At 36.5% G+C, this 57671-nt stretch carries 47 protein-coding genes and 1 tRNA gene (2 of these 48 cut by a window edge); 38 read left to right on the top strand and 10 right to left on the bottom strand.

The annotated features are described in order from the left end of the window. A protein-coding gene (locus PEPE_RS09305) for an LPXTG cell wall anchor domain-containing protein (protein ID WP_011672801.1) crosses the window boundary here: on the top strand, window positions 1-4105 show its 3' portion. Its footprint begins 2900 nt before the window's first position; 4105 of the gene's 7005 nt are visible here — the last part of the coding sequence; the start codon falls outside the window, past its left edge; the stop codon is at window positions 4103-4105. An 89-nt stretch (window positions 4106-4194) separates the two neighbouring features. Here PEPE_RS09305 and PEPE_RS00300 read toward each other — a convergent pair whose 3' ends face one another. Continuing rightward, the gene (locus PEPE_RS00300; RefSeq protein ID WP_011672802.1) at window positions 4195-4560 is read right to left on the bottom strand and encodes a MerR family transcriptional regulator; all 366 of its coding nucleotides are present in this window, start codon (window positions 4558-4560) and stop codon (window positions 4195-4197) included. 161 nt (window positions 4561-4721) lie between these two features. Between PEPE_RS00300 and PEPE_RS00305 the strand changes: the two genes are divergently transcribed. The 13 genes from PEPE_RS00305 to PEPE_RS00365 all read left to right on the top strand — a co-directional run bounded on the left by PEPE_RS00305 (window position 4722) and on the right by PEPE_RS00365 (window position 24564). Next, a complete protein-coding gene (locus PEPE_RS00305) occupies window positions 4722-5729 on the top strand; it encodes an aldo/keto reductase (protein ID WP_041525474.1) in 1008 nt (335 codons plus the stop codon). 575 nt (window positions 5730-6304) lie between these two features. After that, on the top strand, window positions 6305-8674 hold the full coding sequence (gene secA2 / locus PEPE_RS00310; RefSeq protein WP_011672804.1) for an accessory Sec system translocase SecA2: 2370 nt from the start codon (window positions 6305-6307) through the stop codon (window positions 8672-8674). Beyond that, window positions 8671-9903: a preprotein translocase subunit SecY gene (locus PEPE_RS00315; RefSeq protein WP_011672805.1), complete on the top strand. Its 1233-nt coding sequence runs from the start codon at window positions 8671-8673 to the stop codon at window positions 9901-9903. Before secA2 ends, PEPE_RS00315 begins: the two co-directional genes overlap by 4 nt. A 22-nt stretch (window positions 9904-9925) precedes the next feature. Next, window positions 9926-11578 carry an accessory Sec system glycosyltransferase Asp1 gene (asp1, locus tag PEPE_RS00320; protein WP_011672806.1) on the top strand — a complete coding sequence of 551 codons (1653 nt, stop codon included), beginning with the start codon at window positions 9926-9928 and terminating at the stop codon, window positions 11576-11578. Beyond that, window positions 11568-13151, top strand: coding sequence for an accessory Sec system protein Asp2 (asp2, locus tag PEPE_RS00325; RefSeq protein WP_011672807.1), 1584 nt, complete (start codon window positions 11568-11570; stop codon window positions 13149-13151). Before asp1 ends, asp2 begins: the two co-directional genes overlap by 11 nt. Further along, a complete protein-coding gene (asp3, locus tag PEPE_RS00330; RefSeq protein ID WP_011672808.1) occupies window positions 13144-13962 on the top strand; it encodes an accessory Sec system protein Asp3 in 819 nt (272 codons plus the stop codon). Before asp2 ends, asp3 begins: the two co-directional genes overlap by 8 nt. Before the next feature lie 27 nt (window positions 13963-13989). After that, entirely contained in the window at window positions 13990-15438 is a 1449-nt protein-coding gene (locus PEPE_RS00335) for a glycosyltransferase (protein ID WP_011672809.1), read from the top strand. After that, on the top strand, window positions 15428-16276 hold the full coding sequence (locus PEPE_RS00340) for a hypothetical protein (RefSeq protein ID WP_011672810.1): 849 nt from the start codon (window positions 15428-15430) through the stop codon (window positions 16274-16276). The genes PEPE_RS00335 and PEPE_RS00340 overlap by 11 nt, the downstream gene beginning before the upstream one ends. A 65-nt stretch (window positions 16277-16341) precedes the next feature. Next, a complete protein-coding gene (locus tag PEPE_RS00345) occupies window positions 16342-17073 on the top strand; it encodes a hypothetical protein (protein WP_011672811.1) in 732 nt (243 codons plus the stop codon). 12 nt (window positions 17074-17085) lie between these two features. Beyond that, window positions 17086-17883 (top strand): hypothetical protein, encoded by a 798-nt coding sequence (locus PEPE_RS00350; RefSeq protein ID WP_011672812.1) that lies wholly within the window; start codon window positions 17086-17088, stop codon window positions 17881-17883. Window positions 17884-18263: 380 nt separating this feature from the next. Next, complete coding sequence (locus PEPE_RS09395; RefSeq protein WP_049752769.1) at window positions 18264-20924, top strand: SpaA isopeptide-forming pilin-related protein; 2661 nt, start codon at window positions 18264-18266, stop codon at window positions 20922-20924. A 95-nt stretch (window positions 20925-21019) separates the two neighbouring features. Continuing rightward, window positions 21020-23581: a YfhO family protein gene (locus PEPE_RS00360; RefSeq protein ID WP_011672814.1), complete on the top strand. Its 2562-nt coding sequence runs from the start codon at window positions 21020-21022 to the stop codon at window positions 23579-23581. 197 nt (window positions 23582-23778) lie between these two features. Next, the gene (locus tag PEPE_RS00365; protein WP_011672815.1) at window positions 23779-24564 is read left to right on the top strand and encodes an SDR family oxidoreductase; all 786 of its coding nucleotides are present in this window, start codon (window positions 23779-23781) and stop codon (window positions 24562-24564) included. A gap of 89 nt (window positions 24565-24653) precedes the next feature. Here the strand turns inward: PEPE_RS00365 and PEPE_RS00370 are convergent, their stop codons facing one another. Continuing rightward, window positions 24654-25529 (bottom strand): LysR family transcriptional regulator, encoded by an 876-nt coding sequence (locus PEPE_RS00370; RefSeq protein ID WP_041526981.1) that lies wholly within the window; start codon window positions 25527-25529, stop codon window positions 24654-24656. Window positions 25530-25681: 152 nt separating this feature from the next. On the opposite strand from PEPE_RS00370, the gene PEPE_RS00375 reads away from it, so the two are divergent. From PEPE_RS00375 to PEPE_RS00400, 6 genes are all read left to right on the top strand, one after another. Beyond that, window positions 25682-26542, top strand: coding sequence for an aldo/keto reductase (locus PEPE_RS00375; protein WP_011672817.1), 861 nt, complete (start codon window positions 25682-25684; stop codon window positions 26540-26542). A 20-nt stretch (window positions 26543-26562) separates the two neighbouring features. Further along, window positions 26563-27606: an alcohol dehydrogenase catalytic domain-containing protein gene (locus PEPE_RS00380; protein WP_011672818.1), complete on the top strand. Its 1044-nt coding sequence runs from the start codon at window positions 26563-26565 to the stop codon at window positions 27604-27606. A 469-nt stretch (window positions 27607-28075) separates the two neighbouring features. After that, window positions 28076-28567, top strand: coding sequence for a PTS sugar transporter subunit IIA (locus PEPE_RS00385; protein WP_011672819.1), 492 nt, complete (start codon window positions 28076-28078; stop codon window positions 28565-28567). Window positions 28568-28601: 34 nt separating this feature from the next. Continuing rightward, entirely contained in the window at window positions 28602-29432 is an 831-nt protein-coding gene (locus PEPE_RS00390) for a PRD domain-containing protein (RefSeq protein ID WP_011672820.1), read from the top strand. Window positions 29433-29458: 26 nt separating this feature from the next. Continuing rightward, window positions 29459-30910, top strand: coding sequence for a PTS transporter subunit EIIC (locus PEPE_RS00395; protein WP_011672821.1), 1452 nt, complete (start codon window positions 29459-29461; stop codon window positions 30908-30910). A gap of 2 nt (window positions 30911-30912) precedes the next feature. Next, window positions 30913-31671 (top strand): ChbG/HpnK family deacetylase, encoded by a 759-nt coding sequence (locus PEPE_RS00400; RefSeq protein WP_002834215.1) that lies wholly within the window; start codon window positions 30913-30915, stop codon window positions 31669-31671. A 379-nt stretch (window positions 31672-32050) separates the two neighbouring features. On the opposite strand, the gene PEPE_RS00405 is transcribed toward PEPE_RS00400, so the two are convergent. Both PEPE_RS00405 and PEPE_RS00410 read right to left on the bottom strand, forming a co-directional pair. After that, a complete protein-coding gene (locus tag PEPE_RS00405; protein WP_002834213.1) occupies window positions 32051-32329 on the bottom strand; it encodes a bacteriocin immunity protein in 279 nt (92 codons plus the stop codon). 14 nt (window positions 32330-32343) lie between these two features. Then, window positions 32344-32526, bottom strand: coding sequence for a class II bacteriocin (locus tag PEPE_RS00410; RefSeq protein ID WP_011672822.1), 183 nt, complete (start codon window positions 32524-32526; stop codon window positions 32344-32346). 437 nt (window positions 32527-32963) lie between these two features. Between PEPE_RS00410 and PEPE_RS00415 the strand changes: the two genes are divergently transcribed. The 3 genes from PEPE_RS00415 (at window position 32964) to PEPE_RS00425 (ending at window position 37435) form a co-directional block, all read left to right on the top strand. Then, entirely contained in the window at window positions 32964-34262 is a 1299-nt protein-coding gene (locus PEPE_RS00415) for a sensor histidine kinase (RefSeq protein ID WP_011672823.1), read from the top strand. 18 nt (window positions 34263-34280) lie between these two features. Beyond that, window positions 34281-35027 (top strand): LytR/AlgR family response regulator transcription factor, encoded by a 747-nt coding sequence (locus PEPE_RS00420; RefSeq protein ID WP_011672824.1) that lies wholly within the window; start codon window positions 34281-34283, stop codon window positions 35025-35027. A 233-nt stretch (window positions 35028-35260) separates the two neighbouring features. Next, window positions 35261-37435, top strand: coding sequence for a peptide cleavage/export ABC transporter (locus tag PEPE_RS00425; RefSeq protein WP_011672825.1), 2175 nt, complete (start codon window positions 35261-35263; stop codon window positions 37433-37435). Window positions 37436-37717: 282 nt separating this feature from the next. Here the strand turns inward: PEPE_RS00425 and PEPE_RS00430 are convergent, their stop codons facing one another. Continuing rightward, window positions 37718-38632, bottom strand: a complete 915-nt coding sequence (locus PEPE_RS00430) for a metal ABC transporter solute-binding protein (RefSeq protein WP_011672826.1) — start codon at window positions 38630-38632, stop codon at window positions 37718-37720. 70 nt (window positions 38633-38702) lie between these two features. Continuing rightward, on the bottom strand, window positions 38703-38822 hold the full coding sequence (locus PEPE_RS09225) for a putative metal homeostasis protein (protein WP_011672827.1): 120 nt from the start codon (window positions 38820-38822) through the stop codon (window positions 38703-38705). Window positions 38823-39409: 587 nt separating this feature from the next. On the opposite strand from PEPE_RS09225, the gene PEPE_RS00435 reads away from it, so the two are divergent. After that, a complete protein-coding gene (locus PEPE_RS00435) occupies window positions 39410-39802 on the top strand; it encodes a nuclear transport factor 2-like protein (RefSeq protein ID WP_011672828.1) in 393 nt (130 codons plus the stop codon). Between the two features lie 91 nt (window positions 39803-39893). Here PEPE_RS00435 and PEPE_RS00440 read toward each other — a convergent pair whose 3' ends face one another. Further along, window positions 39894-40412 carry a GNAT family N-acetyltransferase gene (locus PEPE_RS00440; protein ID WP_011672829.1) on the bottom strand — a complete coding sequence of 173 codons (519 nt, stop codon included), beginning with the start codon at window positions 40410-40412 and terminating at the stop codon, window positions 39894-39896. Window positions 40413-40641: 229 nt separating this feature from the next. On the opposite strand from PEPE_RS00440, the gene PEPE_RS00445 reads away from it, so the two are divergent. The 3 genes from PEPE_RS00445 to PEPE_RS00455 all read left to right on the top strand — a co-directional run bounded on the left by PEPE_RS00445 (window position 40642) and on the right by PEPE_RS00455 (window position 44853). Then, window positions 40642-42453 (top strand): heavy metal translocating P-type ATPase, encoded by a 1812-nt coding sequence (locus PEPE_RS00445; RefSeq protein ID WP_011672830.1) that lies wholly within the window; start codon window positions 40642-40644, stop codon window positions 42451-42453. A 257-nt stretch (window positions 42454-42710) separates the two neighbouring features. Beyond that, window positions 42711-44006, top strand: coding sequence for a PTS transporter subunit EIIC (locus PEPE_RS00450; RefSeq protein WP_011672831.1), 1296 nt, complete (start codon window positions 42711-42713; stop codon window positions 44004-44006). After that, entirely contained in the window at window positions 43990-44853 is an 864-nt protein-coding gene (locus PEPE_RS00455; protein ID WP_011672832.1) for an alpha/beta hydrolase, read from the top strand. The genes PEPE_RS00450 and PEPE_RS00455 overlap by 17 nt, the downstream gene beginning before the upstream one ends. Before the next feature lie 110 nt (window positions 44854-44963). Here the strand turns inward: PEPE_RS00455 and PEPE_RS00460 are convergent, their stop codons facing one another. Continuing rightward, window positions 44964-45614, bottom strand: coding sequence for a hypothetical protein (locus PEPE_RS00460; RefSeq protein WP_011672833.1), 651 nt, complete (start codon window positions 45612-45614; stop codon window positions 44964-44966). A 351-nt stretch (window positions 45615-45965) separates the two neighbouring features. Continuing rightward, window positions 45966-46853 (bottom strand): MurR/RpiR family transcriptional regulator, encoded by an 888-nt coding sequence (locus PEPE_RS00465; protein WP_011672834.1) that lies wholly within the window; start codon window positions 46851-46853, stop codon window positions 45966-45968. Between the two features lie 214 nt (window positions 46854-47067). On the opposite strand from PEPE_RS00465, the gene PEPE_RS00470 reads away from it, so the two are divergent. From PEPE_RS00470 to PEPE_RS00480, 3 genes are read left to right on the top strand one after another with little or no spacing between them, the layout of a single operon-like run. Beyond that, on the top strand, window positions 47068-48096 hold the full coding sequence (locus tag PEPE_RS00470; protein ID WP_011672835.1) for a Gfo/Idh/MocA family oxidoreductase: 1029 nt from the start codon (window positions 47068-47070) through the stop codon (window positions 48094-48096). 23 nt (window positions 48097-48119) lie between these two features. Continuing rightward, window positions 48120-49094 carry a Gfo/Idh/MocA family protein gene (locus PEPE_RS00475; protein WP_011672836.1) on the top strand — a complete coding sequence of 325 codons (975 nt, stop codon included), beginning with the start codon at window positions 48120-48122 and terminating at the stop codon, window positions 49092-49094. Between the two features lie 15 nt (window positions 49095-49109). Then, window positions 49110-49676, top strand: a complete 567-nt coding sequence (locus PEPE_RS00480; RefSeq protein ID WP_011672837.1) for a sugar O-acetyltransferase — start codon at window positions 49110-49112, stop codon at window positions 49674-49676. A gap of 199 nt (window positions 49677-49875) precedes the next feature. Here the strand turns inward: PEPE_RS00480 and PEPE_RS00485 are convergent. Further along, a tRNA-Ala gene (locus tag PEPE_RS00485) sits at window positions 49876-49948 on the bottom strand. Between the two features lie 115 nt (window positions 49949-50063). On the opposite strand from PEPE_RS00485, the gene PEPE_RS00490 reads away from it, so the two are divergent. The 8 genes from PEPE_RS00490 to PEPE_RS00525 form a co-directional block, all read left to right on the top strand. After that, the gene (locus tag PEPE_RS00490; RefSeq protein WP_011672838.1) at window positions 50064-51014 is read left to right on the top strand and encodes an alpha/beta hydrolase; all 951 of its coding nucleotides are present in this window, start codon (window positions 50064-50066) and stop codon (window positions 51012-51014) included. Between the two features lies 1 nt (window position 51015). Next, window positions 51016-51978: a diacylglycerol/lipid kinase family protein gene (locus tag PEPE_RS00495; RefSeq protein ID WP_011672839.1), complete on the top strand. Its 963-nt coding sequence runs from the start codon at window positions 51016-51018 to the stop codon at window positions 51976-51978. An 83-nt stretch (window positions 51979-52061) separates the two neighbouring features. Beyond that, on the top strand, window positions 52062-52889 hold the full coding sequence (locus PEPE_RS00500) for an alpha/beta hydrolase (RefSeq protein WP_011672840.1): 828 nt from the start codon (window positions 52062-52064) through the stop codon (window positions 52887-52889). 95 nt (window positions 52890-52984) lie between these two features. Beyond that, entirely contained in the window at window positions 52985-53305 is a 321-nt protein-coding gene (locus tag PEPE_RS00505; RefSeq protein WP_002834396.1) for a thioredoxin family protein, read from the top strand. A gap of 334 nt (window positions 53306-53639) precedes the next feature. Next, window positions 53640-54446, top strand: a complete 807-nt coding sequence (locus PEPE_RS00510; RefSeq protein WP_011672841.1) for an EAL domain-containing protein — start codon at window positions 53640-53642, stop codon at window positions 54444-54446. Between the two features lies 1 nt (window position 54447). Then, the gene (locus PEPE_RS00515; protein ID WP_011672842.1) at window positions 54448-54951 is read left to right on the top strand and encodes a hypothetical protein; all 504 of its coding nucleotides are present in this window, start codon (window positions 54448-54450) and stop codon (window positions 54949-54951) included. Window positions 54952-54960: 9 nt separating this feature from the next. Continuing rightward, complete coding sequence (locus PEPE_RS00520) at window positions 54961-56286, top strand: glycosyltransferase (protein WP_011672843.1); 1326 nt, start codon at window positions 54961-54963, stop codon at window positions 56284-56286. A gap of 135 nt (window positions 56287-56421) precedes the next feature. Continuing rightward, on the top strand, window positions 56422-57671 hold the 5' portion of the coding sequence (locus tag PEPE_RS00525) for a 6-phospho-beta-glucosidase (protein WP_011672844.1). The gene runs 187 nt beyond the window's last position; only the first 1250 of its 1437 coding nucleotides appear in the window; it begins with the start codon at window positions 56422-56424; the stop codon falls past the right edge of the window.

The following is a 57671-nucleotide window of genomic DNA, read 5'->3' on the forward strand; positions in this document are numbered from 1 at the left end:
GACTTCGACATCCATTTCTGACTCGAAATCAGATAGTGCATCAAAATCAGACAGTGTTTCGAAGAGCGATTCCATAACAAGTAATTCGATTAGTGAATCAATCTCGACGTCAAAATCAGATTCAAGTTCAAAGAGTATGTCAGACAGTCGTTCGGCATCGACGTCCGTATCGGATTCAACTTCAGATAGTGCGTCAACGAGTCACTCAAAATCTGATTCAGTATCAACATCGAACTCAGATTCAAGTTCAAAGAGTGACTCAGTAAGTACGTCGGACAGTCGCTCAACCTCGACTTCTGTATCTGATTCAATTTCGAAGAGTATGTCAGATAGTCGTTCAACTTCGACATCAGTTTCTGATTCGAAATCGGATAGCGAATCAAAATCAGATAGTATTTCGAAGAGCGATTCCATAACAAGTAACTCAATTAGCGAATCAATCTCAACGTCAAATTCTGATTCGATTTCAGACAGTAACTCGAAGAGTACATCAGATAGTCGTTCAACTTCGACATCTATATCTGATTCAAAATCAGATAGTGCATCAAAATCGGACAGTGTTTCAAAGAGTGATTCTATAACGAGTGATTCGATTAGTGAATCAATCTCAACGTCAAATTCTGATTCGATTTCAGATAGTAACTCGAAGAGTACATCGGACAGTCGCTCAACTTCGACGTCTGTATCTGATTCGAAATCAGATAGTGCATCAACAAGTCATTCAACATCTGATTCAGTATCAACGTCAAATTCGGATTCAAGTTCAAAGAGTGATTCAGTAAGTACATCGGATAGTCGCTCAACTTCGACCTCCATATCTGATTCAACTTCAGATAGTGCGTCAACGAGTCATTCGACATCGGATTCAGTATCGACATCAAACTCAGATTCAGATTCGAAGAGTACATCAGACAGCCGCTCAGCTTCGACTTCAGTTTCTGATTCGAAATCGGATAGTGCATCAAAATCGGACAGTACTTCAAAGAGTGATTCTATAACAAGTAACTCGATTAGTGAGTCGATCTCAACGTCAAACTCGGATTCAAGTTCGAAGAGTGATTCCAAGAGCACATCAGACAGTCGTTCAACTTCGACCTCTGTCTCCAATTCGATTTCAGATAGTAACTCGAAGAGTACATCGGACAGTCGTTCGACTTCAACATCTGTATCTGATTCAACTTCAGATAGTGTGTCAACAAGTCATTCAACATCTGATTCAGTATCAACATCGAATTCAGATTCAGATTCGAAGAGTGCGTCAGACAGCCGCTCAACTTCGACCTCTGTCTCCAATTCGATTTCAGATAGTAACTCGAAGAGTACATCGGACAGTCGTTCGACTTCAACATCTGTATCTGATTCAACTTCAGATAGTGTGTCAACAAGTCATTCAACATCTGATTCAGTATCAACATCGAATTCAGATTCAGATTCGAAGAGTGCGTCAGACAGCCGCTCAACTTCGACCTCTGTCTCCAATTCGATTTCAGATAGTAACTCGAAGAGTACATCGGACAGTCGCTCAACTTCGACTTCTGTCTCAGATTCAACTTCAGATAGTGCATCGACGAGTCATTCGACATCGGATTCAGTATCGACATCAAACTCAGATTCAGATTCGAAGAGTACATCAGACAGCCGCTCAGCTTCGACTTCAGTTTCTGATTCGAAATCGGATAGCGAATCAAAATCAGATAGTACTTCGAAGAGCGATTCCATAACAAGTAATTCGATTAGTGAGTCAATTTCAACATCAAATTCGGATTCAAGTTCGAAGAGTGATTCCAAGAGCATATCAGATAGTCGCTCGACCTCGACTTCTGTCTCAGATTCAACTTCAGATAGTGCGTCAACGAGTCACTCGACATCTGATTCAGTATCAACATCGAATTCAGATTCAGATTCGAAGAGTATGTCAGAAAGTCGTTCAACCTCGACTTCTGTCTCAGATTCAACTTCAGATAGTGCATCAACAAGTCACTCGACATCTGATTCAGTATCGACATCAAAATCAGATAGTAGCTCAAAGAGTACATCAGATAGTCGCTCAACTTCGACATCCATTTCTGATTCGAAATCGGATAGTGCATCAAAATCAGATAGTATTTCGAAGAGTGATTCTATAACAAGTAATTCAATTAGTGAGTCAATCTCGACGTCAAAATCAGATTCAAGTTCAAAGAGTGATTCAAAGAGTACGTCAGAAAGTCGTTCGGCCTCGACTTCTGTCTCAGATTCAACTTCGGATAGTATATCGACGAGTCACTCAACATCTGATTCAGTATCAACTTCAAATTCAGATTCAAGTTCGAAGAGTGATTCAAAGAGTACGTCAGAAAGTCGTTCGGCCTCGACGTCCGTATCGGATTCAACTTCAGATAGTACGTCAACGAGTCACTCGACATCTGATTCGGTATCAACATCGAACTCAGATTCAAGTTCGAAGAGTGCGTCAGACAGCCGCTCAACTTCGACCTCTGTCTCAGATTCGATTTCAGATAGTAACTCGAAGAGTACATCGGACAGTCGATCAGCCTCGACTTCTGTCTCAGATTCAACTTCAGATAGTACATCAACGAGTCATTCAACATCTGATTCAGTATCAACATCGAACTCAGACTCAGATTCGAAGAGTATGTCGGATAGCCGTTCAACTTCGACATCTATATCTGATTCAACTTCGGATAGTACATCGACAAGTCATTCAACATCTGATTCAGTATCAACATCGAATTCAGATTCAAGTTCAAAGAGTGATTCAGTAAGTACATCGGATAGCCGTTCAGCTTCGACTTCTGTCTCAGATTCAACTTCGGATAGTACATCGACGAGTCATTCAACATCTGATTCAGTATCAACATCGAACTCAGATTCAAGTTCGAAGAGTGATTCAAAGAGTGCGTCAGACAGCCGTTCAACTTCGACATCAGTATCTGATTCGACTTCAAATAGTACATCGGCAAGTCACTCAACATCTGATTCAGTATCGACATCGAACTCAGACTCAGATTCGAAGAGTATGTCGGATAGCCGTTCAACTTCGACATCTATATCTGATTCAACTTCGGATAGTACATCGACAAGTCATTCAACATCTGATTCAGTATCAACATCGAATTCAGATTCAAGTTCAAAGAGTGATTCAGTAAGTACATCGGATAGCCGTTCAGCTTCGACTTCAGTATCTGATTCAACTTCAGATAGTGCGTCAACGAGTCACTCAACATCTGATTCAGTATCAACATCGAACTCAGATTCAAGTTCGAAGAGTGATTCAAAGAGTGCGTCAGACAGCCGTTCAACTTCGACATCAGTATCTGATTCGACTTCAAATAGTACATCGGCAAGTCACTCAACATCTGATTCAGTATCGACATCGAACTCAGATTCAAGTTCGAAGAGTGATTCGATAAGTACATCAGAAAGTCGTTCGGCATCGACCTCTGTCTCCGATTCAACTTCAGTAAGTACATCGGACAGTCGCTCAACCTCGACTTCTATATCTGATTCGACTTCAAATTCAATTAGTGATGGTAATGGATCAACTTCTCACGATAACCACCATGGTAGTGGATCGGAAAGCAATAGTGAGTCAGGTAGTCAAAGCACATCGGATTCACAGAGTATTTCAACTAGCATTTCCGATAGTACTAGTGATAGCAAAAATAGTGGATCGGCTAGTCAAAGCATTTCTACATCACAAAGTAAATCCACGAGTGCTTCAATAAGTACTTCTCAGAGCGCTTCAACTAGTGTAAGTTCATCGCACAATGGAGCATCTTCACAGAATGATGACAACGGAAAGGGTACAACTAATGGTAATAGTGAGGTAGATCAACAAGGAAATGGGCAAGGAAACGGAGGTACTGGTAGCTACAATCAAGAACAAAACTTTGAAGCTACGGATACTGAAGTTGTAAGAACAACTGCTCAAGTTAAACATCAATCTACGGTTGATTTGAACGATGCTAGTCAAAACAGTCGTCAACAATCTCGTCTCCCTCAAACTGGCGAGACTGATAACAGCGGATGGACCTGGTTAGGTACAACATTGCTAGCGTTAGTAGGTTTGGGCAAGAAACGAAAAAAAGATAACGAAGATTAAATAACATTTAATCTAAAATAAAACACTCAACATTAGTTAAAAACTGATGTTGAGTGTTTTTGTGTTAAGCGGCTAATGAATTTAAGAATCTATTTTCCAGAATGGGTAGTCGCTAATTGATGAAGATCATCTATTTTATCTTTCAAATGATCCATAGATTGGGTTAGTTCGATCAAGGTGGTTTGAGTTTTAGCCAGCTGTTCTTGGAGAATAGCTAATCGCTCAGGTATGGTTTCATCGCCTTGTTCGTAAATATTAATGAAATGCTGTATTTGTTTTAAAGACATTCCACATTTTTTTGTGCATAGAATAAAATCTAGACGCTCAAGGTCACGATCGGAATAGTCACGGATGCCGTGGACACGTTTAACAGGACCTAATAATCCTTCGTGTTCATAGTAACGGAGGGTGGGACTTGAGATAGAAAATTGTGTGGCAACTTCTTCGATTTTCATTGTAAAATCCTCGCTTGACTTAAAGCTTACTTTAAGGAGTAAACTATGGTTATAAAAGTGATATTAATAGCTATCAGTCTACACTAAACGTGTGATTGATGAAAATGGTGGTTGTAAAATATTCTAGATTGGAGTGGGTGGATTTTATGACAAACGAATCAATGCAATATGCTAAATTAGGAAAAACTGATATCGAAGTTTCAAAAATTTGTATTGGGGCAATGAGTTTTGGACAACCAGGGACGATGCATGATTGGACACTAGATTACCCGGAAAGTGAAAAGGTGATTCGACATGCTTTAAATCTTGGAATTAACTTCTTTGATACGGCCAATGTTTATTCCAAAGGAACCAGTGAAGAATTTTTAGGGCGCGCATTAAAAGAAAATAATATTGCACGTGACCAAGTTGTGATTGCTTCGAAGGTTTATTTCAATGAAGGACGGCTTTCAAAAGATGCAATTAACCGTGAAATTGATGGCACGCTCCGTCGTTTAGGTACAGATTACCTTGATTTATATATTATTCATCGCTTTGATTACCAAACGCCGATTGAAGAAACTATGTCAGCCTTAAATGATTTAGTAGTGGCTGGTAAAGTTCGTGCAATTGGGGCTTCAGCAATGTATGGATATCAATTCTACAACATGCAACAAGTGGCTAAGGATCATGGTTGGGCTCAGTTCCAAACTATGGAAAATCACTATAATTTACTATATCGTGAAGATGAACGCGAATTAATTCCTATTTGTCAGCAAATGGATGTTTCTCTAATGCCTTACAGTCCACTAGCGGCTGGGCATTTGAGTCGTCGAACCTGGCAAACGGATACTTTGCGCAGCAAGACTGATCGGGTGGCCATGGGAAAATATGATCGAACAGAGGCTGAGGATATCAAGATTGTTAAACGAGTTGGTGAATTAGCCGATCGCTATGACGTTACCATGTCGCAAATTGCGTTAGCTTGGCAATGGGCCAAAGGGGTAACAGCTCCTATTATTGGTTCAACGAAGGCCAAACATTTAGATGATGCAGTAGCTGCTTTATCGGTTAAATTAACAAATGATGATGTTAAATACTTAGAAGAAATGTATATTCCCCATCCAATTGTAGGTGCGGTTGCGGAAAATCCAGCAGCAGGAACTGTATTAGTAGATGAGAAGAAATAAGTTAATTTGAATTAATCAAAAATAAAAACGGCTGTCAGAAGTAATTTCTGAGGGTCGTTTTTTCAGATTTAAACAGTTTTAATTTAAAATATATTTAATTCACAAAAATATTTTATGATTAATAAGTAATTAATAACCCGTCAAATATGTGTAATAAGCTAATTTTTACGATGAAAAAATGTAAAATTAATAGTACAATATACTTGAAGCGCATTAAATCTTAACACCCAATAATTTAACGGCTAATAAATGTAACAGCTGCATATATTAGATTGCTTAAAATAATTATAAACATGATACTAGCAGCAATCTTTTCTGTTGTAGCACGTTTTGTTTTTTTAGTAGTTGGTGGTTGTTGCAAACTTTTTTCATAGTTAAGCTTTTTTTTAACATCTTGATTAAGTAGACTATCTTTTTTAGGAAAATTATTTTTATCGATAATGTTATCTCCTTCCTTGTTTGAAGACTACACCTAGATTAAATCAATTTTTTTATAAAAAGTAAACAGAATATTGTAAAACAGTAAAATGAAAAACAATATAATATACAGAAACGATAAAAACAGGGGTAGGAAAATGGAATTTAATTTGGATAACTTTCGCTTAAGAAAGTATTCGAAAATCACAAAAAAAATTTTAGCACTAGGTAAAAAATACCAGACTTTAACGGATGATCAGTTACGTATAAAAACGGAAACGCTGAGAAATAAGCTGGTAAAAGGTGCTAGTTTAGATTCTATACTAATTGAAGCCTACGCCACCATCCGTGAAGCAGATTTTCGAGTTTTAGGGTTGAAGCCCTTTGAAAACCAGGTTTTGGGAGCCGTGGTGCTCCATTATGGGAATGTGGCACAAATGAATACGGGAGAAGGTAAGACTTTGACCGCTACCATGCCCTTATATTTAAACGGTTTAACTGGCCCAGGAAATTTTTTAGTTACGGTTAATAGTTATCTAGCTAACCGAGACGCAGAAGAGATTGGTAAAGTTTATAAATGGATGGGATTAACCTGTGCCTCAGGGGTGAGTTTAGACGATGAAGAATTGGATAAAAAGGCTATTTATCAAAATGATATCGTTTATACCACTAATAGTGAACTGGGATTTGATTATTTAACCGATAATTTAGTCGATAATATTAATAAAAAGAAATTAAATGATTTGAATTTCGCTTTAGTCGACGAAGTAGATTCCGTTTTACTGGATTTAGCGCAAACCCCGTTGGTCATTTCAGGAGCCCCTCGGGTCCAATCCAATCTGTTCGTATCAACGGATCGGATTGTTAAAAGTTTAAAACCAAATGTAGATTTTGAATTTAGTGAAGACTTGAAGGATGTCTGGTTTACCCAAACCGGTATCGAACAGTTGGAAGAGTATCTAGGAATCCAAGGTTTAATTTCGGATAAGTGGTCGGACTTTTACCGCCATTTAGTTCTAGCACTAAAAGCTAACTACGTTATGAAACGAAATCAAGACTATATCGTAACTAATAGGGAAGTCCTGTTGCTAGATAGCGAAAATGGGAGAGCCTTAACGGGGATGAAGTTAGAAGCCGGAATTCATCAGGCTATTGAAGCAAAAGAGGAAGTTGAACTTAGTGACCAAACGCGATCTATGGCTTCGATTACGTTACAAAATTTTTTCAAGATGTTTCGGAAGTTATCGGGCATGACTGGTACGGCTAAGTCTTCTGCTCGTGAATTTTTAGAGGTTTACAATTTGCCAGTTTTAAAAATTCCAACTCATAAACCTAACATTAGGATTGATCATGCAGATGTTGTCTTTGCGACCATGGATGAAAAAATTGAAGCAACCGTTCGGATGGTTAAGGCAGCGTATCAGATCAAGAGACCGGTCTTGTTAAAGACGGGTTCGCTGTCTTTATCCAGACTCTATTCGCGAGTACTACTGGAACATGGCATTGTACACAATGTATTAAATGCTCAAAGTGAATCTAAAGAGGCGATGATAGTGGCTAGCGCTGGTAAATCGGGCGCGATTACGGTTGCTACATCAATGGCTGGGCGCGGAACCGATATTAAATTGGGTAAAGGCGTCAAAGAAAAGGGCGGTTTACTGGTAATTGGTACGGAACGCATGGATAGTCGGCGAGTTGATGATCAACTACGGGGACGCGCCGGCCGGCAAGGTGATCCTGGGGAAAGTATTTTTCTAGTTTCATTGGACGATAAGGTTGTTATTGAAAACGCACCAGATTGGGTAGAAAAATATCGTTTAAAGCTTGAACAAGCCGTGGAGCAAGGTAAACGCAAATATGGCGCTCCACTAAAGGGACGCCGCGCTAGAAAAATTGTCGAAAAGGCTCAACAAGCGGCTGATTCAGCAGCTGAAGAAAGTCGAAAAAATGCGGTAAAGATGGATGATATTTTACGAATTCAAAGAGAATTAATTTATGATTTTCGCGATTATATTATGAAATCAACCGATTTGACCACAATGGTTCAACAAATTAAAAATGATTATTTTAACGCGATTGCTAGAGAGAATAAAAAAGATGCTGGAAAATTATTAGATTTTATTATCAATAATGTTGATTACAACTACATGGATAACGATTTCAATCCTGAGATTTTAGAAAGTACCGCTGATATAAAACAATATCTTGAAGAGATAGCACGTAATCGATGGAGCCAGCAACAAATGATTGTTAATAACAAATTTAAACAAAACTATTTAGAACGATTGGCCGTTCTAAAAGCCTTGGATGTAGCCTGGATTGAGCAAGTAGATAACTTACAACAACTAAAAACGGTTGTAACGAGCCGCTCGTCTGGTCAACATAATCCGGTTTTTGAATATGAAAAAGAGGCCATGCATTCATTTGAACAAATGAAGAAGTTATTCTGGAAAAATACAGTTAAATATATGCTGTTGTCAGAATTAATACCTGGTAAAAATGGATCAGTTAGGGTGGAATTTCCATGAAGAATAAATTTATCCATAGTGAATTGTTTTCGAAGGTTTTATTTACTTTGATGATGGTAGTTTTAATGGAATTAGGTCGTCAAATTGTAATTCCATCTTTAGATTCATCCATGAGTCGTCAAGTACTAGAGGCTTCACCACTTTTAAGGAATTTATCAGCCTTAACTGGGGGGCAGGCGAATTACCCTTCCTTATTTTCAGTTGGATTAGGCCCATACATGACAGGGATGATATTATTCCAAGCTATTCAGCTCTTAGATATTGATGAGCTAAATAAGATTAACGATTATAAACGAGGAATGATTCAACGTTGGATTTCATTTGTCATTGCCCTGCTCCAAACTCTGCAGTTTATCTATACGATTCGTGAACATATTAATTTTTCAGGAATTAAAGTGTGGGGAATTGATTACAACTTAATTGTGGCATTTTTTGTTTTAGTTGCAGGAGCAATGATTGTAGCTTGGATGTCAGATATGATCACTAAATATGGAATCGGTGGATCAGGAGTTTTAATTTTGCCAGGAATGATTGATAGTATTCCGCGAGTGCTACTTTATGGACAAGGTTTAGGCTCAGGAGCAGTATTTTTCACACCTAAATTATGGCTGGTCCTAATAATTTCAGTAGCAGTAGTAGTAATTTTTACGATATTTATCAATAAAGCTGAATTACGAATTCCGCTTCAGCGACCTTTTGTTCAAAATGATTTTTCTGAATCGTATTTACCAATTCGAGTACTAGCGGCAGGTAGCATGCCCTTCATGTTTACTACCACGGTATTTATGATTCCAAGCTATATTGGTTCTTTTGTTCCAGAAGGCGAATTTAATCGATTTGTTCAAAATTATGTGGCATTTGATAATCCCGTTGGAATCTTGATTTACTGTAGCATTATTGTCTTTTTAGGCTACGTGTTTAGTTTTATGAACTTTCAAACAGAAAGATTAACTAAGAATTTAAAGAAATCTGGTGACTACATATTTAATGTCGTTCCGGGAACTGCAACCAGACATTATCTAAACCAAAGATTGTTTCATTTGAGTACGGTTGCTAACATCTTCTTTTTAATTATCGTCGGAACACCACTAATAGTAGGGCTTTACCTACCAGAAATTACTAACTTTGCTTTCGTCTTTGCTAACATCCTCATTTTAATTACCATCATTGATACAACGATGGATCAATTTAAGACGATGTATCTAAGGATGCACTATGATCTTTTATAGAAAGCCACGGGGGAACTAACTAATGTTTTATATTATGCCGGCCTGGGAGAATGAAGTCAGCGAATTAAATCGGGATTTACTAAAAAATCTGACTAATGTATTCGTTGGTGGTAAAAAAAGCGTGAAGCTCGCGGTGTTAAATTTTTTACCCAACCTAAGATATCTTTTACATGTCAATGGATTAACTAATTATGAATACTGGAACATTTGGGATGCGATTTTGGGGATAGAAAGAGTTGATGGAATGCCACTAGGACCAGAAGCTTTAGACTTACCTCAAGGGGTTCGTTTAATCAATGCTATGACTTCAATGGATGCCTATGAGGGATCTAAATTATATGCCCGAATTATTAGAAGTTCTGAAGGATATCTTAGTGAGGTTCAGTTTATGAATCCTCAAAATCGCCATACCGATGTTTATGACGATCGTGGATTCAAAGTATGCACTAATTATTATGAAAATGAAGAAGTAGTCCGACAAGAATGGTTCAATGAGTGCAATCAACTAATTGTTCGTTATGAACCTAAGGCCAAGGTGGCTGTTCAAATTCTAGGTAATTATTCTAATTTCGAGAAAAGGCAGTATAAAACTTTAAACGAACTATTAATGGAATTTGTAAATTCATTTTTTGAAGAGCACTTTGATCCCACTCAGGACCGGTTAATTGCTAGTACTAACTTAAAGATTAGGCCGCTGATGGTCGAGATTCAAAACCGGTTACCAGTAACTTATTTATTGGACCATCTGGGCCCTATGGATACTACCACCGTGGAAACATTGCAACCTCAAATTCAGGGAGCTTTTAAATTTGTGGTTCCTAACTATGTGATATTCCAACAAATTAAATCTAGCGTAGCTGAGCCGGCTCAAAAGGTTTTAAAACTAGGTTATCCGTACGGAACTGAGAATCGACTTGGAAACAGTAATGAAGAAAGTAAAATGTTTATTTACTGGCATATAGATGAATCAACTAATGATACGACGTGCTCGCAGTTTGCGGAAAAGCTTATTGATTATTCCTTAGAACACGAAAATGTTGGTTTACAAGTAGCAGCGCTTAATGATCGTCAAGCTAATCTCGTTTTTAATTATCTGTGCCAAGCTCTTAAAAATAAATATACCTTTTTAGATCTGGAGCAAGACCAAGACTTAATTTGGAAGATTGTGTTTGGTAGAGAGGACACAGATGCAATTGGAAAGCTATTAATGCAGTTAAAATTTCGTTTAGGCATGAATTTGAAGCATGACCCGGAGACCAATCCGCAAAAATTAGCGGATTCCGCTCGATTTAAAAAGATTAACTGGAAAAAGGTAATGGAAGACATTACTGAAACGATCATCCGCGTTAATTCACGAGACAATGAAATTTATCGCAATTTAGCTCGATCACGGGTGTTGGTCGATGTCGGTAGTCCATATAATACTAGAATGCAATTTAATGCGATTAGCGCCGGTATTCCACAGATTGTTAACGTTGATAGTCCGTTCATTATTAATAGAAAGAATGGATGGATTATCAATGAAAAACAGAGTCTCAGCCAAGGGTTAGATTTTTATCTACAAGAGCTGGGTAATTGGAATAAATCCTTAGTTGCGACAACTAAGTATATGGAACAACTAACACTTAAGCGCCAAGCCGACTGGTGGGAAAGAAGAACTAAGTATGAAAAATAAACTCATTCATTTAGGTTTGCCAATACCAGGGTTGTCTGAGCAACTGAAGGAGAATTTTGACTATATTGATATCCCATTTGAAAAACTTTGGGAACCCAACGCAAAAAAAGGACTTCTTTTTATAAAAGGAAAATTAAATCCCTTATATTTGAATGCTTTATTTTTAATCACCCAGGATGCTTATTTAAAGGAAACCGAGTTATTAAAAAAGTTGCCTGGAAATAAAACATTAATTGATAACACATTAACACTTCCCTTAGCCAGTCAAAATATATTGGAATTAAAAAATGCACAATTTATTGAAGTTGGTGATATAAAAGCCCTGGTTAAGGACCTTAACCAAACTTTCTATAGTGGTCAGTGGGGATTCAAGTTTACATTCGATAACATTCAATTTGAGCCTTATTTTAAGGGTAGAATTGAACAGCTTGGTCATAATTATATTAGATTTATCGATCAAAATATCCAAGCATATCAAAAAGTTGCTAATTGGGGTGGACCGTTGGGAGTGGCGGGAAACACGCTTTGGGAAATTCGAATAGAATTTAAACGCCAAAACCCAACTACTGATGTGCGCCTAGATGTGTCGATGATTAACCCTTATACCAATGAAATATATTATTCACAAAGTTTTGAAAATGACCAGCTAAATGAAGTGTTGCCACTTAAGGTTAGCGAACAAGGGGCATATATTTTAGTGGAACTATTTATTAAAGGTAACAAGGTTGAATTAGATGTCGGACAGATTTCATTAAGAAAAGCCCGTGATGGACGGGGAACACTATTAGTCGGCGAAAAAGAAATGGTCGATGACCAAGCAATGAATGAGCAATTATATTATTACTTTGATCCAGGAGATTTTAAGCCTCCCTTGGTTGTTTATTTCAGTGGATTTCGTTTAGCTCTAGGAGTAGAGGGAGCTAACATGATGAGAGCGCTTGAAGCACCAGCATTGATCTTTGGGGAGCAACGGATCTTAGGGGGATCTTTTTACGTTGGCAGTAAAAAGTTTGAACAGGAAATTGTACGGATTATTCAAACCACTTTAAAAAAGCTCGGGTTCACTGCTAATCAATTAGTTTTATCCGGATTATCAATGGGAACGTACGCTAGTTTATATTATTCGTCGTACCTTAATCCGGAGTGGGTAGTCGTGGGTAAACCGTTGACTAAGTTAGGCGATATAGCAGCAAATGAACGAATTAATCGTCCCGATGCTTTTCCAACGTCTTTAGATGTTTTATTGAAACTTACCGGGGGGATTAGTAATGAAAATATTGAACAAGCCAATAATATTTTCTGGGATTCATTTAGAAGCCATGACCACTCCAAAACTAACTTTGTAATCACGTATATGAAAGAAGACGATTACGATAGAAATGCGTTCGATGATCTATACCGATACCTGCACCAAAATTCACCTAAGTCGCGGATAATTCATAAGGGATTAACTGGACGACATAATGATGATACTAACGGGATTGTTGAGTGGTTCTTAATGCAGATTCGAAATATTTTAACATCCAAGTATGGACGGAATTTTAAACTAGGAGAGACTACGGACGATGAATAGTTCTTATGTTGTAATGTGGCCCATGGCGACCAATGGAACCTACAATTACGGTTCTACAATTAGTTATGAAAAAGGTTTAGTTAATTTTAGTAATAGTCAAATGAGCCCAGGTGAAGCAATTTCAAGTTGGAAATCAAAGCAAGACTTCGATTCCAATAATGCTCAATTTAACCAATTACCTTTGCTAAAGGAAGGTGAACAATATCATATTGTGGTTAATGCAGAAGTAATTCCTAGTAACTCAGTCCAGGTTCAAATCAATTTTTTGGACACGTTGGGGGAAACTATTGATGGTATCACCACCCTAAGTTTGGATGATTATTTTGAAGTCCCCTTGGGAACCCAAGCTTATGATTTAAACTTAATTAACTTAAATAATCAAGGCCTAACGTTTAAAAATATCGTCATTACTCCACGAGATACCAAATTTGAAATTGAAACTTTTAGTAGTGGTACTTTTCGAATGGTTAGTATCTGGGATAAGGAAGAAGATTTCTTCGAGGAAGTGCCGGTTTACATTCGAAATCGAACTCTGAATATGGGATCGTACATTGGTCAAAATCAAGCGTTAAGACTGTACATCGAATTTGATAGTAGGAGTCTTTTAACGGAAACAGAGCTTCAAAGTGAACTCCAGCTAGCCATTCATGATTTAAAAGATATGGTTGAGGGACGTAATTTAGCTTTCGATGCTTTTGCTCCTGACCCAGTAAGTCTGGCAAAAAATGATGAAAAAGTAATGTTAGTGGAGAAAACTGCAAGTATCGAGTTAGCAAAAATCTTGCATTATTATCGAGGGCAATCTTTCTAATAATCTAGGTAACATTCGGAGGAAAATATGAATTTTTTTGTTAATGAAGCAATGGGAATTGGAAATTCTGGAGTAGAACATGCGCAATTTTATCGAGCTAAGCGTTTCGATCAGGCTGGATTAGATTATCGTTTTATATTTATGGAATTAGTGGATAATCTACACGAAGCCATGGATAAATGGAATTTAAGTGATAATCAGGTCATAAACATTTGGGAGTATTTTGTGTATGGGGATGAATACGCTCTAAATGGTTTAGAAAAAAGAAGTGCAACAGAACACCAGTCGGTCATTGATAGTACGCAAACGATTCGTTCAGATAATAAGATTACTTCGTCAGGGATGCGAGTTGTACGCCATTACGTTAAATATACAAATCCGAAAAAGAACCCTCCATTACTGGTGAGTGTCGATCGGGTGGAAATATATAACAATGCTACTAATGAACGAAAAATTATGTTTGAACAATTAACGGATCCACATAACGAGGGTGAGGTTGAGATCAAAAATATTCATTTATATAATCAACCGGAACAGTTATTTTTCCCTAATTTAATTCAATTCCGAAGATATTTTTTCCATCGATTAGAAAAGCTTTTTCCTGAGAAAAATGTATTTATATTAGATCGTGGCGAAGCTAATGAAGTGGCCTTGATGGATGATGATGTTAGAGATCAAAACAGACGTAAATTAATTTCGATTGTCCATGCGGACCACTTAGGAGATCGCAATGATCCGGCTAACCCATTGTGGAATAACTATTATGAATACGTTCTAACTCACCTTGATCAATTAGAAGGATTAGTTGTGGCAACCGAATTACAACGGCAAGATTTGTTAGTCGATTTCCCAAATTTGGCTAAAAAAATCGTTACAATTCCGGTGGGGGGAGTCCAAGATGTTCGCCAAAAATTAGTACCTAAAGCACACGCAGATTTTAAATTAGTTACAATTTCCCGTTTGGCTGAAGAAAAGCATATCGATTTGATTATTAAAGCAGTCATTAATCTTCATCAAGCCGGTAAAAAAGTTAGCTTGGATATTTATGGTGCTGGTGGAGAAGAGAAAAAACTTAAAAAGATTATTGATGAAAGTAAGGCTGGATCATACATTGAACTAAAGGGACTTACGCATCATGCCGATCAAGTTTATCCAAAATATGATGCATTTGTATCCGCCTCATTTTCCGAAGGCTTTGGCCTAACCTACATTGAAGCTTTGAATGCTGGATTACCAGTTGTGACCTTTAAGGCACGCTTTGGCGCAATGGAAATGATTGAAGATGGTGTGAATGGTTTCTTAATGGACTTCAAGCGTGAAGATACTGACTATAATGTCAGTCAATTAGAAGTAGGAATTGAAAAACTAATGAATACCGATATCGCCACGATGGAAGACGCTATTCTTCAATCCGTAGACAAGTTTCGGGATAGCGTAATTGCCGATAAATGGAGGAAATTGATTGATGAACTATGAGTTGGTGAGTGTTTTAAGAGTTGAGACAGATAATTGGAAGCAGCAAAAGCAGCGGGCAATCAATAATAATAGTAAAGTAATCACGCTTCTTCCCGATCCTTTCTTTACACGTTATAAAAAGGAAGAATATGAAAACATGATGAATATTGTCGATTACGTGACTAAGCGAACATACGATGAAAAAAATTCCTTATTTTTCGACAAAGTACCGATGATAGATGGCGCAGAAATTTTCATGAATGCGGATGGAATCATTTCAATCATCAAAAATGGAGTTAGGATTGGGGAGATGCGAACATTTCCGCAAAGTCGACGTTTGGTTCAAGATGTGACGTACTTTAACGATGATGGAACCAAAGACATGGTTGAAGAATATACGTTTGACGGCTCGATTTTTAGTAATATCTACTATTATGAAGATCGCGTTCAAGAAATTGATTTCACTAATAATGATGGCCAAGTTTGTTTGCGGTTCTACTTCTACGAAGGAGAAATGAATTTAATTACGGTGGTTGACCCAACAACCAATGCGGTCTTGGAATCTTACGATAACATGATTCAATTTCAAAAAGCACAACTCCAAAAAATTGTGGGCCCTGAAGATCAAATTAATATTTCATATTTAGGGATGGAATTAGATGTCTTAGAAAAGACTAAATCTAAGAACACTCTATATTTAGAAGAATCAGCTTTTGATGGTAGCACGGTTAAAGGAAACCTGAAATTAATCATGGATGACCAGATCCAATATGTTCAACAAGCTGTAGTTAAACATGAAGATTACGATCAGATGGTAGATCAAGGGTTGAATGTTTCAAAAGTACGATATGTAGATTGAGATAAATTGAAGGCCAAATCATCATGATTTGGCTTTTTTACTAGAATATTGGGGAGGAACGATTATTGCAGGTTGAAAAGAACGTCGTTATCAGTGAATTTATCGTAAATATGGAAGATGTGTTATACCATCGAGATAATACCGATGTAAATATTGCCGAAAAGGTAGCAGAACAAACCGCCTCTTTAGCTCATTATGGAGTTGCGCACTATGTCCTGACCAACGCCACTAATCAGCAAGACAGTGATAATTTACATATCGTACAGACTGATTTGTTCGAACATTATCCTAAATTAACTTTGTATTTTTATCGAATTTTGATGGCTTTTGATTTTTTGCAGGCTCATCCAGAAATTGAGAAAGCTGCTTTGACGGATGCTGGAGACGTAAAGATGTTGAACTATCCGTTTGATGCGGTAGAAGATGGCATCTTGTACATGGGAGACGAAACGATTTTTATTTACGATACCAGTATTTTGATTGGCTATGACGGTCCCCAATTTATCAAAGATTTTATTTGGGAAAATGGTCATTTACCAATTTTGAACCTAGGTATAATGGTAGGAACGCGGGAGACACTAATCGAGTATCTAGGAATTATGGTCAAACTCATTACGGAAGCAGAATTAAGTTTAGCCCAAGGAAATGACGAAGCCTTTTTAGGAACGTATAAAATGGCTATTTCAAATTACGTAGCTTATTACTATTTTAAAGACCGGTTAGTGCATGGAAATCAAGTATCTACCATTTTTCATGGAGAACAAATGGTCAGCGGAGCCTGGTTTAAACATAAATAGGAGATATTAAAGTTGGATAAAACAAAATTAAAAGCACTAATTTGTAATAAAATCTGGATTTATCAATTTTTGTCAGACCAGAATAATACCGTCCTCTTATACTTAGGAACTGAAAAAAATTCGGGTTTTCTAACCCTTGAATTTCTTAAAAATGGAGAAATTGAAATTCCAACCAAAGTGGGCTTTCGACCTGCAGAATATCGTTTGTGGGATTTTGATGAAGCACGACAAGAAATCATCTTTATGAACCAAGCAGGGCAAGAGCAAAAGCGCGCGCAGTTACCAATAGGCGCCATTAATGGAATGCAAATTATTAATTTTCACGGTGATAAAAAAGAAATGTTGGTTGACGTACCCCATAATAATCAAGCGAAGGTGGAATCTCGAATTCTGGGTGGTCGACAGATGTTCATTTTACCCCGAGAATTTTTTCAGCAAAGTGCTTTCCGCAACCTAAGTCATGCAGGCTTTAACGTAAAGTTACTAGATACTAGTGAGCGTATGGATTTTTTCAATAAGGTTTATGAGTATGTGATTCAACATCCTCAATTAGAACAGTTAGTAGTGTCAAGAACGGGCGATACCACAATTAACAGTTCGAGAAATGATTTTTTATTATTTAAATCCGCAGCTGGGATGCTTGCTTTTGATTGGTTTTCGGGGAAAAGAGCCTTACTAATCGAATTTTTAATCGTAGTTTTAACGGAAAATAATCAACGGCAGCTTAATCCAAATGACCATCGTAGTGAAGATGAAATGTTAAAGCAGGTTTTGGTGGAGAGGTTTGCTGGGCGATATGAAGTGGAATAAGCTTGTGCTAAGCAAGGAAGTTTATAGCAATTTTTTATCTAAAATGAGTGAAATGAATTTTTAGGGTACACCCTAAAAAACAAGCTAAACCATCTGTTTCTCTAGCTTCGGTCACGAAATGGTTTATATGCTTGATTAATTATAACTCAAAATCACTAGTAAAAAAACATTTTCCAAATCAATAAATTTCTCTAATAAAAGCCTGATATTATCAGGCTTTTATTTAGTTTATAAAGTTAGTATTAGCCACTGATTAAAAAACAACAAACCCAAACAGCTATGATTTATAAAAAATATTCTTGAATTTTTAAACATTTAGTTCTTAGTTTTTAGGGTGTACCCTAAAAACTTTATATATAAAAATGAAAAGGAGTGGGTAGATGATGGGCAAAGCATTTCGATGGCTGTATCTGTTAAGTACCTTTTTGTTGATGATTGGACAGGCAATTTCACCTTCTATGGTTTCTGCTAAGTCTTTAAAAGATAGCGGGATTGAAGTTGGAATTAGTATGACAGATCCAATTAGTTCTCAACAAAAAGTGACTACAGTGATTTCCATTCAAGGTTCTGAAGATGAAATGAGTATTGGCAGTAAGGTAATCGTTAATATTCCAGGAAGTACTGTACAAAGTGGTGTTGAGGGCATTAATTTAGTGGGAGCTGGATTACAAGGTTTTGATGGTCCGACAATCACCAAAGTTGGGGATAATTATCAATTAGTATATGTTAAAAATAGTGAATCGGTTGCTGGTGGTGAACAAGCGACTATTTCTTGGACTTCACCCGGATGGTATCCAGGAGATGAACCAGGAGAAGTAGAATCCACTATTAAATATGAAGATGCTCAAGATACTAGTAAAAACGCCTCAGATAGCACTCAGTCAAATACTAAGGGGACACTTAGTCCGGCTAAGCCAGATTTTGGTAAATGGACAATGATGGCTAAGACTGATGATATTCCAAATTACAAAGGTGTAGCATTAATGAATCCTAGTAATTCGGCGGTAAATGTTTATGACCTACCTGTAAATTACGGTAACAAGAAAATGAGTAATGCAACAGTTAAAGACGTTTTGCCAGCAGATACTCATTTTGTATATCCAGGTATATCAGTGCAAACAGATCTTAAAACTACCAATAATATTCGAATCTTAAAACTGAATGGCAGTGGTTTTACTAACGTCACAGATCAATTTGCTGGTGGGATTAAAGTAAATGGAAGAACCTTATCAGTAGATTTTGGAAATGCCATGAATGATGGTTCTGCATACGTCGTGGAATATGCGGTTGCACCGGATGATGGTCAGACACCAACAACCTATGGGGTGAAAGCAAATTCTGCAGAATTGAATTATATGGATTCAGAAGGTGATTCTAAACAAGCCACCGCTTCGCTGAATCAAGCAATTGATGATAATAGCAATGGGTCCTTCAAGTTTACAAAAGAAGTAAAACAAACTGAATATTTGATGGGATCAAAATATTTAGATTACACAATCAAATTAACAAATAATCATAACTTTTTAATTCCTAGTGGGTCAATAATTGAAGATGTTTTACCAATGGGATTGGATTATGTTTCAACTGATAATAGTTCTACAGCAGTTGATGTAAAACCCAGTGTCGCAGGGCAAAATGTGCAATGGACTTTAAATCAAGACTTAGATACGGGAGAGAGTGCAGTCGTTCATTTTCGTGTAAAAGTGGATGAATCACAATTCCAACCAGGAGAGAAGATTAATAATAAAGCCGTGTTACATCGGGTCGGGAGTAAGGACATTAATAGTAATACTACAACTATTTTAGTGTTTAATGGAAAAATTAAGATCAGCAAGACAGATGCCGAAACTGAAACGGCATTAGCGGGGGCTGAATTTGATATCCTAGATCAAGATGGAAAAGTAGTTGACCATGTAAAAACTAGTTCTGATGGGGCCATTATTAGTAAAACATTACCCACAGGGGATTACTCTGTTAAAGAAACTAAAGCTCCAGAAGGATACGAATTATCAGAGAAAGACTATACAGTACATCTAGATTATCAACATGCTAAAAATGGGATAGTTGAAGTCAATGTTGAAGATATTCCAGATACCATAAGTACAACGGATACGAGTGATACGACAGATACCACAAGTACAACGGATACAAGTGATACGACAGATACCACAAGTACAACGGATACAAGTGATACGACAGATACCACAAGTACAACGGATACAAGTGATACGACAGATACCACAAGTACAACGGATACAAGTGATACGACAGATACCACAAGTACAACGGATACGAGTGATACGACAGATACCACAAGTACGACGGATACAAGTGATACGACAGATACCACAAGTACAACAGATACAAGTGATACGACAGATACCACAAGTACGACGGATACAAGTGATACGACAGATACCACAAGTACAACAGATACAAGTGATACGACAGATACCACAAGTACAACAGATACGAGTGATATGACAGATACCACAAGTACAACAAATACAAGTGATACGACAGATACCACAAGTACGACGGATACAAGTGATACGACAGATACCACAAGTACAACAGATACAAGTGATACGACAGATACCACAAGTACAACAGATACGAGTGATACGACAGATACCACAAGTACAACAAATACAAGTGATACGGCAGATACCACAAGTACAACGGATACAAGTGATACGACAGATACCACAAGTATAACGGATACAAGTGATACGACAGATAGCGCAAGTACAACGGATACAAGTAATACGACAGGTACCACAAGTACAACGGATACCACAAGTACGTCTAATAGTACAAAGAATTCTGTTCCTAAGTTGCCAGGAAAAATAACTTCTGGTTCTTCGGGAACAAGTACGTCGAAAAAAGGTAATTCTACAAGTAAAAAATCTAGTGGATTAAAATCACCTTTAGCTAGCCTGCTACCACAAACGGGCGAAAAGGGTGGATGGATTTTAACGTTTGTAGGTGTTGTTATATTAGGAGTAGTTGGCTGGTTTGTATTTAAGAAAAAACGGTAAGTTTTAGGTACTAAATTAATTGAAATGACACTAAGTTTAAAACCGAGCAGATAGCTCGGTTTTTTAGTAATAAAAGAGGAAAAGGATTATAAAATATGGTAAAAAAGTTGAAAAATGGTAGTTGGTACTTAATGAGCTTTATTTTACCTATAACTATTGTCATCATAGCTTATGCTTCAAACGGAATATATTGGGGTAGCGCACATAGTATTCTGGCAAGCGATGCTTTTACACAAGGCGCTAATTTTTTAGCCAGTTTTCGAGAGGTTTTACATGGAAAAAATAGCTTGTGGTTTAATTGGCAAGCCGGTTTTGGATTGAATTATTTAGCATTATATAGTTACTATCTAGGAGGGATAGTAACGCCTTTAGTAGGACTATTTAGCAAAAATCAGATTCCAAATGCTTTTTATGCAATCACAATATTTAAAATAGGATTAGCTGGTCTAAGCAGTTTTTCTTATCTAAAACATCAATTTAAAATCAAACGATATCAACAATTATTACTCGCAATTAGTTACGCTACCATGTCTTTTGGATTAGTAAATGCAGAACAAATAATGTGGCTTGATGTTCTCTATATACTACCACTAATAGTATGGGGAGTTGATCAATGGATAGAACAGCAAAGGTGGGGATTATTGTTCATTAGTTGGTTCTTAATGTTAGTTACTAATTTTTATATTGCCTTTATGGTGGGATTATTTATCGGAATATATTATTTAATGAAGTTAATAACATTAAAAGTACAACAATGGTGGATTAATATCGGACAGTTTATTGGAATTATGCTCTGGTCGACAATTAGCAGTGGAGTAATAATTTTACCTGTAATCTTAACTTTGAGCCGCAATAAAATGCCATTATCATCAATGAATGGTGTCTTCACAGATCGCTCCGGATTATGGGATTTGCCAGTTAAATCTATGATAGGGGCTTATGATGGTACTAAATTTGGGACTACCCCTTATATTTATGTGGGTCTAATAGTCTTAATTTACGCAGTATCTTACTTTTTTAATCGGCAGATTGCACGACGTGTTAGGGTTGGATACGCAGTACTATTACTAAGTTTGGTTAGTGGATTCTATCTACAATTTTTCAATCTTACTTGGCAGGGATGGCATTTTCCAGCGATGTTTCTATACCGTTATAGTTTTTTATGGTCATTTGTAATGATGCAATTAGCAGCGTATGAATTGGAAGTTATGGTATCTCGCCTTGAAGCGAAAATTGGTATTATTTTAGGCAGTGTGATGCTGGTGGCGACTGTGGGGAGTTTTAATCATTATCACTTTATTAGCATTTGGAATTTAGTAGCTACCTTATTATTTTTAATAGTAGAAGTACTACTAATCTTTAGCGGATTAAATAAAAAAGTAGCCATAGGAAGTTTAGTTTTAGTTAGCATTTTAGAGCTAACGATCAATGCGGGTTTAATGTTTAAAGGGGTAGCTACAGAATGGCATTATCCAAGTGCTTCACTATTTAATGAGCCAGCAAAAGCAATCAAAGAAGGGCTTCCAAAAATAAGGAATGATAGACTGCGCCGAGTAGAAAACCTAGATTCTATCTCACGTGACGACGGTTTGAGGTTTAATTATGGGTCGGCTAATTTCTTTTCCTCTGTAACTAATCGACCATTTGAGCAAAGCTTAAATCAATTAGGTTTTCGTTCAACTGGAAGTAACCTAAACATGACATATGGAAATAATACTTTGGTAATGGACAGTATTCTAGGTATTCAGACGAACTTAGCGTTGCAACCTGTTGATAAATATGGTTTTCAGATGGCAACTCGTTCAGGAAAATTTTATGTAAGTAACAATCAAAATGCTTTAAAAAATGGAATTGTAGTAGAGCAAAAGCTTGCGGAAAATAAAAAATTGAGTAAAACAGATAATTTAGGTAATCAAAACCAATTATTGTCCTTAGTAGCTCATACATCCGTTACAAAGCGGTTATTCAAGAGCTTTCCGGTTCAATTGACCGGTTCTACAGGACAAACTGCTGAAGCTGGACTTGAATTTAAAAATTTAGAAAATGGTAATCAATCTCTTAAATTATCAGTGACTGTCCCAAAAAATCAACAAGCCTATTTGAGTTTATTTAAAATGCAAGGAAGTATAAGTCAAATATCAGTTTACAAGGGAAAACAATTAATTGAGAACTATAATCCAAATTTAGTTGGGCAGTATATTAATCTAGGATCTTTCAAACAAAGAACGAATCTCAATATTAGTGTTCGGCTAAGCGGAACAGGGACAGCTCAATTTGCACGCCCAACTTTGATTACATTAAATGAAAAAATTTTCCAACGGCAAATAGAACTAGCTCGGAAATATCAAGCCACAAATTTAAAATATGGGAAACGGACAATCAAAGGGAATATCACTACAAATAACGATAAACAAGCTTTATTATTAACGATTCCAGCAGATCCTGGTTGGAAAGCAAAAATTAATGGCAAGCAAGTAGCAGTTAAAACAGTAGATAATTTATTTACACTAGTTCCCTTAAATTCAGGAAAAAATCAGTTAACTATGAAATATGTACCGACTGGTTTAGTGATTGGAGCATGGTTAACAATACTTGGTCTATCAAGTTTTATTTTTGTACAGATCTGGAGACGATACGATAATGAAGATTTAGGTTAAGTATTGGTATTTTTATAGTAAGCTATTTAAAATAGTGAAAGTAAATTAAAAAAGTGACTTATTTTAGATTTATCTGAATAGGTCGCTTTTTTAGTTGGATAAGGCGTATCAAGTGCTTTTTTGGGTAAAAAATGTTTTAGTCTTAGTTATAAGGAAAAGAGACTATTTCCAAAATAGTACTTAAGGAGAGATTTGTTATGTATAAAGACTTACAAGAAAAAGTAGCCGTAATTACGGGTGGTTCCAAAGGTATTGGCTCAGCCATCGCCAAACGTTTTGGTCAAGAAAAAATGAAAGTGGTCATTAACTACAATAGTGATCCAGACGGAGCTCAAAAGGCCGCTGATGAAGTAATTAATGCTGGTGGCGAGGCAGTGACGGTTCAAGCTAATATCGCTACAGAAGCCGGAGTTAATCAATTACTTGAAACGGCGCTTGAAAAATTTGGTGACCTAGATGTCTGGGTTAATAATGCTGGGATGGAAATTAAATCACCAACTCATGAAGTACCGTTAGAAGATTGGAATAAAGTAACGGCAATTGACCAAACCGGTGTATTTTTAGGTTCACGTACTGCTTTAGCTTACTTTAAGAAGAACCATAAAAAGGGAAACATTATTAATATGTCTTCCGTGCATGAACAAATTCCTTGGCCTACCTTTGCTAGCTATGCAGCAGCTAAGGGAAGCGTAAAATTGTTCACTCAAACGATTGCGATGGAATACGCCAAGGATAATATCCGCGTAAATGCCATTGGACCCGGAGCGATTAATACTCCCATCAATGCCGAAAAATTTGCTGATAAGGAACAATATGATCAAACAGTCAGCATGGTACCCATGGACCGGATTGGTAAACCTGAAGAAGTAGCTGCGGGTGCAGCATGGTTAGCATCTGACGAATCCAGTTATGTAACTGGTATTACACTATTTATCGATGGTGGAATGACGCTTTATCCAGCTTTCAAGGATGGACAAGGTTAAGAATCACATTGGGGTAAATAAAAAAGACCGCGAACGGTCCTAAAAATAATGAATATTGATGTTTAATCATCGCGAAAATTTGGCCGCCATTAATTTTGCGGCCAAATTTTATTAATCTCTTTTAAAAGTGGTTGGACGAGTTTACGGTTACTTTTTAAATATGAACCGTAGAATTCAAGACGATTACGAGGATCGTCGATGGGGACGGCTACGCGTCCACCATCGTCAGAGCGCTCAATGGTGGCCGAACTAACTAGTGATAAGTTGGAGAAAAAATAGGGGAATTTAGAATTCCGACTAATTTCACTCATGGCATCGAGATCAGCTTGGTATAAGAAAGCAGCATCAGGGATATTATTTTCTACGATTGCTTGCCAAGGGCCAGTATCTTGGACCACGAGGAAACTCATTCCGGCTAAATCGTCGAAGTTTACGGATGTTTTTTTAGATAGTGGATTAGATTTACCAATTTCTACTCCAAGGTATTCCACACCCAAATAAACTGATTCGATTTCATCGGTCATAATTTCTTGGTTGGTAAAAATTAGCTTCTCTTTAAGATTTTTAAGATTATCAGCAACTTTTTCAGGAAAAACATTTTGAAAATTAATTTTAACTTTAGCAGGGGATGAAATTTCGGAGTTTTCTAGTAGGATAACTGGACCAGGAGCAACTGAACCAATTACAATTTCATGATTTAAGTGATGGTAGTTTAATACTCGTTCAGTAAAATCCCGCTCTGCTTTCAATAATTTGGCTGCTTCTGTAGCCGCGTAAACACCAGTTTCATTTAATTTGATGTGGTTACTAACTCGGCGATCAAAAAGTGATACACCTAATTCATCTTCTAATCTGCGCATTCCCCGAGTAACGGTGGGTTGAGTAATCATTAAATGCTCAGCAGTCGAGCTTAGTGTACCGTATCTTTGAAATGCTACTAGCTCTTTTAGTAAATCAAGGTTCATTGCCAATTCGATTACTTCCTTTCACTATTCCATAAATGCATAGTAACATACTTGATTGGTAATTTTTATATGGTAATTAACCCCCTATACTAGAAAGTACTTAAAGATAGTGTAAATAAATAGGATATATAAATTTAAAGGGGTACAAAGTTATGGAATATGTAAAGTTAAATGATGGCAACCAAATGCCTCAACTTGGATTTGGTGTTTTCCAAGTTTCCGATTTGAGCCAAGCCGAACAAGCCGTGAGTGATGCACTTGATACAGGTTATCGTCTAATTGATACGGCTGCTGCTTATGACAACGAAGAGGCGGTGGGTGCCGCGATCAAGAAGAGCGGTATTAATCGCAGTGAGATTTTTGTGACTTCTAAGCTTTGGGTGGATCACTTCACCTATGAAAAAGCGCAACAAGGAATTGAAGATTCACTAAATAAATTAGGATTGGACTATATTGATTTATACTTGCTTCACCAACCTTATGGTGACACAGCAGGTGCATGGCGAGCTTTGATTGAAGCTCAAAAGGCGGGTAAAATTAAGTCAATCGGTGTATCTAATTTTGCTCCAGATCAATTGATGAATCTGGAATTAATGTCAGATGTTAAGCCAGCACTTAATCAAATCGAAGTTTCACCTTGGTACCAAGAAGGCGAAGCGGTTGGTTTTGCTCAAAGTCAAGATGTTCAAGTTGAAGCATGGGCTCCCTTTGCGGAAGGTAAGCATAATATTTTCTCAAATGAGACGATTGCTGAAATTGGTCAGAAATATGGAAAAGCGAACGGACAAGTTATCCTACGTTGGCTCCTCCAACGCGGAATTGTGGTAATCCCCAAGTCAGTTCATAAGACGCGCATGGCTGAAAACTTAGATGTTTTTGATTTTGAATTGAGTGATGATGATATGCAAAAGATGAGTAGTTTAGATAAAAACGAAAGTCAGTTCTTTGATCACCGTGATCCAGAAGCCATTGTAAGTATTTTTGGTGAAAGCTTAAAAGCATTACGTAAATAATTTTAGGAGGAATTTAACAGATGAAAGCAGCAGTATTTATTGAACCAGGTAAAGTTGAAGTTAAAGAAGTACCTAAACCCCAAATTGATGGTGATAACCAGGCAATCATCCGGATTGTACGGGCTAGTGTTTGTGGTTCAGATTTATGGTGGTATCGTGGAATTTCTGAACGTCAGACAGATACTTTTATCGGACATGAAGCCATTGGAGTTGTGGAAGAAACTAGTGCAGACGTTGATAACATTCAAGTTGGCGACTTCGTGGTCGTGCCGTTTACGCATGGATGTGGTCATTGTGTAGCTTGTTTGAATGGTTTTGAAGGAGATTGTTTGAATCGTAAATCCGGCGATAACGGTGGCTACCAGGCTGAATACATGAAGTATGAACCAGCTAATTCAGGATTGGTTAAAATTCCGGGTAAACCAGAAGATTATACCGATGCCCAATTAGCTTCATTCCAAACTCTTTCTGATGTTATGGCAACTGGCTATCATGCTGCCCAAAATGCCGAAGTTAAGCCGGGTTCAACAGTTGCTGTCATCGGAGATGGAGCCGTTGGGTTATGTGGGGTGATCGGGGCTAAGTTGCTTGGAGCAAGCAAGATTATCCTTTTAAGTCACCATGAAGACCGTGCTGAATTAGGTAAGGCCTTTGGTGCCACTGATATCGTAGATACACGCGGCGATGAAGCTATCCAAGATGTTTTGAAGTTAACGAAGGAAAATGCCGGAGCTGACGCAATTTTAGAATGTGTGGGTGCTACTAGTGCAATCGAACAAGCAGGTCAAATTGCTCGGCCAGGCGCCGTAATTGGAAGAGTAGGGGTTCCTCAATCAGAACCTAAATCTAACCAATTATTCTGGAAAAATGTGGGTCTTCGTGGCGGGATTGCTTCAGTTACAAAACCTGATAAAGAAGTTCTTTTGCAAGCTGTTTTAGATGGTGAAATCAACCCTGGTCAAGTCTTTACAAAGAGTTTTGATCTAGATCATATAGAAGATGCATACGAGGCAATGAGTAATCGTCAAGCTATCAAAGCATTGCTGGTAATTTCAGATAAATAAAAGCATTTCTATAGCTTGCTTAACATTGTTAGCTCAAAAGGTGATTATACGAAGTTCAATAGAACGGTGGAAAGAGCTTCTAGTTGGTAGCTCTCGTTTCTGAAATAACGCCCACAATTAACTACATTATCCAAGTGGAAATGATATTTGGTTTCGTTAATATCTCTAGTCAATTTTAAGTTAAGGATTTTCAATTCCGGTAATAGATTTAACGATTCCTTCAGTGGATAACTATTCGTCTTTTCAGGGGTGATTCTTAACAACTGCTCCTCTGTGCTGGAGGCCAATCATTTGAAATAGTTTGCAAAAAATAGAATAAGTGTTAATATAGTCCCGAAAACGTTTTCTTTTTAAAATTGAAACTAAGGATTGTAACTCATACTCTTTGAGGCATTACCTTTTGCTTGTTGAAATATACGGGTGGAATGGGTGTCGCAAGGAGTTTTTTTGTATTAAGGAAGTGGTAAGAATGTTCGGCATTACAAAAAAGAAAAGTAATATTTTTGTTGTAGCTACCCCTATCGAAGGTGTTTGCATACCAATTACAGCTGTTTCAGATGAAGTATTTGCACAAAAAATGATGGGTGATGGATTTGCTATCAAACCAACCAATAATGCGAATAAGGTTGTTGCGCCTATTAGCGGGAAAGTTGTTTCATTACCTGAAAGTAAACATGCTATTGGAATTACGGATGAGGTACGAGGAATATCTGTATTGGTCCATGTTGGTATAGATACAGTTCGTTTAAAGGGAAAAGGATTTAAAACATTCGTTGAAGTGGGGCAAGAGGTTAAAGTGGGAACCCAAATAGCAACAATTAACAGAGCAACGTTAGATGCAGAAGATTTTGATTTGACGACGATGGTTGTCTTTACGGAAGGCTATACAGGTGAAATACCGCTTGGCAGCAAACTTAATCAACAACTTGCTTTGGGTACATTGGTTCTCAAACAAGCGTAAGTAATATTTAAGCAGGTAAGGAGGTGTAAATGAGATGCTGGTGGTGAAAAAAATAAATAATAATGTGGTGGTCTGTTTGGATCGGAATGGAGCACAGCTAGTTGCTTTTGGAAAAGGGCTGGGTTTTCCAAAAGTACCATATGAGCTGACTGATATGAACAAAGTGAGTATGACATTTTATAAATTAAATTATCAGTATTATCAATTACTAAAAGAAATTCCGACCGAAATTTTTGATGTAAGTGCCGCAATTACCGATAAGGCTCAAAAACTTATTTTGAGAAATCTTAATCCAAACATGATTTTTAGTTTAGCAGATCATATTAATTTTGCTATTACGAGATTAACTAAGTACCAAGGAATGGCACTCCCTTTTTCATATGATGTAGAGCAATTGTATCCTCAAGAAACAGCTGTGGGTTACTATGCTGTGAAGCTAATTAACTCGCGTTTAGATGTTGAATTACCAATCTCGGAGGTCACAGCAATAGCCATGCATTTCGTAAATTCTGAAACAACGGAATTAGTAACTAACCCAAAGGTAACAGCAGATGATGAAATTATAAAGATAGCTACAAAAATTATCGAACGAGAATTTGAAATAACTATTAGCAAAAATGAATTTAGTTACAACAGATTTATTATGCATTTACGATACTACATTAAACGCTTGAATGAACACCAACAAATTTCTAAGAATGATAATTTGAAATTGTTTAATGTGATGAAGCTAGATGAACCAAGAATTTATCTGGCAGCTAAGCAAATTGCAAACTACATTGATGATCAACTTGGAACTGTCAGTAATGATGATGAATTATATTATTTGATGATTTATGTTAAACGCATTGTTAATAAAGGTTAATTATCATTCAGTGGAGGCACTAGGATATGAAAAATAAAAATCAATATTATGAACAAGTAGCAAAAGATTTGTTATCAGCAGTCGGGGGGAGTGCTAATATTTCGTCAGTTACCCATTGTATGACACGTTTACGGTTTAATTTAAAAGATGAAAGTATTCCCAATGATAATGATATTCAAAGTATTCCAGGGGTAGTCGGTGTTAATCGAACCGGGGGACAATACCAGATTATCATCGGACAAACTGTTAATAAAGTGTATGATTTTTTACTAAAAACGGGTGATTTAACTCAATCGTCTTCGAGTGAAGATGGTTTAGCTGAAAACTTGAAAGAGAAATTAACTTTCAAATCGATTGCAAACAACATTTTGAATAAATTAGCGGGATGTTTGACGCCATTAATACCGATGATGGTGGCTGCATCGGTATTTAAAATGTTAGGCGCTATTTTGGGCCCTAACATGCTCAACCTTATCGGAACTAAAACGACGTTGTATCAGCTTTTTACTTTTGTTGGTGACGCTGGTTTTTATTTTTTACCAATCGTCATAGGTTATACGGCGTCTAAGCAATTCAATACTTCTCGAATTATTGCGATGTTTTTAGGGGCAATCGTAATTGATCCGAACCTAATCCAAATTGTAAAAGCTGGTAAGCCTTTTGATATTTTTGGTGTTACTATGCCGTTAATTAATTATTCTAGTACAGTAATTCCCATTATTTTAGCTGTTTGGGTAATGTCTTATATCGAACAATTTTTTAAGCAGCATACTGCTGAATCAATTAGTACGATTATGGTTCCCACCTTAACGATCGCTGTTATGTTACCAATTATGCTCTGTATTTTAGGGCCAGCGGGAAATGTTGTTGGCAATTACATTTGTGCTGGAATCTTGGCATTCGGGAAATTAGGAGGTTTGCCGACGATTATTGCTGTTGGTGTAATTGGTGCCTTTTGGGAAATTTTAGTTATGACGGGAATGCATTTGCTGATGCTTACAACCATGATGATGATTTTTGCTCAATCGGGACACGAGAACTTTGTAACCCTTGGTGCAGTTGCTGCCAGCATGTCGGTTGCTGGAATGTGTCTAGGCACGGCTTTACGAATTAAAGATAAAGATCAAAAAGCACTTGCTTGGAGTTATTTAATTGCTAGCTTTGTAGGGGGCGTAACTGAACCTGGATTATACGGTTTAGCAATACGTTATAAACGTCCCTTTATAGGAATGATGGTTGGCGGCTTTTGTGGTGGATTATATGCTGGTATGACTGCGATTACAGCTCATGTTATGGTTCCTGTTGCAAATTTTTTGTCTCTAACAACATATGTTGGAGGGCAAACCAATAACTTGGTAAATGGAGTAATTAGTGGAACAATTGCGTTTGTAGTAGCTGCAATTGCAACATACAGTATTGGTATCGAATCTAAAACTAATAAACAATCAAATGAACAAATTAAATTAGTGGAGGCATAATGGTGGAAACAAAACTAATTATTCGTGCAGACGATTTAGGCTATTCAGACGCAGTTAATATAGGTATTGAACGATCTGTTCATAAAGGGATAATTAATAATGTAGGCGTGATGGTTAACATGCCTACAACCTTGGACGGATTGTCTATGATCAGAGATACAAAAGTTTGTCTAGGGCTACATGTAGTTATAAGTTCAGGACGACCTCTACTAAATCCTAAATTTATTCCGAGTATTGTTGATGATGATGGTGCTTTTCTTAGCTCTGCAGATTATCGAAAAGCTCCCAATGATTTTGTTAATTTAGATGAGGTTATTTTAGAAATTGAAGCACAATATCAAAAATTTATAGAATTGGTTGGTCGAAAACCTGATTATTTTGAAGGACATGCAGTGGTTAGTGATAATTTCTTTAAAGGACTTTTAGTTGTTGCGAAATGCCATCAATTAAATTTATTGCAAGTTACTTTAAATTCAGGTAGACCGAGTTTATTATTCAAGGGACACAGTTTACATGTTTTTATGGAAAGCATGAATAAGGATTATAATCCTTATCAAACGTTGAAACGAGCTGTATTATCTAGTTGTGATGAAGAATATCCAATGATGATATGTCACCCAGGATATTTAGATGATTACTTATTAAAACACTCAAGTTTAACCACACCTCGTACTAAAGAAGTAGAAATGCTGACTGATCCACAAGTCCGTGCTTGGTTATACCAACACCAGGTTAGGTTAATTAAATATAATGAAATTTAACTATTTATGAGATCTATAAATGTTGTATGGATGCACATAACTAACTTAACCATAATTTTCTAGGCCAGCTAAAGCAACTTAAAAAGTGAGCCCTCAAGGTGAATTTATTGATCATCTTGAAGACTCACTTTTAGATGTTTTGACATAAAATAGAATATTTAAATTAAGATAACTTCAAGAAAATTCCAACTGTATTTATCAGTAAAATGAAGTCGGATAAATTTTCTTCATAATTCTAAACTCTTCAAAACTTAAAAAATAATTGGACAATTGTTGGTTACAGAACTTGACTAATCAGTTTAATTTTTTCACACATTGATTGGTAATCGATAAGTAAAAAAGACACTGAAATTTCTGCCAACGTGATATTCTAAATTGTTTATAACCAAATATTTGTCGACATTATTCCTCGATATTTCTCAGCATTTTTCGCCGCTATCGCATACAAATCACTCAATGCTTTTGGAATAATAAAATCATTTTTTAGGGAATAGTCCGTAATTGCATTACTTAATTTTACCGATATAAGACCCACATCCCGTCCTTCGCTCAATTGTTGTGCAAATTTTAACAAAAATTCTCTTATATCGGGATTTTTTTTAACTTCTTCATCTTTATAGGTTTCATCAATTGCATTAATTAAGTCTGCTTTCTTCATAATAACGTCTCCCGTTATCTATGTGCCCAAGGCCCGTGTTGTGTCCATCCGTTCACTATAATTTTTCCAATGCTAGCTGTAGCTTGTCCCCAGTCCACATAGCAAGTCTTTTTACCACAATGCACTCCGTTACCGTAATACTTTCCTCCTACGACATTTTTTAGTTCCTTATCGTTTAGTACTTTAATTTCAGTCATCTCAGAATCCTCCTTAAAAATTTAGCTTATTTATTTTAAACAACCTGTATTTTATACGAAGATGTTAGATAAAAGTTCAATCACTCCTAAAGTAGTGTTTTTACTTCTTAAAAGAAAAATAACTTTTGTTTCTGTAAAAAGTTATAAAATTAGGTTCAAAGTGATATGTCTTAAAAATTATTTTTAACAAAACGTTACTTTAGGACATAAAAACGACTATTCAAGAAGAAATCATGATTTACACTAAAAACCAAAATATAATGACCTTAATTTTAAGGAGGCATAAAAAAGAAATTAAAGTTAGAAGCGACCAAAAAGTTATTAGTGGGAATTTTTAAATGGCTTTCACAGTAGAAAAGCTGGGAAATATTACTACTTGTATTTTTAGTTTGTTTAGACATTGTGGTTAATTTTCTACTTCAAAGGGGAGTTTGGATTTGATTTCAGTAGATACTAAGGTTTACGTTTTCGAAGGGGTTATTGATTTTTTTAGTTTTTATATCATTTTTTTATTTCTACAAAATTATGCACATCATTTATCTACTTTCACCCCAAAAATTATAGTGGGACTAAGTTCAATTCCTCTTTTTTTTGTACTATATGCATTCTTACCGTTCAATGTTATATATGTTTTTATCCCGATTTATTATGCAGTTTTTAAAATAGCACACTATGATTGGCTTACATTAAATAACTTGCTGCTATCTTATCTAGTAGTTAATATTTCTGGGCTAGTAGCGTCCAGTATTTCAAATACACTTTTCCATACTAAACTTTATGACTGGAAAATCATGATTGTAACAAGTGTTTTTGAAATTCTTATGTTATCCACACTTGGTATATATATAAAAAAAATCGACAATTCTAAATTGTGGGATCGTAGTACCCAATTTTTTTTGGTAGTTGTACAAATTATATTTCAAACGATCCTTTACTTTTTTACCGTTCTTGCGCACCACTATGGAATGTTTGATACGTTTATTAACGGAGTTTTAATTTTTGTTATCATCGAATTTTTAATAATGTTGGGCCTTTTTATTTATTTAAATCTTCGAAGTCGTCAGAGATATGAATCCAAACTAGAAAAACAGCAGCTTGATAATTTACAAACCTATACTAAGCAACTTGAACAAAATCAATTAAAACTTAGAAAATTCAAACATGATTATAAAAATATATTGTTAAGTATCACCGAACTCGCTAAAGAAGGGGACAATAAAGGTTTGATTTTATATTTATCAAAATTGAAACTTTATTCCGATTCTGAACTCCAACAACATACAGATGATTATCAAGATATTCAAAATATTAAGGATACTCATGTAAAAAGCCTTTTACTTAATAAATTTTTTACGATGGAACAGTCCCAAATTCACTATCATTTCGAATGTAAAACTCCAATTAACCAAATTAATTTAAATATTATTGATATCGTTCGGCTACTAAGTATTTTATTAGACAATGCTATTGAAGAAGCCGGTGAAAGTTCAGAAAAAAATATTGATATTCTAATTTATAAAAATGTTGATAATACAACTGAAATTACTTTAACGAATACGGTTGCGCATTCTGCCTCCAATATCAACCAGTTAACAAAAATCGGATTTTCTAGTAAATCCAATCATTCCGGACTTGGACTGTCCATTGTAGAAGATTTGAAGCAAAAGTATCCTAATTTATTTATTCATTTTTCGTCTAATAACTACCAATTTACTACCCAGATCATTATTAATTAATATTGAAAGGAGGTAGTTATGTATTCAATTATTGTTTGTGAAGATGACCCAACTCAACTTCATGCGATTAGTACTACTATTAAAAATTTTGTTCTTTTCCATGAAGAAGATTTTGATAAATCATTTAGTACTCCCAATCCTGAAAAGTGCTTAGATTATCTTAAAAGTCATAATATTCAAAATGGTATTTACCTTTTGGATATTGACTTAGGAACTAGTATGAATGGTATTGATCTAGCCGAACAAATCCGAAAATTAGATGTGCAATCTGAAATTATATTTATTACTAGTCACAATGAAATGGCTTCATTAACTTTAAAGCGACGCGTTGAAGCTTTAGGATTCATCAGCAAAGATAACTCCCTTGAAAAAATACGAGATGAAATCTATGAAACTCTCAATTTAGCAAGGCTTCGTTCAGATGAGCGTAAAAATTTAAAAAGAAAAATCTTCAATTTCAGTATTGGAGTAAGAGTGTTCAATTTTGATTTAGATGATGTTTTAATACTTGAAACTGCTGAAATCCCACATCGACTAAATCTATTTACCAAAAGTGGTAAATATGAATTTTACGGAAGGCTCCAAGACTACGAAAAGAAATACACCGAGCTTTTTCGTTGTTCCAGATCAGCTTTAATTAATATAAAAAATATATCGGAATACAATGCTTCAACAAAGATGATTTATTTTGATTTATCGTTAAGCTGCAAGTGTTCAATAACCAAGACACGAGAACTAAAACGACGTATACTAGCTAGCAAATAAGAGAAAAATTTTTTCTTAAGTTGTTCAAATGAGAATTTATAATTATATTTGAACATAAATACTTTCTGAATTGTACATTTTTACGCCGTGATTTTAACTTATTTAGAATGGGATTTATTTATATTCGGTTGGTAGTACTAAAGCTACCACATGTATTTTAACCATGATAAAGAGCAATATTTTAAAGTCATCTTTTTGTATTTTATTTTTTTAGATAAGTGGGTGGTTTAGTTATGCGGTCTCAAAAATGGCAAAAATTTTATACAGCTCAAGTTGATGAAAATGACTGCGGAGTGGCTGCGCTAAATATGGTTCTTAAGTATTATGGCTCTAATTACACATTGGCACATTTACGTAATCTTGCTAAAACTACTAATGATGGCACCACGGCTCTAGGCATTGTGGAAGCTGCGAAACACCTAAACTTAAACGCCGAAGCTGTGCGTACAGATATAGATTTTTTTTCTGATTTCCAAATAACGTTTCCTGTTATCGTCCATGTTTTAAAAGATAACTATTTACCACACTATTATGTTGTTTATCAAGTCACTAAGACAAGTTTAATTATTGGTGACCCTGATCCAACCGTTAATACTACTACAATATCAAAAGCTCGATTTATCAAAGAATGGACCAAAATTGCAATTATGATAACTCCAAATATTAAATATAAACCTACAAAAGAGCCACGACATACACTAATTAATTTAGTACCCTTGTTAATCAAACAAAAAAAATTGATTAGTTTAATTATCAGTGCGGCGTTTTTAACGACATTAATTAGTATTGCTGGTACATATTTTTTTCAATTAATTATTGATACTTACCTACCTCAAATGTTAACCAATACTTTAACGTTAGTTGCTATCGGTCTAATTGCAGCGTATCTTTTTCAAGCAGCTATTAGTTATATCCAAAGCTTACTCACAATTATATTGGGACAACGACTTATGGTTGATATCATTCTGAAATATGTTCACCATCTTTTTAATTTACCCATGGCCTTTTTTGCTACTCGGCATGTAGGTGAAATAACATCGCGATTTTCTGATGCTAGTAAAATTATTGATGCGCTTGGAAACATTATGATGACGTTATTTTTGGATATGTGGATTTTAATTGCAGTAGGTGCCTTTTTAGCTTATAAAAATATTATTTTATTTTTAATTTCATTGATTGTAATTCCAATATATATAATAATCGTTTGGATATTTAAAAAAACTTTCCATCGGTTAAATCAAGCCACAATGGAAAGTAGTGCTATCGTTAACTCAGCTATTATTGAAAGTTTAAGTGGTATAGAAACCATCAAGGCTTTGACAGGTGAATCAGCCACAAAAAAGAGGATTGACGTTCTTTTTTGTGATTTATTACGAAAAAATTTAGCTTATCAAAAGGCTGATCAAGGACAACAAGCTATTAAAATGGCTACTAAATTGATTTTGACCGTTGTTATCCTCTGGATAGGTACAATTTTTGTAATGCAACATCAACTTTCTTTAGGGCAACTGTTAACCTACAATGCGTTACTTTTGTACTTTCTAACACCGTTAGAAAATATAATTAATTTACAATCTAAATTACAATCAGCACGAGTAGCAAATAACCGATTAAATGAGATTTATCTTGTTCAGTCTGAATTTTCAAAACCAAGGATGATTAATGAATCCTATCAATTGAATGGTGATATTACGGTCAATAATGTTAATTTTAAATACGGATATAGTTCTAATACGCTTAAAAATATTTCTTTAACAATTCATCGTAATCAAAAAGTTACGATCGTAGGTATGAGTGGATCTGGTAAAACAACTCTTGCTAAATTATTAATTGGTTTTTACGAGATCCAAGAACAATGTGGTAACATTCAAATTAATCAGCATAATATAAATGATATTAGTCGCAAGGTTCTACGGCAGTACATCAATTATATCCCTCAGGAACCCTTTATTTTTTCTGGTACCGTTTTAGACAACTTATTATTGGGTAGTCGGCCTAATTTAACCCAAGAAACGATTGATCAAGCTTGTTCTTTTGCTGAAATTAAAGCGGACATTGAAAAATTATCTCAAGGCTACTACACTAAATTAAGCGAAAGTGGTTCTGATTTATCCGGTGGACAAAAACAACGGTTATCAATAGCTCGTGCATTATTGTCTCCAGCAAAGTGTCTAATTTTTGACGAATCGACTAGTAGCTTAGACACAATTACTGAACACAAGATTATATCTAATTTGATGGATATGAAGGGTAAAACGATAATTTTTATTGCTCATCGTCTTAACATTGCAGCTCAAACTGATAAAGTCATTGTACTTGATAAAGGGACGGTTGTTGAGCAAGGCTCTCACCAACAACTATTAAATCTTAACGGTTATTACACAAGATTAATTAACAGACAAGGATAGTTAGTTTGGATGAAAAAATTGTTGAACCAACCTTGTACCCTATGGTTATATTTTAAGATTGTTATGCTTATTGAATTTATAGAAGTTACAAAATAGGATAGGATATATTAACTGACCAAAACGTCACGGATTAAACGAAAACCAGTTAATAGAATTCATAATTATACAAAATTGATTAATGCAGTATAAAAAGGAATCCATTACTCACTCAGTGATGGATTCCTTTTTATACTTTGTACCTTGTTTCCACGGAATTAACAGGTACTATATATAATTTTGCTATTATTCCTGATTTATTTTGCTAATTATTTTATGAAGTTGTTTATATTGGCTAAGCATCCATGATTTATAAGTTTCTCCCTTGGGCAAGGTTTCTGTGACAGGGAGTATAGGAATATCATTTTTCTTTGCTAACTTGACCAAATTATTAACTACCTTTGAATCTACCTGTTTATTGAAAACGAATAGCGAAATATCATGCTCTTTAATATTTTTTTGTAACTTTTTAATAGTAGCTGGAGATGGGTCGACACCGTTTTCTGTATCCTTTTCAAAATCAGTATCCGCTACTGTAAATCCAACAGCTTTTAAGGCATAATCGAAAACTGGTTCACTCACGTAAGCTTTTTTATTCTTAGTATTATTAGTAATTTTTTTGATACCCTTGATTTGCTGATTAACTGCATTTAAAGACTTAATATATTTTTTTGCGTTAACTTTAAAATATTTTTTATTTTGAGGTTGTAATTTACCAAACTGTTTTGCTAAATCGTTAGCAAGATGAGGCATAGTTTGTGGATTGTACCATAAATGTGGGTTGTCACCTTCTCGTTTATTTAAAAGATCTTCCCCAACTTTAATATAAGTAGCTTTATGTGCATTTTGGGCTAACTTATCCATCCAACCGTCGTAACCAACTCCATTTGCGATTAATACATCAGAATTGGTTACCTTTTTCGCTATTTTAGAAGTTGGCTCATAATCGTGAGGGTCAACATTGGGATCATTGATGGCAGATGTCACTTTTCCTTTGTTACCGACCACAGCTTTCGCTACTTCACCATAAAAATCGGTGGTTGTGGTAATTTTTATTTTCCCATCTTTAGTAGACGAATTATTTTGAGAACAGCCAGCCATTAGTATTAAGGTACTGGTAAAAGCGAATACTAGCGTTACAAATTTTATTAATTTTTTCATATCTACTCCTAAATTTAAATTTAATAATGTATGCCAAATAAATCTATAAAAGTATAAATAATAAAAAATACTATCTTTTATTAGTCCTATTTTTTTTAATTTCTTTAATAATTTTTAGAGCTCTTCTTTTAGTTTTGACGTTAGGGCTTTTTAAGTACCTATAAGCACTTGATTGATTTTCTTTCTTCATGTTTTTCTCCTTAATAAAGTGGTCTATGGTCAACTGCTTTATGTATTTCTGGAATTTGCATCAAAAGCATATTTATGAAAATTCAAAATAAATACTAAAAGACTTATACAACTTATGCGTAATTCCTCATATCGCTAAATAAATGATAAAAATTTACATTATTAGATCACCTCCTAATCTAAATAGTAATGATTACTATTTAGATTAGGATATTAACATTTAATTGTCAAATTTTTTTGCTAATTGTGGCTACATTTATTAAACAACTACAAACTTAGAACTTTGAGAGGATCACAGTGTCAGAAATTACTAAAATAACTAATACATAGGCTTTTTATGGGAGTTTCTGATTTAATGGTGATTTAAATTTTTCTATAATTCTTATTTTTGGCTTAAATCTAACGGTATAAGTACTTCATTAGTCCTCTTTTATATGTACGAACGTGCGTTCTATAATTAAAGTGTTCTTAACATGCGAAAGAAAAAAAGACCTTTGACACAGCAACATTAAAAATATTTTTCTACATCGTAAAAAATGTTTTTAAAAAGTAGTTTTTGTTTCAAAAGTTAATAAGGGAGTAGTTTACATGGAAAAAAATTTGTCGGAACACAGTGAAAAATCGGTACGTTTTTTTGATTTAATGATGGAGGGTTTAAAAGACCACGTTGATGCCGAAACTTTTTGGGATGCAGTGGATGAAAACGCAGTATTTAAATTTAATTACTATTTTCCTAATTTGCCAAAGGAAATGGGCAAATTAAAATATAAAGAGTGGCTTGAAGAGAATACTAATTCAGGATCTTCCGCTGAGTTTATTAATTTATATAAGGATCTCTCAACACCTGGTCAAACGACTATTATCATGCAATACGTTGTGCGGTTTAAACCAGGTATACCTGATATGAATTTCTTGTCGATTGCTACTGTTAAGGATAATAAAGTAGTTGCGTGGGATGATTATCTGGATACTTCAAAATAGGTAGAATTAAAATTAATTTCGTAATAATTAAGATAAAATAAAAAGAGCATCACTGCTAAAACGCGGTGGTGCTCTTTTTGGATGATTATTTCTAGTTTAAAACTAATAACATAAGTGTCCCATCATAATATTTATGGTCAATTTTAAAAAATTTTTCATATAGTCCATATTCTTTAAATCCAAATTTTTTATATAAATGAATTGCAGGTATATTATCTGTTCTAACTTCTAACTCTAAAATTTCTAAGTTAATAGACTTTGCATAATTTATTATTTCTGCTAGTAACATGCTGCCGATGCCTTGACCACTAAATTCTTTTAAGACTGATATGCCAAAGGTCCCTCTATGACTAATTCGCTTTCTTAAAAATGATTTCATGTTAGCTGTACCTATTATTTTTTCATCTTTAGTAGCTAACAAAAAAAGATTTGCGGAGGACTTGGATGATTCTTCTAAAAGATTTATCTCATCAGTAAGCTTCTTTTGAGCCATTTCTTCTGGTGTTAACAATAGATTACTGGTTTCATTAGTAATAAATTTTAAATAATTTAGTACACCTTGAGCATCTTCAGATTGCGCTTCTCTAATAATCACCTTTGTAGAAGTCATTTCATTCCTCTTATTTCTTTTTAAATATTATATACCCGTTTCATTTTTTGCGTTACATGATATTTATACTCTTTTGCGAACCTGATTTGTATAGTAAAACTTGAAATAAATTCTACTAATAAAAATAGAACAGTTCTGACCAGAAATAAGGCATGAATAAGCAGTATAATTGAGATAAAGCAATATAGATATCATGATTGAATTACATTGAGGGGAATGATAAATCAATATGAGAAAATTGAGTCATAAACAAAGCTTGATGGTAATTATTGCGATTGCACTTTTGGCGGTAATCTTACAATTCGTCTTGGGTCAAGCTTGGTTAGCCCAAATTCTGGTTTCCTTGGTGGGAGCCGTGATGGCGATGACCATGTTTATTGAGATGATTGGGACTTTGAGGTCGGGTAAATATGGGGTCGATTTATTAGCTATTTTAGCGGTGGTTTCGAGCCTTTTATTTAGTGAGTACTGGGCAGCCATGGTGATTTTAGTTATGTTAACTGGTGGGGATGCCTTAGAAGACTATGCTTCCAAGAAAGCCAATACTGAACTCAAAGCCCTTTTAGATAATTCACCGCAAGTGGCTCATCGGCTCCATGGTGAAAAACTAGAAGATATTGCTGTTAACCAAGTACAAGTAGATGATAAGTTGGTGATTAAACCTGGGGAATTAGTTCCGGTTGATGGGTTTATCGTTGAAGGGAGTTCAAACTTTGATGAATCTTCTTTAACAGGAGAATCACAGCCAGTAAATAAGGACTTTAACGATGAACTTATGTCTGGTTCAGTCAATGGTGATGCTGTGGTAACCATGCAAGCTAGTCAGGTGGCCGCCAATAGTAAGTATCAACAATTAATTAAGTTGGTTAAGAAAGCCGAAGCAACCCCGGCCCGTTTTGTGCGGATGGCAGACCGTTATGCGGTACCTTTTACCATCGTGGCAATCGCAATTGCGGTGGTGGCCGCAGTAATTTCTAAGAGCCCTAGCCGAATCGCGCAAGTTTTGGTGGTGGCTTCGCCTTGTCCTTTAATCTTAGCGGCTCCAGTGGCGATGGTTTCGGGGATGAGTCGGGCTTCTCGCAATGGGATCGTGGTTAAGACGGGGGATGTTCTAGAAAAATTATCTACGGCTAAAACGGTCGCCTTTGATAAGACTGGAACATTAACTAATGGGCATTTGATGGTGGCGGAGATTTTGCCACATCAAGAAGTTTCCCAAACAGAATTGCTCCAAATCGCTGCTAGTGTGGAAACTATCTCCTCGCATGTATTGGCGCGCTCCTTAGTAACTTACGCGATAGATAAAGGTCTGGAAATGTTAAGTGTTAGTGACGCCCAGGAAATTACGGCGAATGGAGTACAGGCCTTGATTCAAGGAAAATTAGTCAAGGTTGGTAAGCGTAAATTTGTAACGGGAGATCCTTTAATCCAGAGTCAAACCCATACCGCTATCTATGTCAGTCGGGACGATCAATACTTAGGTTGTATCACTTTTACCGACTACCTCAGACCAGAAGCTAGCCAGACCATGGTTCAGTTGCATCACTTAGGCGTTAAGAAATTAATGATGTTAAGTGGTGACCAAGTCAAAACAGCTCAAAAAATCGGTCAAGAAGTTGGAATCGATGATGTCCAAGCTGAATTGCTACCAGAAGATAAAATTGCTGCATTAAAAGCTCTCACTCCGGAAGAAAAGCCGGTGGTGATGGTCGGGGACGGTGTTAATGATGCCCCTAGCTTGGTAACTGCCGATGTAGGAATTGCCATGGGAGCTCATGGATCGTCTGCTGCCAGTGAATCGGCGGATTTGGTTATCTTAAAAGATGACTTAGCTAAGGTAGCTAAAGCAGTTGTAATCGCAAAAGATACCATTCGAGTTGCTCGGCAAGCCGTTTTAATCGGGATCTTTATCTGTACAGCGTTAATGTTGATCGCCGCTTTTGGAATTATTCCGGCATTTATTGGAGCGATGTTCCAAGAAGTGATTGATACAGTTTCAATTTTATGGGCGTTGAGGGCACGTTATTCTAATGAAAAATAAGATAAGTTATAAGAAGTAGGAAAGTATACTATTTTCGAACCTATAGAGAGCACTTTAATACCCGGGTTGTTAAAGCAATAATCCAAGCATTTAAATATATTCTATTAAAAAACACGTTTGATAGTTTCAGACGTGTTTTTTAAAACCAACTTTATCAGGTTAGATATAAATAATAGCAACGCGGTGTGCAATTCGATAATGATTCAACTAGAATAAAGATAATAGTAGGAGAGATTAGTTTAAAGAAGGAAAATCTAATGTGGGTAAGAAGAGAACAAATTATTCGAAAAATAATACGGCTTCAACAAAATGAGTTATACCAATTAGTGCAAAAAAGTTTAAATTTATTATTCCCATTTGTTCTTATCGGTAGTATCAGCCAACTAATTCAAATCACTATGTTAAATCGAAATAGTTTATTGCCAACAATTTTTGGGTTTTCGTCGTGGCTAAGTCGGTATCGATTCATAGAAATTATTTTTGATCATTTAACGAGTTTAACATTAGGAATAGTAGCTGCTTTAGCTGCATTTAGTATGGCACATTATACAGCCAAACGGTATCAGCGTGATGAAAAATTAGCGAGTATAACGGGATTAATTGCTTATTTAATCCTTACGGTTCGTTATACAAATAATGGTGAGTTAGCTTTTGGCCAAGATATGCTTGGGATGGGAGGTTTGTTTTTAGGTTTTTTGGTAGGCTATCTGGTTGGACTAAGTTTTAAGCATTTGGCAAATAGCCAGCAGCAGGATAAATCTTCTTCAGGAGTAACATGGAATCGTGCGTTAGATTCATTACGAGCAATTATAATTGTGCTGGTTGTGGCGATTTGCTTTAGTATTTTATTAAATTGGTTGGCGATTTCGGTTTTACCAGATCAAGTTATTCTAAGATTACAATCACTAAAGGCTAACCAAACTTCGTTGCTATTTTCTGTAGCAATCGTACTATTGGCTGGCATAATGACTTTTTTCGGGTTGACCAGTATGCCAATACTGGCACATTTTGGACGTAATGGCGTCGCAATGACTGCGAATTTAAACTATGCCCTTATACATCACACGATTTGGGGAGTACCGTATCCTTTTTCATTAGGGACGTTATATGAATCTTTTGGCGCGATTGGGGGAACGGGAAGTACGCTCTCATTAGTGATTGCAATTTTCTTGTTCAGTAATCAACGTGATCAACAGCTGATTGGCCGATGGTCGTTGCTGCCAGTATTATTTAACTTTAATAGTGCGATATTAGTGGGTGTTCCAGTTTTAGGAAATGGTCTATATATTATTCCATTTCTATTAGTTCCACTAGTTAACGTAGGAATCGCTGCAAGCGCCATTGCTTTACATTTAATGCCTGCTGTAGTTTATCAAGTGCCGTTGGGAACTCCCAGTCTTTTGCAGGCCCTTATTGGAACCAATGGGAATTGGGTAACCTTATTGGTTATGGCACTTAACGTAGGAATCGGCGTTTGGCTGTATCGACCATTTGTGAAATTATCCAACCGACTTAATATTCAGGGAGATGGTCTAGATGCCACGGAACGTTAAAAAATGGAGTATTATATTTTTAATTGCGAGTTTGGTAGGAATTGGAATATTGGCTTGGCCATCAATTCAGTGGATGCATAAAAATGTGACCGCCATTTCTAAACGACATGACTCAAATATGTCACCGGTTATTTTCATTCCGGGGAGTAGTGCTACGCAAAATCGATTTGATGGGTTGATTGATAAGTTAAACGATAGACGTGGGAAACGCCATAGTCTGTTAAAAGTAACGGTCCATACTAATGATCGGATTAGTTACTCGGGATCGATTCGTCCACGTGATAATGAGCCGTTTATTGTTGTTGGTTTTGAGAACAACAAAGATGGTTATAGCAATATTAAAAAACAAGCTAAATGGTTTTCTATTGCATTTAATGCGTTAGCTAAAAAATATCAGTTTAATAATTTTAAGGCCATTGGTCATTCGAATGGTGGTTTGGTATATACAATGTATCTCGAAAATTATTTCAATCGTGACGATATTTCAATCAAGAAGTTAATGACCATTGGATCACCTTATAATTTCTCAGAAACGTCACTTTCGCATAAAACTCAGATGCTGTCAGACTTTATTAAACAACGTAAAAAAATTCCTAAAACGTTGTCAGTCTATTCGATTATTGGTACTCAGAATTTTGATAATGATGGGATTGTACCAGCACGGAGCGCAGAAGCGGGTAAATATATTTATCAGGGCCAAGCCCAACATTATACTGAAATTACAGTTACAGGAAATGATGCTCAACATTCTGACTTACCACAAAATCAACAAATCATTAATTTAATCGAGCAATATATTTTGGCAAAAAATAAGCCACGTGATGATCAAAATCAGGACACACATTAGTAGTCTGAAGAATAGCAAAACATAGAACAACTTGTTTCAGTAAGAATATAATAAAAAAGTCTAACTTAGTGGGATGATTCCATAAGTCAGACTTTTTTATCCATATAGTATTATTTATACCACTGTGATACTCCATTAGCAGTGGTTAATGTTAAGTGGTTGTTACTTACCTTTTTAACTGTGTACTGGATAGTACTTCCGTTGCTGTAATAATTTTCAGTGCCCTTTAGTACATAAGTATGATTGCCTAAATTCTTGTACTGAACATTATTTAAAATTTGAGGGTCATTAACGGTTAATGTTGAGCGGTTACTGGTCATATTCCAGTGACCGGTGAAGTACCCTAATTTGGCTTGCCAATGGCCTTGTAGTTCAGTTGGAATCCCAGCTACAAATTTATTACTGGTTGGGGTTCTATAATTAATGAAATTAAAATTGATATTAAATTTATATCCAGAACTTAGTTTAATTGCTAAAGTGTCAGTCTTAGTTAATCGGTTTACTTGCTGTGTTCCTAAATTAAATGTGACTGTCCCAGCATTAGCAGCTGTTTTAGTTGCAATAGTTTGTCCCATATTATTTTTGAGTACGACTGTGGATCCTTTTCTGATATTAGTTACTGAAATAGAATTACTTGTTGTAGTTACATATGAATGGCTAGTTGTTTTTGCGGAGACTGGTGTTGAGGTGACTACCTGTGATAATGGTGCAATAATTCCTAAACTCATGGCTACTGTAGCAATAACAAATCCTTTTTTCATGATAATACCCCCCAGGAAAATTAATTCCATTTCTATATATTATTTATTAGTTGTCCTTGAACAAACATATAATAATCTTATTGAAACATAATTGCAACACAATTGTAACATTAGTACTACCTAAACGGATCCAGAGTGGGATCAATTAACGACTTTAACAAACCAGTTGATGAATGAACTGATTCCCTAAAGTTATTAGTTCAATTTTGTGATTACATTATCTAAAATATGTTCTCAAAAAAATACGTCTGGAAACTACCAGGCGTATTTTTTGGACTTTGGACGTAATTATTTGTATAGAAATGAGTACTTGTTCTCTCTTTAGAACAGTCTTTTGAATCATTTTACGCACTACTTTGAGTCATGTTCCTTAGCTAAACCTTCAGAAAGAGTACCACGTTGAATCAAGTTAAACTTATTTTTTAAATTAATAATATTTTGTTGGTACTCCTTAGCATAAATAACAGAAAAAATTGTATCCAATAAGTATTCAAAAGTGATCTGAGAAGAAAATGTACTAATTTTTAAAAAGTCATATTCATTTTGAGTAGTGACGATCGCAGTTTGCGCCAAACGAATGAGGGGCGATTTTTGATTGCCGGTCAGAACTACAGAAGGAATTTTATTCTCGGAAAAATGAGTCAGCATGCGTTCATATTGTGAAATACGACCACCATAACTGATGAAAATAGCACAATCTTTTTTGGTTAAGTTGGCAGCCGTCCAGTCTTCGTCACTGTATTCTTCACCCAGAATGGCGAAACGATTTAATTTAACCAATTTATTTTGGAAGCTACGGGCTCGAATCTGAGAATCGCCCTGCGCAAATAGGAAAATGCGTTCCGATTTGGCAATCGTATTGGCTGCTTCTTCAATCAGTCGTTCGTCTAACTGTGCAAATGTTCTTTGAATACTTTCAACAGAGAGTTCAGCGACTTTCTTTGAAATGGTAGAGACAGAATCGTTAGAATCAAACGGAAAGTTAGCATCAACAGAATTCATGTTGGTGGTTTGACTGTACACAGCCTCTGAAATTGCTACTTTAAAATCTTTAAAACCTTCAAAACCTAATTTTTTAGTCAATCGGACCACAGCTGAATGCGAGGTATAAGTGACTTTAGAAAGTTTATCAATATTCATCGGCGGAATGTCGGTGATGTTTTTAAGAATATAATCGGCTATTCGTTGCTCGGTGTTGGTAAAGTTTTCGTGGTTACTCAGCTTGTCGATTAATAGCATATGATAGCTCACTTCCTTTTGGCTTATTCATAATCAGTATAGCTTAAAAAATATTTTCAGCATGATTTTGGTAATTTTTTTTAGGAATAAGCAGTACAAGTTCTATTTTTCTGAAAGTATTATCCAGAATTACCCTAAAGTATATCGTTTAAAAGTTCCCCGTTTTATATTGTAGATAGCAAAGCAATATTTGAATACAAATGGAGGAACTAAGATGCTGACAATTGCTTATATTGGAAATGGAAAAAGTGCCAATCGTTATCATTTGCCATTTTCACTCAAACTTAAAGACAAAATTAAAGTGAAAACCATTTATTATCGCACGAAAACAACTGCGTGGAAACGAATCGAAGGCGTACATTATACCACCGATATTAATGACATTTATAATGACCCAGAAATTCAGCTGGTTGTAGTATCAACGCCCAGTAGCTCGCATTTTCAAATCGGTAAAGCAGTGCTGGAACATGGTAAAAATGCGTTAATTGAAAAGCCTTTTACAGAAACATACCAAGAAGCAAAAGAACTATTTGATTTAGCAAAATCAAAAGGGTTGTTGGTTCAATGCTATCAGAATAGAAGATATGATTCAGATTTCCTAACTACTCAAAAAGTGATTGAAAGTGGCGTTTTGGGAGATATTTTAGAGGTGGAAATGCACTACGATTACTATCGCCCCGAGGTTCCGGAAGGGGTAAACGAATTTTCACTAGATACCAGCTATTTATATGGTCATGCTTGCCACACGCTCGATCAAATAATTTCATACTTCGGAGAACCGGATAACGTTCACTATGAGGTTAGACAACTACTAGGTGAAAATCGGATGAATGATTATTTCGACTTGGATCTCTTCTATGGTGGGATGAAGGTTTCAGTTAAATCGAGTTATTTCAGAATAAAGGAACGACCAAGTTTCGTAGTGTATGGCAAAAAAGGAATGTTTGTTAAACAGACCAAAGATCGCCAAGAGGAACATTTAAAAATGTTTTATATGCCAGACCATCCCGATTTTGGAATCGACCTGCCACAACATTATGGAGTATTGACCTACTTAGACGGTTCCGGAAAATACCATGAAGAAAAGGTTGTCTCGGAAGTGGGAGATTACAGCAGAGTATACGAGGGATTGTACGAAGCAATTATCAACGGTAAAGAAAAAACTGTTAAAGATGAAGAAACTTTATTGCAAATAAAAATGCTAGAAACAGGCATCAAGAAAATGCAAAAAAGCGAGTTTTAAAAGGATAAATAGGAGAGCATGCGATGAAATTAGGAATTGTTGGAGCAGGAATGATTGTAAAGGACTTTCTTACAATGACGCCGTTGTTACCAGAGATTGAATTAAAAGCTATCACAGGAACCCCTCATGGTATAGATGACATGGAAAAATTACAAAAGCAATATGGGATTGATCGTGTATATACGGACATCGATGAATGTCTTGCAAATGAAGAAATTGATACCATCTATGTTGCTGTTCCCAATCATTTACATTTTGCTTTTGCTAAAAAAGCCCTCGAAGCCGGTAAGAATGTTATCTGCGAAAAACCGTTCACTTTGAATTTAGCGGAGTTAGAAGAATTAGCAGAACTAGCCCAAACGAAGCAATTAATTTTGCTGGAAGCTATCACCAATCAATACATGATGAATTATCAAAAAATTAAAGAAGCCGTTCCAACCCTAGGCGAAATTAAGGTGATTGAATGTAACTATTCGCAATATTCATCTCGCTATGATGCTTTTAAAGCAGGTGAAGTCCTACCAGCTTTTAACCCTAAGTTCGGTGGTGGGGCTTTGATGGACATCAATATTTATAACATTCATTTTGTTGTGGGGCTGTTGGGCGCCCCATCAAGCGTCAAATATCTAGCTAATATTGAAAAGGATATCGATACTTCAGGAATATTAATCTTAAATTATCCCGATACCAAAGTGGTTTGTATCGGAGCTAAAGACTCTACGGCTACGATTCGTTCGACGATTCAAGGTACGAAAGGTTCAGTAATTGTGAATGGAGCAACCAATGTTCTTGATAATTTCGATATTGAAAGTAAAGCAGGAATTGAAAACTTTGATTTTAAACAAAATTCGCATCGCATGTATGAAGAATTCAAGGCATTTCAACGAATTATTGCAGAAAAGGATTTAAAAGAGGCCGCTCTACGTCTTCAACATAGTGAAGAGGTGCTTCGAGTTGTTGAGCAAGCTTTGGCAGATGCTCACATTCAGCTAGGTTAATAATGAGGTAAACAAATGAAAGAGATTGAAAAGTTAAAACAAGGTTTAGAATATTGCTTTTTAGATGAAGAAGTTGCCAAGCTTAAGCAAGCAGCATTAATCAAGTGCGCGCGATTCAATAATATTGATCCAACGGATGACCAAAAACAACAAGCCGCAATTAAGGATTTATTTGGTTCAACTGGGGCAAACGTATATGTGCAGCCTAATTTTAATTGTGATAATGGTAAAAATATCCATGTTGGAGAGGATTTTCTAACCAACTATAACGTCACGATTCTTGATATTGCGCCCGTGAAAATTGGTGATTATGTCATGATTGGACCCAATACGCTGATTGCTACGGTCAATCATCCGATGTCTCCCAAGCAACGTCGACAAAAGATGGCGCAAGGAACGCCGGTTACCATCGGAAATGACGTTTGGATTGGTGGAAATTGTACAATTTTACCGGGAGTAACGATTGGCAATAATGTCGTGGTTGCTGCAAGCGCAGTCGTTACTAAAGATGTGCCTGATAACTGTTTGGTAGCAGGAGTGCCAGCGAAAGTTATCAGAAAGTTGGATAACGATTTGGATTAATAGGGGAAACTATAGGTAGTGGAAGAACAGTAATTATAACGGGTGTAAGGGTTGGATATGGTCGTAAACTGCCTATGTTGTTGTCATAGTAATGGATTTTTTATAGAGTATAAAATACCCCATGACTTTTAGATACATACATCTGAAAGCCATGGGGTATTCACTTTGGTACTCTTTAAACACTTCTGTAACCTATCAATGGATCCGAACGGACTTGAACCGTCGACCCCCTACATGCGAAGCAGGTGCTCTCCCAACTGAGCTACGGACCCGTTTTCACGTTTATCATACCACTTTTAACTCAAAAATTGATATTATAATGAGAGAAAGTTACCATTAACGGATAATGTTTTTTAGCAAGTTGGCTAAAGATAAGGAGCGTTATTAATGAATAAAAGTACTAAATATATGTTAGCTGGCTTAGGTGCCGCAGCTTTCGGAATTACTGCTGGAATGGGAATTGGCGGATATATTAGTTTTTTAGTTGGGATCAAAAATACGGAAAAAGCTAAGAATAAAGCCATTGAACGTTCACGATCTCAAGATAATAATGCCCTCAATATTGAATGGTTTAATAATTTAAATCCAGAAGAAATCAGTATGCTTAGTGAAGATGGCCTTCAATTGCGAGCATCATTTTTACGACAACCAGAAGCCAAACAGTCTAAAAAGACGGTTATTTTAGCCCACGGATACCATCACGCCCGGATGCAAATGATTCCGTATGCCAAAATCTTCTATAATATGGGCTACAACGTCTTGATGCCCGATGCACGCAGTCATGGTGAAAGCGAAGGCAATCTAATTGGTTTTGGGTGGCTGGATCGCCGCGACTATGTACGTTGGGTTCAACGCGCTGTTTTATTAACCCATACGGATGAAAAAATTGTTTTAATGGGGATTAGCATGGGTGCCGCAACCGTGATTTCTGCGGCAGGGGAACCAGATATGGCGACTAACTTAACTGCTGTGATTGAAGATAGTAGTTTTAACCGTTTAGACAAACAATTCCGGCATCGTTTGAAACGCTACTATCATTTACCATCGCAAGAATTTGAGGCGATTGCTAGTGCATTAACCAAAAAAGAAGCTGGTTATTCATTTAAAGAAGCTAATATTCAAGAGCAAGTTAAAAAAGTTCGAGTTCCGATCATGTTTATCCATGGCGAAGCCGATCGTTATGTTCCAATCGAAATGCTGGATGATTTAGTGGAAGCAGCTCGTGTTCCTAGCCAAGTTTATTTGGTTGACCAAGCCGATCACGTGCAAGCTCTCCCAACTAATCCGCATCGCTATCAAATCGAGGTAGCAAATTTTTTGGAGAAGTATGTAGACTAGCATGAATGAACAGATTAAATATTATTTTATTGTAAATAAATGGGCGGGAGCGCACCATTCAGCCCAGACGTGGGAGCGACTCCATCAACTCCTCGTGCAAAACGCTGTTAACTTCGAACGTGTGGTAACAAAATACCCCCAACATGCGACCCAGTTAGCCCAAGAATTTGCCGATCTACATCCGCAAGGCTGGGTAATTGTTGCTATTGGTGGGGATGGTACCCTCCTAGAAGTGCTGAATGGAGTGCGACGCTCTAAAAACACCGTTCCCATTGGCTATGTTCCAGCGGGTTCGGGGAATGATTTTGCACGGGCAGTCGGCATCGCCTCTGATCCATCCACGGCCTTACAGCAATTAATCCAGACCACCACCCCAATCACCTTAGATATTGGAGCTTATCAGAATCAAGCGAACCAACTGACCCAGTATTTTACCAACAACATTGGGATTGGCTTTGATGCCCGAGTGGTCTATGAAGCCAATCAAGGTCAGAAAGTTAGGCTGAGCAAGTGGCACTTAGAATCGATGGCGTACGTTTCGGCCCTCCTCAAAACGTTAATGCGTCAAAAGGGATTTCCACTTACGATTGATATTGATGGTGAGCGTCATGAATTTGCGAATGCCTTCGTCGTTTCACTAACGAATATCAAATATTTTGGTGGTGGGGTCGGTATTGCACCTCGCGCTAACTTGCACGACGGAAAACTAGACGTGGTAATTACTGAAAAATTGAGTTTTTTCAAGTTTGTTAAGTTATTTATTAAGCTCTTACGTGGTGGAAAACATCTCGATATGCCGGATGTTTTCTTTAAAACTGGACGAGAAATTCACGTGCAAGCTTTTGAAAATGAACATGGTCAAGTTAATGGGGAAGATTTACCATTACAAGCTTTTGACTTGAAAATATGGATGACCAAACAACCATTTTGGTTTAATCATAAAGCGGCTGCGTCTCAAGAGTAATCTTTCTTTTGGGCGCAGCCCTTTTAATATTTTTGTAGTAGAATGGATGATGCAAGTTTTAAGTGGGGGAGCGTTAATGAGAGATGAATGCAGTAACAATTTTTGTGCATGGATTTAATGGAAATGCGGATTCTACGGACCATTTGATCCATGGAGCACAGAAAAATGGCTGGGCGCAAAAGATGCTGGTGGTCAAAATCAAAAATGATGGGGCAATGGATTTTGATGGCGAACTCGATCAGCAGGTCGCTAATCCGATGGTTCAGGTGTTGTTTGAAAACAATCGGGCTCCTGAACGCCGGCAAGTTAGTTGGATGCACCAGTTATTAATTAAATTAAGACAAAGTTTTGGAGTCGAACAGTACAATGGGGTCGGTCATTCGCTAGGAAGTAATGTCCTGGTTAATTTAGCGATTAAGTTTGGCAAAGACTCACGTTTACCAGCTTTGAAAAAATTAGTGACCATTGCGGGTCCTTTCAATGGATTACATGGATTTCTTTCACAGGATACTGTTAAAGATGTAATGACCAAAAGTTGGGAACCTAATAAAAGAACCCATCATTTTAAAAAGCTAGTTCGTAATCGCCACTTGTTTCCTAAAGGAGCTGAAGTTTTAAACGTAATTGGGAGCGTGGATGGAATTTTAAATAATGATGTCTATGTGGCAGTTGATTCGGCCCGCGCAGTGGGCTACCTCCTCGATGGGGTGGCAGCCAAAGTTTCCGAGTTGATGGTAATTGGACCCGACGGCTATCACTGTGAGTTAAATCGAAGCCAAAATGTTTCACGTGAAATTAACCAATTTTTATGGGATGAAAAATACATAGCACAAGATTTTAAATTGATTAATTCCTATCGAGCGGACAAGGTATACCAACTCGCGCCTGAGGAGTTAAATTGGGCAAATTAATTGGTTGTCAAAACGACTGGAAGCTGATAGAATATTTGATATAGATAGCAGCTTACAAAAAGTAAGCTAGTTTTTAATAAAAGGAGCAATTCAAAATGAGCACTCAAGCAAATTTAACTAACGAAGAAATTTTTGAAGCAATGAATTCAGGTAAGAAAATGTTATTCTTTACAGCTGGCTGGTGCCCTGATTGTGCCTTCATCAAGCCCGCAATGCCGGACATCATGAAGAAGTACGATCAATATGATTGGATTACGGTTGACCGTGATGACAATCTAGAAGTTGCTCAACATTTTGGTGTGATGGGTATTCCAAGTTTTATCGCCCTTGAAGACGGTAAGGAACTCGGCCGTTTTGGTAAAGGTGAACGCCGTACTCCCCAAGAAGTTGAAGAATTCATTCAGGGTATTGCCTAACCATTAAAGTTAATTCTAGCAAGCTGTATAGAAATCGATTTTCGATTACTATACAGCTTTTTTATTTTCTACTTTTTAGTTACTGTGAAACTATGTTAATGATTACACAATCACTTAGAACTTTAAAAGTTAATAATGATTGAAAACGGATGAAACAGCATTACACAGCACATTCCACCATTGTACAAAATTGCTAAATTAAGTTGTTTTTTAATATGAAATTGCTTATCATCATTAATAATAAACGGTATCAGTTTAAAAAATATTAAAATCACGCCAAAAGGTAATGCCAATCGTTTTTTTTAGTTTTAAAATAAACGGAAAGGTTAACGATATGACACTAGAAAAACTTGAAATATATTTATGGTGGATTACAGTGCTGACGGCGGCTATCACTATTGGAATTATCGGTGGATATTACTGGTGGACCCGGAATAAGGGGAGCGATTATTTACGGAATGATGAAATCCCACTTCGTTATTTTATCCAAAAACAAGTTGATCGTAAGGGAAATACCATTGGCTACGAGTGCCTATTGCGCACGCAAAATGAAGCGGGACAGTGGGTTTTGCCACGTGATTTTGAATCCCTACCACTGCAACGCGTGATTAGCTTACTGGAGACGACTTTCCAATCTCTAGCCGATGAGCATGTAACCCTTTCTATTAAATTAACTTACAACCAAATTATGAGTCCGGCTTTTGAATACTTTGTGCGGTGGGCAATTGCGAAAATTGAGCCACTTAATTTAGCTATTGAACTTTCAATCCATGAAATGAATCGGCTAACCAATCGCCGTCTTTTTAAAAGAAGAATCCAGATTGGGCGTAGCTATGGAGTTCAATTCACGATTAATAATGTAGGTTCATCTTTAAATGATTTGAAACATATTGAGTGGTTACTAAGCGAAATTGATATTTTAAAGGCTTCCATGAGTAGTTTTAGAAAGAAAGATCCCAACGAATGGCTCGATCTTAATCTCCAATTTTGGAATAAGTTGGCCCAAGAAAATGAAATTAAATTGGTTTTAGTGGGAATTGAAAATGAAGCCGACGAGGCGTTAGCGGAGCAGCTCCGGATTGATGCGCGCCAAGGCTATCTTTTTGGCAAGCCGGAGGATGTTTACCGAAAGCAGGTTTAGGATGAAAAACGAAAGAGAACGTCAGCAGCTATATACAGATTTGTATTTTGAAAAAGGACACTGGTGGTTGAAAATATGGCAAACGTTAGTCGCCATTTTCGGTTGGATGTGTGTGTTTGTTCCTATCATCATCACCGTCACTTCCTTTTGGGCGATTTATAATCCCAAGATTCCGCATATCTGGTCTTATAGTGAAGGGATTTTTGAAATTAAATTTATCGGAATCTTATTGGCCTTTGCATTTGTCATGGCGAGCTTGTTTGCGACGAGTATGACGATTATTCAAAATCGGCGGCGGGATCGGCTGGCTGAACAGTGGCCTACCTACAATCCAATTAATCAGCGTCGACGGGAAGATACATTAGAAGCATTTATGGACGCCCGGTTTGGCAGTAAGGAATTTCGTGAAAATACCAGGTACTACGAAGTAAAACCAGAACAAAATCTGGATACAGACGAAATTAAAGAAATTTATCGAGCATCTAATTTAGACGATCTTGGATAAGGAGCAAAAATGTCATCAATCTTTATTGATAGTATTTTCAAAGGATCCCTGATTGATACGACCATTAACATTATTCTTTTGATACTTTGTTTATATCCTGTAATCGGGGCGTTCTTCTGGTTTACAGGTTCATTGTCGTATCGCTTTTTGAAAACCCATAAACGGGATGAAGGCTGGGAAAATATTCTACCTGCGGACCAACCATTAATTACCATCATGATTCCAGCCCATAATGAAGAAGTCATGATTGAAGAAACGATCACCTATCTTTTTAACGAAATTAATTACACTAATTTTGAAGTTTTAGTCGCTGACGATGGCTCGACGGATCAAACGGGAGCAATCTTAGCACGCTTGAGAAAACAATATCCACGCCTGCGGACGATTAAAATCTTGAAAAATAAAGGGAAGGCGCATGCTTTTAACATTGGAATGTATTTTGCAAAAGGGAAATACATCCTTAGTAATGATGCTGATACGATTCCCGAACCGGATGCTTTGATGAAGTACATGAACTTTTTCATGCATGACCGGGATATGAATACTTCGGCGGTAACAGCTAATATGGATGTTCAAAACCGCACGAAGATTTTAGGCAAGGCCCAGACGGTTGAATTTTCGAGTATTGTTGGGGTCATTAAACGCAGTCAAACTTCAATTAACGACTCGATGTATGCCTACAGTGGCGCCAACACGTTGTATCGCAAGAGTTTTCTGATTGACGTGGGAGGCTTCCGGCAAAATCGGGCGACCGAAGATATTAGTATTGCCTGGGATCACCAGATGATTGGGGCAATTCCGCGGTTTACTCCTAATATTGTCTTTCACATGAATGTCCCCGAATCTCTTAAAGATCTTTATCACCAACGTAAGCGTTGGGCGCAAGGGGGAACTGAAGTGTGGTTGACCAATATTAAGAAGTTCCTCTTACATCCGATTAAGCATCGTTATCAAATGTCGATGTTTATTGACTCAACCCTTTCCATTATCTGGTCATTTTTCTTTATGATTACCACCGCTGTTTTTATCATTACCATGTTGGTTTTCTTACTGACGGGGAATTACGAACGGGTCTTTCACGGAATCGTGATGTCGTTTATCTTTGTGACCTTTGAGCTACTGGCCGGGTTCTTACAATTATTAGCGGCTTTAATTTTGGATCATCATGCTGCTAAGTTAAAATACCTTATTTTTGCGCCGCTTTATATGCTCTTTTTCTGGATGGTCAATCCCGTGACGGTTGTCATGACGTTTGTACCGGCTCTTAAAACGATTTTTGGTTTTGGTTCTGGGACTTGGATTAGTCCCGAACGTAAATCACTTCAAAATAAATAAAACATATTCCGTTTTATCTGCGGAATATGTTTTTTGTTTGCCGTGAAAGCTATACAAAAAATGGAAAATAGTTCAAACTTATCTATGAAAAGGCTTTCTACAGAAAAAGCTCATTAAAAGAGAGGATGGATGAAAATGACAAAATTACCAGAAAACTTTTTATGGGGCGGCGCTGTGGCTGCTCATCAATTAGAAGGAGCATGGCAAGCAGATGGTAAAGGGGTTAGCATGGCCGACGTGATGACGGCGGGAGCTAACAAGGTACCGCGGAAGATTACCGATGGGGTAGTGCCGGGTGAAAATTACCCTAACCACGAAGGAATCGATTTTTACCATCATTATCGTGAAGACGTTAAAATGTTTGCCGAATTAGGCTTAAAAGCTTTCCGTACTTCGATTGCTTGGACCCGCATCTTTCCTAATGGTGATGATGCTGAACCTAATGAAGCTGGTTTGAAATTTTATGACGACCTCTTTGATGAATGCTTGAAATATGGGATTGAACCGGTAATTACCTTGGCACATTTTGAAATGCCTTATCATTTAGTTAAGAAATACAATGGTTTTTCTGACCGTCACGTAATTGATCTTTATGTTCGTTTCGCTGAAACTTGTTTCAAACGCTATAAAGATAAGGTTAAGTATTGGATGACGTTCAACGAAATCAATAATCAGAGTATGTACAATAATGACTTCTTGATGGCTACCAACTCAGGATTAGTTTTCAAGGGGGATGAAAATCGTGAAGCAGCGATGTATCAAGCTGCTCACTATGAATTAGTAGCTAGTGCTAAAGCAGTTAAGTTGGGTCATGAAATTAATCCAGACTTCCAAATCGGTTGCATGATTAATTTCACGCCATTTTATCCGCTCAATGCAGCCCCAAATAACATCATGTTGGCTGAACGTTTAATGCAACGTCGCTACTGGTTCTCCGATGTGCATGTCAACGGGGTTTATCCAGAAAATGTTGAAACTTACTTGCAACAAAAGGGTTACCGTCCAGACATTACAGAAGCGGACCGTGAAATCCTTAAAGCCGGAACAGTGGATTATGTAGGCTTTAGTTACTACAATTCCAACACTGTGGCTCTTCCTGAAGGTCGGTCAATTGATGAAAACTTAGCTCCAGAAGACGTAACGGTTGAAAATCCATACCTTGCAACTAGTGATTGGGATTGGCCAATTGATCCAGTGGGTCTCCGTTATTCCCTCAATTGGTTAAACGACCGCTACCACTTACCAATGTTTATTGTTGAAAATGGATTAGGGGCTTACGATACGGTCGAAAGTGACGGGGCAATTCATGATCCATACCGTGTGGATTACCTCCGAGCTCACATCCAAGAAATGGAAAAAGCAGTTGAATTAGATGGCGTAAACTT

Source organism: Pediococcus pentosaceus ATCC 25745 (assembly GCF_000014505.1).
Taxonomy (GTDB): Bacteria; Bacillota; Bacilli; order Lactobacillales; family Lactobacillaceae; genus Pediococcus; species Pediococcus pentosaceus.

Coding starts and splice junctions, on each gene's coding strand:
- PEPE_RS00340 (WP_011672810.1), top strand. CDS start 15,428: ATGAACTATGAGTTGGTGAGTGTTTTAAGAGTTGAGACAGATAATTGG.
- PEPE_RS00460 (WP_011672833.1), bottom strand. CDS start 45,614: ATGAAAAAAGGATTTGTTATTGCTACAGTAGCCATGAGTTTAGGAATT.
- PEPE_RS00390 (WP_011672820.1), top strand. CDS start 28,602: ATGCTGGTGGTGAAAAAAATAAATAATAATGTGGTGGTCTGTTTGGAT.
- PEPE_RS00365 (WP_011672815.1), top strand. CDS start 23,779: ATGTATAAAGACTTACAAGAAAAAGTAGCCGTAATTACGGGTGGTTCC.
- PEPE_RS00410 (WP_011672822.1), bottom strand. CDS start 32,526: ATGACTGAAATTAAAGTACTAAACGATAAGGAACTAAAAAATGTCGTA.
- PEPE_RS00315 (WP_011672805.1), top strand. CDS start 8,671: ATGAAGAATAAATTTATCCATAGTGAATTGTTTTCGAAGGTTTTATTT.
- PEPE_RS00450 (WP_011672831.1), top strand. CDS start 42,711: ATGTGGGTAAGAAGAGAACAAATTATTCGAAAAATAATACGGCTTCAA.
- asp2 (WP_011672807.1), top strand. CDS start 11,568: ATGAAAAATAAACTCATTCATTTAGGTTTGCCAATACCAGGGTTGTCT.
- PEPE_RS00445 (WP_011672830.1), top strand. CDS start 40,642: ATGAGAAAATTGAGTCATAAACAAAGCTTGATGGTAATTATTGCGATT.
- PEPE_RS00515 (WP_011672842.1), top strand. CDS start 54,448: ATGAAAAACGAAAGAGAACGTCAGCAGCTATATACAGATTTGTATTTT.
- PEPE_RS00505 (WP_002834396.1), top strand. CDS start 52,985: ATGAGCACTCAAGCAAATTTAACTAACGAAGAAATTTTTGAAGCAATG.
- PEPE_RS00405 (WP_002834213.1), bottom strand. CDS start 32,329: ATGAAGAAAGCAGACTTAATTAATGCAATTGATGAAACCTATAAAGAT.
- PEPE_RS00510 (WP_011672841.1), top strand. CDS start 53,640: ATGACACTAGAAAAACTTGAAATATATTTATGGTGGATTACAGTGCTG.
- PEPE_RS00425 (WP_011672825.1), top strand. CDS start 35,261: ATGCGGTCTCAAAAATGGCAAAAATTTTATACAGCTCAAGTTGATGAA.
- asp3 (WP_011672808.1), top strand. CDS start 13,144: ATGAATAGTTCTTATGTTGTAATGTGGCCCATGGCGACCAATGGAACC.
- PEPE_RS00480 (WP_011672837.1), top strand. CDS start 49,110: ATGAAAGAGATTGAAAAGTTAAAACAAGGTTTAGAATATTGCTTTTTA.
- PEPE_RS00470 (WP_011672835.1), top strand. CDS start 47,068: ATGCTGACAATTGCTTATATTGGAAATGGAAAAAGTGCCAATCGTTAT.
- PEPE_RS00520 (WP_011672843.1), top strand. CDS start 54,961: ATGTCATCAATCTTTATTGATAGTATTTTCAAAGGATCCCTGATTGAT.
- PEPE_RS00495 (WP_011672839.1), top strand. CDS start 51,016: ATGAATGAACAGATTAAATATTATTTTATTGTAAATAAATGGGCGGGA.
- PEPE_RS00335 (WP_011672809.1), top strand. CDS start 13,990: ATGAATTTTTTTGTTAATGAAGCAATGGGAATTGGAAATTCTGGAGTA.
- PEPE_RS00370 (WP_041526981.1), bottom strand. CDS start 25,529: ATGAACCTTGATTTACTAAAAGAGCTAGTAGCATTTCAAAGATACGGT.
- asp1 (WP_011672806.1), top strand. CDS start 9,926: ATGTTTTATATTATGCCGGCCTGGGAGAATGAAGTCAGCGAATTAAAT.
- PEPE_RS00435 (WP_011672828.1), top strand. CDS start 39,410: ATGGAAAAAAATTTGTCGGAACACAGTGAAAAATCGGTACGTTTTTTT.
- PEPE_RS00305 (WP_041525474.1), top strand. CDS start 4,722: ATGCAATATGCTAAATTAGGAAAAACTGATATCGAAGTTTCAAAAATT.
- PEPE_RS09225 (WP_011672827.1), bottom strand. CDS start 38,822: ATGAAGAAAGAAAATCAATCAAGTGCTTATAGGTACTTAAAAAGCCCT.
- PEPE_RS00430 (WP_011672826.1), bottom strand. CDS start 38,632: ATGAAAAAATTAATAAAATTTGTAACGCTAGTATTCGCTTTTACCAGT.
- PEPE_RS00360 (WP_011672814.1), top strand. CDS start 21,020: ATGGTAAAAAAGTTGAAAAATGGTAGTTGGTACTTAATGAGCTTTATT.
- PEPE_RS00395 (WP_011672821.1), top strand. CDS start 29,459: ATGAAAAATAAAAATCAATATTATGAACAAGTAGCAAAAGATTTGTTA.
- PEPE_RS00385 (WP_011672819.1), top strand. CDS start 28,076: ATGTTCGGCATTACAAAAAAGAAAAGTAATATTTTTGTTGTAGCTACC.
- PEPE_RS00300 (WP_011672802.1), bottom strand. CDS start 4,560: ATGAAAATCGAAGAAGTTGCCACACAATTTTCTATCTCAAGTCCCACC.
- PEPE_RS00490 (WP_011672838.1), top strand. CDS start 50,064: ATGAATAAAAGTACTAAATATATGTTAGCTGGCTTAGGTGCCGCAGCT.
- secA2 (WP_011672804.1), top strand. CDS start 6,305: ATGGAATTTAATTTGGATAACTTTCGCTTAAGAAAGTATTCGAAAATC.
- PEPE_RS00375 (WP_011672817.1), top strand. CDS start 25,682: ATGGAATATGTAAAGTTAAATGATGGCAACCAAATGCCTCAACTTGGA.
- PEPE_RS00455 (WP_011672832.1), top strand. CDS start 43,990: ATGCCACGGAACGTTAAAAAATGGAGTATTATATTTTTAATTGCGAGT.
- PEPE_RS09395 (WP_049752769.1), top strand. CDS start 18,264: ATGATGGGCAAAGCATTTCGATGGCTGTATCTGTTAAGTACCTTTTTG.
- PEPE_RS00420 (WP_011672824.1), top strand. CDS start 34,281: ATGTATTCAATTATTGTTTGTGAAGATGACCCAACTCAACTTCATGCG.
- PEPE_RS00440 (WP_011672829.1), bottom strand. CDS start 40,412: ATGACTTCTACAAAGGTGATTATTAGAGAAGCGCAATCTGAAGATGCT.
- PEPE_RS00500 (WP_011672840.1), top strand. CDS start 52,062: ATGAATGCAGTAACAATTTTTGTGCATGGATTTAATGGAAATGCGGAT.
- PEPE_RS00475 (WP_011672836.1), top strand. CDS start 48,120: ATGAAATTAGGAATTGTTGGAGCAGGAATGATTGTAAAGGACTTTCTT.
- PEPE_RS00465 (WP_011672834.1), bottom strand. CDS start 46,853: ATGCTATTAATCGACAAGCTGAGTAACCACGAAAACTTTACCAACACC.
- PEPE_RS00380 (WP_011672818.1), top strand. CDS start 26,563: ATGAAAGCAGCAGTATTTATTGAACCAGGTAAAGTTGAAGTTAAAGAA.